General features: G+C 68.5%; 52 protein-coding genes. 26 read left to right on the top strand and 26 right to left on the bottom strand.

What is annotated here, in order from left to right; translation table 11 throughout:
• Position 1 precedes the first annotated feature (1 nt).
• Positions 2 to 727 (bottom strand): monofunctional biosynthetic peptidoglycan transglycosylase, encoded by a 726-nt coding sequence (gene mtgA, locus CHC02_RS08060; RefSeq protein ID WP_089390966.1) that lies wholly within the window; start codon positions 725 to 727, stop codon positions 2 to 4.
• A gap of 33 nt (positions 728 to 760) precedes the next feature.
• Between mtgA and CHC02_RS08055 the strand changes: the two genes are divergently transcribed.
• The 4 genes from CHC02_RS08055 to trmB all read left to right on the top strand — a co-directional run bounded on the left by CHC02_RS08055 (position 761) and on the right by trmB (position 3,091).
• Complete coding sequence (locus CHC02_RS08055; protein WP_089390965.1) at positions 761 to 1,135, top strand: DUF423 domain-containing protein; 375 nt, start codon at positions 761 to 763, stop codon at positions 1,133 to 1,135.
• A 100-nt stretch (positions 1,136 to 1,235) separates the two neighbouring features.
• Complete coding sequence (gene thiS, locus CHC02_RS08050; protein ID WP_089390964.1) at positions 1,236 to 1,436, top strand: sulfur carrier protein ThiS; 201 nt, start codon at positions 1,236 to 1,238, stop codon at positions 1,434 to 1,436.
• Between the two features lie 57 nt (positions 1,437 to 1,493).
• Positions 1,494 to 2,300 (top strand): thiazole synthase, encoded by an 807-nt coding sequence (locus CHC02_RS08045; protein WP_089390963.1) that lies wholly within the window; start codon positions 1,494 to 1,496, stop codon positions 2,298 to 2,300.
• A 119-nt stretch (positions 2,301 to 2,419) separates the two neighbouring features.
• Positions 2,420 to 3,091, top strand: coding sequence for a tRNA (guanosine(46)-N7)-methyltransferase TrmB (trmB, locus tag CHC02_RS08040; RefSeq protein ID WP_217900405.1), 672 nt, complete (start codon positions 2,420 to 2,422; stop codon positions 3,089 to 3,091).
• Positions 3,092 to 3,812: 721 nt separating this feature from the next.
• Here trmB and CHC02_RS08035 read toward each other — a convergent pair.
• The 15 genes from CHC02_RS08035 to CHC02_RS07965 all read right to left on the bottom strand — a co-directional run bounded on the left by CHC02_RS08035 (position 3,813) and on the right by CHC02_RS07965 (position 14,816).
• Positions 3,813 to 4,067, bottom strand: coding sequence for a hypothetical protein (locus tag CHC02_RS08035; RefSeq protein WP_009615219.1), 255 nt, complete (start codon positions 4,065 to 4,067; stop codon positions 3,813 to 3,815).
• A gap of 50 nt (positions 4,068 to 4,117) precedes the next feature.
• Complete coding sequence (locus CHC02_RS08030; protein WP_009615221.1) at positions 4,118 to 4,441, bottom strand: DUF3392 domain-containing protein; 324 nt, start codon at positions 4,439 to 4,441, stop codon at positions 4,118 to 4,120.
• Positions 4,442 to 4,501: 60 nt separating this feature from the next.
• Positions 4,502 to 5,341, bottom strand: coding sequence for a glycosyltransferase (locus CHC02_RS08025; RefSeq protein ID WP_089390961.1), 840 nt, complete (start codon positions 5,339 to 5,341; stop codon positions 4,502 to 4,504).
• 14 nt (positions 5,342 to 5,355) lie between these two features.
• Entirely contained in the window at positions 5,356 to 6,522 is a 1,167-nt protein-coding gene (gene hemW / locus CHC02_RS08020; protein ID WP_089390960.1) for a radical SAM family heme chaperone HemW, read from the bottom strand.
• A 41-nt stretch (positions 6,523 to 6,563) separates the two neighbouring features.
• Positions 6,564 to 7,157 carry an RdgB/HAM1 family non-canonical purine NTP pyrophosphatase gene (gene rdgB, locus CHC02_RS08015; protein WP_089390959.1) on the bottom strand — a complete coding sequence of 198 codons (594 nt, stop codon included), beginning with the start codon at positions 7,155 to 7,157 and terminating at the stop codon, positions 6,564 to 6,566.
• A complete protein-coding gene (locus CHC02_RS08010) occupies positions 7,154 to 7,576 on the bottom strand; it encodes a DUF4426 domain-containing protein (RefSeq protein ID WP_089390958.1) in 423 nt (140 codons plus the stop codon). The genes rdgB and CHC02_RS08010 overlap by 4 nt, the downstream gene beginning before the upstream one ends.
• 35 nt (positions 7,577 to 7,611) lie before the next feature.
• Positions 7,612 to 8,232 (bottom strand): methionine biosynthesis protein MetW, encoded by a 621-nt coding sequence (gene metW, locus CHC02_RS08005; protein WP_089390957.1) that lies wholly within the window; start codon positions 8,230 to 8,232, stop codon positions 7,612 to 7,614.
• Positions 8,233 to 8,241: 9 nt separating this feature from the next.
• Entirely contained in the window at positions 8,242 to 9,381 is a 1,140-nt protein-coding gene (gene metX / locus CHC02_RS08000; RefSeq protein ID WP_089390956.1) for a homoserine O-succinyltransferase MetX, read from the bottom strand.
• 66 nt (positions 9,382 to 9,447) lie between these two features.
• Positions 9,448 to 10,053, bottom strand: coding sequence for an ATPase (locus CHC02_RS07995; protein WP_089390955.1), 606 nt, complete (start codon positions 10,051 to 10,053; stop codon positions 9,448 to 9,450).
• A gap of 3 nt (positions 10,054 to 10,056) precedes the next feature.
• The gene (locus CHC02_RS07990) at positions 10,057 to 10,251 is read right to left on the bottom strand and encodes a hypothetical protein (protein WP_089390954.1); all 195 of its coding nucleotides are present in this window, start codon (positions 10,249 to 10,251) and stop codon (positions 10,057 to 10,059) included.
• 61 nt (positions 10,252 to 10,312) lie between these two features.
• A complete protein-coding gene (locus CHC02_RS07985; protein WP_089390953.1) occupies positions 10,313 to 12,280 on the bottom strand; it encodes a dynamin-like GTPase family protein in 1,968 nt (655 codons plus the stop codon).
• 111 nt (positions 12,281 to 12,391) lie between these two features.
• Entirely contained in the window at positions 12,392 to 12,688 is a 297-nt protein-coding gene (locus tag CHC02_RS07980; protein WP_089390952.1) for a DUF167 domain-containing protein, read from the bottom strand.
• Positions 12,688 to 13,281: a YggT family protein gene (locus CHC02_RS07975; RefSeq protein WP_089390951.1), complete on the bottom strand. Its 594-nt coding sequence runs from the start codon at positions 13,279 to 13,281 to the stop codon at positions 12,688 to 12,690. The genes CHC02_RS07980 and CHC02_RS07975 overlap by 1 nt, the downstream gene beginning before the upstream one ends.
• Before the next feature lie 10 nt (positions 13,282 to 13,291).
• Positions 13,292 to 14,110 (bottom strand): pyrroline-5-carboxylate reductase, encoded by an 819-nt coding sequence (gene proC / locus CHC02_RS07970; RefSeq protein WP_089390950.1) that lies wholly within the window; start codon positions 14,108 to 14,110, stop codon positions 13,292 to 13,294.
• Positions 14,111 to 14,126: 16 nt separating this feature from the next.
• Positions 14,127 to 14,816, bottom strand: coding sequence for a YggS family pyridoxal phosphate-dependent enzyme (locus CHC02_RS07965; RefSeq protein WP_089391090.1), 690 nt, complete (start codon positions 14,814 to 14,816; stop codon positions 14,127 to 14,129).
• A 73-nt stretch (positions 14,817 to 14,889) separates the two neighbouring features.
• On the opposite strand from CHC02_RS07965, the gene pilT reads away from it, so the two are divergent.
• The 5 genes from pilT (at position 14,890) to CHC02_RS07940 (ending at position 20,549) form a co-directional block, all read left to right on the top strand.
• Positions 14,890 to 15,924, top strand: coding sequence for a type IV pilus twitching motility protein PilT (gene pilT / locus CHC02_RS07960; RefSeq protein WP_089390949.1), 1,035 nt, complete (start codon positions 14,890 to 14,892; stop codon positions 15,922 to 15,924).
• Positions 15,925 to 16,026: 102 nt separating this feature from the next.
• Entirely contained in the window at positions 16,027 to 17,172 is a 1,146-nt protein-coding gene (gene pilU / locus CHC02_RS07955; RefSeq protein ID WP_074977840.1) for a type IV pilus ATPase PilU, read from the top strand.
• A 140-nt stretch (positions 17,173 to 17,312) separates the two neighbouring features.
• Positions 17,313 to 17,717 (top strand): NINE protein, encoded by a 405-nt coding sequence (locus tag CHC02_RS07950; RefSeq protein ID WP_089390948.1) that lies wholly within the window; start codon positions 17,313 to 17,315, stop codon positions 17,715 to 17,717.
• Between the two features lie 289 nt (positions 17,718 to 18,006).
• A complete protein-coding gene (locus tag CHC02_RS07945) occupies positions 18,007 to 19,380 on the top strand; it encodes a pyridoxal-phosphate dependent enzyme (protein ID WP_089390947.1) in 1,374 nt (457 codons plus the stop codon).
• A complete protein-coding gene (locus CHC02_RS07940; RefSeq protein ID WP_089390946.1) occupies positions 19,377 to 20,549 on the top strand; it encodes a cystathionine gamma-synthase in 1,173 nt (390 codons plus the stop codon). Before CHC02_RS07945 ends, CHC02_RS07940 begins: the two co-directional genes overlap by 4 nt.
• Before the next feature lie 351 nt (positions 20,550 to 20,900).
• On the opposite strand, the gene CHC02_RS07935 is transcribed toward CHC02_RS07940, so the two are convergent.
• The 7 genes from CHC02_RS07935 to gshB all read right to left on the bottom strand — a co-directional run bounded on the left by CHC02_RS07935 (position 20,901) and on the right by gshB (position 26,834).
• Positions 20,901 to 22,172 (bottom strand): dihydroorotase, encoded by a 1,272-nt coding sequence (locus tag CHC02_RS07935; RefSeq protein ID WP_089390945.1) that lies wholly within the window; start codon positions 22,170 to 22,172, stop codon positions 20,901 to 20,903.
• Positions 22,169 to 23,173 (bottom strand): aspartate carbamoyltransferase catalytic subunit, encoded by a 1,005-nt coding sequence (locus CHC02_RS07930; RefSeq protein ID WP_089390944.1) that lies wholly within the window; start codon positions 23,171 to 23,173, stop codon positions 22,169 to 22,171. The genes CHC02_RS07935 and CHC02_RS07930 overlap by 4 nt, the downstream gene beginning before the upstream one ends.
• Positions 23,174 to 23,212: 39 nt before the next feature.
• A complete protein-coding gene (gene pyrR / locus CHC02_RS07925) occupies positions 23,213 to 23,722 on the bottom strand; it encodes a bifunctional pyr operon transcriptional regulator/uracil phosphoribosyltransferase PyrR (RefSeq protein ID WP_089390943.1) in 510 nt (169 codons plus the stop codon).
• Positions 23,723 to 23,840: 118 nt separating this feature from the next.
• Complete coding sequence (gene ruvX / locus CHC02_RS07920; protein WP_089390942.1) at positions 23,841 to 24,269, bottom strand: Holliday junction resolvase RuvX; 429 nt, start codon at positions 24,267 to 24,269, stop codon at positions 23,841 to 23,843.
• On the bottom strand, positions 24,269 to 24,835 hold the full coding sequence (locus CHC02_RS07915) for a YqgE/AlgH family protein (RefSeq protein WP_009615246.1): 567 nt from the start codon (positions 24,833 to 24,835) through the stop codon (positions 24,269 to 24,271). Before CHC02_RS07915 ends, ruvX begins: the two co-directional genes overlap by 1 nt.
• A gap of 49 nt (positions 24,836 to 24,884) precedes the next feature.
• Positions 24,885 to 25,778, bottom strand: coding sequence for an energy transducer TonB (locus CHC02_RS07910; protein ID WP_089390941.1), 894 nt, complete (start codon positions 25,776 to 25,778; stop codon positions 24,885 to 24,887).
• A gap of 84 nt (positions 25,779 to 25,862) precedes the next feature.
• Positions 25,863 to 26,834: a glutathione synthase gene (gshB, locus tag CHC02_RS07905; protein ID WP_089390940.1), complete on the bottom strand. Its 972-nt coding sequence runs from the start codon at positions 26,832 to 26,834 to the stop codon at positions 25,863 to 25,865.
• A 248-nt stretch (positions 26,835 to 27,082) separates the two neighbouring features.
• Here gshB and pilG point away from each other — a divergent pair, with 248 nt between their 5' ends.
• The 10 genes from pilG (at position 27,083) to CHC02_RS07855 (ending at position 42,492) form a co-directional block, all read left to right on the top strand.
• Entirely contained in the window at positions 27,083 to 27,490 is a 408-nt protein-coding gene (gene pilG, locus CHC02_RS07900; protein ID WP_009615249.1) for a twitching motility response regulator PilG, read from the top strand.
• Positions 27,491 to 27,535: 45 nt separating this feature from the next.
• Positions 27,536 to 27,901, top strand: coding sequence for a twitching motility response regulator PilH (gene pilH, locus CHC02_RS07895; protein ID WP_009615257.1), 366 nt, complete (start codon positions 27,536 to 27,538; stop codon positions 27,899 to 27,901).
• A 45-nt stretch (positions 27,902 to 27,946) separates the two neighbouring features.
• Positions 27,947 to 28,483 carry a chemotaxis protein CheW gene (locus CHC02_RS07890; RefSeq protein ID WP_089390939.1) on the top strand — a complete coding sequence of 179 codons (537 nt, stop codon included), beginning with the start codon at positions 27,947 to 27,949 and terminating at the stop codon, positions 28,481 to 28,483.
• 83 nt (positions 28,484 to 28,566) lie between these two features.
• On the top strand, positions 28,567 to 30,615 hold the full coding sequence (locus CHC02_RS07885) for a methyl-accepting chemotaxis protein (RefSeq protein ID WP_089390938.1): 2,049 nt from the start codon (positions 28,567 to 28,569) through the stop codon (positions 30,613 to 30,615).
• Positions 30,616 to 30,674: 59 nt separating this feature from the next.
• On the top strand, positions 30,675 to 31,532 hold the full coding sequence (locus CHC02_RS07880; RefSeq protein WP_089390937.1) for a protein-glutamate O-methyltransferase: 858 nt from the start codon (positions 30,675 to 30,677) through the stop codon (positions 31,530 to 31,532).
• Between the two features lie 24 nt (positions 31,533 to 31,556).
• Positions 31,557 to 39,461 carry a hybrid sensor histidine kinase/response regulator gene (locus CHC02_RS07875; RefSeq protein WP_089390936.1) on the top strand — a complete coding sequence of 2,635 codons (7,905 nt, stop codon included), beginning with the start codon at positions 31,557 to 31,559 and terminating at the stop codon, positions 39,459 to 39,461.
• Positions 39,454 to 40,491, top strand: coding sequence for a chemotaxis protein CheB (locus CHC02_RS07870; protein WP_089391089.1), 1,038 nt, complete (start codon positions 39,454 to 39,456; stop codon positions 40,489 to 40,491). The genes CHC02_RS07875 and CHC02_RS07870 overlap by 8 nt, the downstream gene beginning before the upstream one ends.
• Positions 40,488 to 41,000, top strand: coding sequence for a chemotaxis protein CheW (locus tag CHC02_RS07865; RefSeq protein WP_244160944.1), 513 nt, complete (start codon positions 40,488 to 40,490; stop codon positions 40,998 to 41,000). Before CHC02_RS07870 ends, CHC02_RS07865 begins: the two co-directional genes overlap by 4 nt.
• A 9-nt stretch (positions 41,001 to 41,009) precedes the next feature.
• Positions 41,010 to 41,801 (top strand): helix-turn-helix transcriptional regulator, encoded by a 792-nt coding sequence (locus tag CHC02_RS07860; protein WP_089390934.1) that lies wholly within the window; start codon positions 41,010 to 41,012, stop codon positions 41,799 to 41,801.
• Between the two features lie 79 nt (positions 41,802 to 41,880).
• Complete coding sequence (locus CHC02_RS07855; RefSeq protein ID WP_089390933.1) at positions 41,881 to 42,492, top strand: LysE family translocator; 612 nt, start codon at positions 41,881 to 41,883, stop codon at positions 42,490 to 42,492.
• Positions 42,493 to 42,757: 265 nt separating this feature from the next.
• On the opposite strand, the gene CHC02_RS07850 is transcribed toward CHC02_RS07855, so the two are convergent.
• Both CHC02_RS07850 and CHC02_RS07845 read right to left on the bottom strand, forming a co-directional pair.
• Entirely contained in the window at positions 42,758 to 43,477 is a 720-nt protein-coding gene (locus CHC02_RS07850; RefSeq protein ID WP_089390932.1) for a 16S rRNA (uracil(1498)-N(3))-methyltransferase, read from the bottom strand.
• A 118-nt stretch (positions 43,478 to 43,595) separates the two neighbouring features.
• On the bottom strand, positions 43,596 to 44,999 hold the full coding sequence (locus CHC02_RS07845; RefSeq protein WP_089390931.1) for an adenosylmethionine--8-amino-7-oxononanoate transaminase: 1,404 nt from the start codon (positions 44,997 to 44,999) through the stop codon (positions 43,596 to 43,598).
• Positions 45,000 to 45,154: 155 nt separating this feature from the next.
• Between CHC02_RS07845 and CHC02_RS07840 the strand changes: the two genes are divergently transcribed.
• The 3 genes from CHC02_RS07840 (at position 45,155) to CHC02_RS07830 (ending at position 48,027) form a co-directional block, all read left to right on the top strand.
• The gene (locus tag CHC02_RS07840; protein ID WP_089390930.1) at positions 45,155 to 46,639 is read left to right on the top strand and encodes a flavin monoamine oxidase family protein; all 1,485 of its coding nucleotides are present in this window, start codon (positions 45,155 to 45,157) and stop codon (positions 46,637 to 46,639) included.
• Between the two features lie 229 nt (positions 46,640 to 46,868).
• Complete coding sequence (locus tag CHC02_RS07835; RefSeq protein WP_089390929.1) at positions 46,869 to 47,423, top strand: cytochrome b; 555 nt, start codon at positions 46,869 to 46,871, stop codon at positions 47,421 to 47,423.
• A gap of 28 nt (positions 47,424 to 47,451) precedes the next feature.
• Positions 47,452 to 48,027: a YceI family protein gene (locus CHC02_RS07830; RefSeq protein WP_089390928.1), complete on the top strand. Its 576-nt coding sequence runs from the start codon at positions 47,452 to 47,454 to the stop codon at positions 48,025 to 48,027.
• Between the two features lie 42 nt (positions 48,028 to 48,069).
• Here CHC02_RS07830 and CHC02_RS07825 read toward each other — a convergent pair whose 3' ends face one another.
• Positions 48,070 to 48,513, bottom strand: coding sequence for a MarR family transcriptional regulator (locus CHC02_RS07825; RefSeq protein ID WP_089390927.1), 444 nt, complete (start codon positions 48,511 to 48,513; stop codon positions 48,070 to 48,072).
• A 268-nt stretch (positions 48,514 to 48,781) separates the two neighbouring features.
• Here CHC02_RS07825 and mexA point away from each other — a divergent pair, with 268 nt between their 5' ends.
• From mexA to CHC02_RS07805, 4 genes are all read left to right on the top strand, one after another.
• Positions 48,782 to 49,930, top strand: coding sequence for a multidrug efflux RND transporter periplasmic adaptor subunit MexA (mexA, locus tag CHC02_RS07820; protein ID WP_089390926.1), 1,149 nt, complete (start codon positions 48,782 to 48,784; stop codon positions 49,928 to 49,930).
• 15 nt (positions 49,931 to 49,945) lie between these two features.
• The gene (locus CHC02_RS07815) at positions 49,946 to 53,089 is read left to right on the top strand and encodes an efflux RND transporter permease subunit (protein ID WP_089390925.1); all 3,144 of its coding nucleotides are present in this window, start codon (positions 49,946 to 49,948) and stop codon (positions 53,087 to 53,089) included.
• A gap of 1 nt (position 53,090) precedes the next feature.
• Positions 53,091 to 54,539, top strand: coding sequence for an AdeC/AdeK/OprM family multidrug efflux complex outer membrane factor (locus CHC02_RS07810; RefSeq protein WP_089390924.1), 1,449 nt, complete (start codon positions 53,091 to 53,093; stop codon positions 54,537 to 54,539).
• A 159-nt stretch (positions 54,540 to 54,698) separates the two neighbouring features.
• Positions 54,699 to 55,449, top strand: a 751-nt coding sequence (locus CHC02_RS07805; protein ID WP_089390923.1) for an IS110 family RNA-guided transposase, incomplete at its 3' end; no start/stop codon positions are given.

Below are 55,449 nucleotides of genomic sequence, written 5' to 3'. Positions count from 1 at the left end.
CTCAGCGCAGGCGCTCCAGGTAGTCGGGGCCGCCGAGCTGCCACATCTGCTGGCGGATCCAGGCGGCGCGCTGGCGTACGTAGCCACTGGGGCGCGCGGCGCTCCACTGGCGCGGGTTGGGCAGCACCGCGGCGAGCTGCGCGGCCTGCTGCGCCGACAGGCGGCTGGCGTCGACGCCGAAGTGATGGCGCGCGGCGGCCTGGGCGCCGAACACGCCGTCGTCCCACTCGGCGCTGTTCAGGTAGGCCTCGAGGATGCGCTGCTTCGGCCAGAAGGTCTCCAGCAGCAGCGTGAACCAGGCTTCCAGGCCCTTGCGCAGCCAACTGCGGCCGGGCCAGAGGAACAGGTTCTTGGCGGTCTGCTGGCTGATGGTGCTGGCCCCGCGAATGCTCTTGCCGCGGCCGTTGTGGGCCAGGGCCTGCTCGATGGCCGGCAGGTCGAAGCCGTGGTGCTCGGCGAACTTCTGGTCCTCGCCGGCGATGACCGCCACCTTGAGGTTGCCGGAAATCTCGTCCCAGCTGCGCCAGTCGCGCTGCAGGTCGATGGGCTGGCCGTTGAACCAGGACTGCACCTTGCGCTCGACCATCAGCATGCTGCCCGGCGGCGGCACCCAGCGCAGGACGATGACCACGGCCACGCTGCCCAGGGCGAAATAGACGAGGAACTTGAACAGGCGGCGGAGTAGGTTGCGCATGCTGGGGTTTGCCCGGGCGATAGTGCGCGTCATTATAACGGGCTTGACCCTCCAGGGAGTTTTCCCATGCTGCGTACCTTCCTGCTGTTCGCTGCCTTCTTCGGCTTCACCGGCGTGGCCCTCGGCGCCTTCGCCGCCCATGGCCTGAAGAGCCGGCTGAGCGCCGACTACCTGGCGATCTTCCAGACCGGCGTGCACTACCAGATGCTCCACGCCCTGGCCCTGTTCGGCGTGGCGCTGCTCTCGGCGCACCTGGGCGGGCGCCTGGTGGGCTTCGCCGGCGGGTTCTTCGTCGCCGGCATCCTGATCTTCTCCGGCAGCCTCTACCTGCTGACCCTGACCGCCACCCCGGTGCTCGGCGCCATCACCCCCATCGGCGGCGTCTGCTTCCTCGCCGGCTGGCTGTGCCTGGGCCTGGCGGCCTGGAGGCTGACGGGCTGACCCGGACGTCAGAATCGCCGGCCGATGGCCCGCTTGCGCCTTGGTCATCGCCGGCTCTCGGGCTAGAATGCCCACCCCTCCAATCGCGACGGTGCTGCCCATGCATATCCAGTTGAACGGCGAACCCTACGAGCTGCCCGACGGCCAGAGCGTGGCCCACCTGCTCGAGCGCCTGGAACTGGGCGGGCGCCGCGTCGCGGTCGAACTGAACCTGGACATAGTGCCGCGCAGCCAGCACGCCGCCACCGCCCTCCGCGAGGGTGACCAGGTGGAAGTGGTGCAGGCCATCGGCGGCGGCTAGGCCGCCGTCCACCGAATTCAGGCCCCGCCCCACCCGCTTTTGCTGAGGAAAGATCCGATGAGCCAAGCCTCTTCCACCCTGCCGGCCGACAAGCCTTTCACCCTCGCCGGGCGCACCTATGAATCGCGCCTGCTGGTGGGCACCGGCAAGTACAAGGATCTCGACGAGACGCGCCGCGCCATCGAGGCCTCCGGCGCGCAGATCGTCACCGTGGCGGTGCGCCGCACCAACATCGGCCAGAACCCCGGCGAGCCGAACCTGCTCGACGTGATTCCGCCGGACCGCTACACCATCCTGCCGAACACCGCCGGCTGCTACGACGCCGTGGAAGCGGTGCGCACCTGCCGCCTGGCCCGCGAGCTGCTGGACGGCCACAACCTGGTGAAGCTGGAAGTGCTGGCCGACCAGAAGACCCTGTTCCCCAACGTCGTGGAAACCCTCAAGGCCGCCGAAGTGCTGGTCAAGGACGGCTTCGACGTGATGGTGTACACCAGCGACGACCCGATCATCGCCCGCCATCTGGCCGAGATCGGCTGCATCGCGGTGATGCCGCTGGCCGGCCTGATCGGCTCCGGCCTGGGCATCTGTAACCCCTACAACCTGCGCATCATCCTCGAGGAAGCCAGCGTTCCGGTGCTGGTGGACGCCGGCGTGGGCACCGCCTCCGACGCCACCATCGCCATGGAGCTGGGCTGCGAGGCGGTGCTGATGAACACCGCCATCGCCCACGCGCAGCAGCCGGTGATGATGGCCGAAGCCATGAAGCACGCCATCGTCGCCGGTCGCCTGGCCTACCTGGCCGGGCGCATGCCGCGCAAACTGTACGCCAGCGCCTCCTCGCCGATGAGCGGCCTGATCGGCTGATCCCGGCGCGGCGCCCCGAGCGGGCCGGCCCGTCGTCACTTTCACTGCCCCGTTTTTTCCAAGGTCCGAACATGAGCGATACCCAGCAGCCCCAGGCCGAGCAGGCCACCGACCGGCCGATGCGCACCATCAAGAGCTTCGTGATGCGCGCCGGGCGCATGACTGAAGGCCAGCAGCGCGGCCTCGACCAGGGCTGGCCGCGCTTCGGCCTGGAGCTGACCGACGGCCTGCGCGACTTCGACCAGGTGTTCGGGCGCAAGGCCCCGCGCACCTTCGAGATCGGCTTCGGCATGGGCCACGCCACCCTGGAGATGGCCGCCGCGGCGCCGGACCAGGACTTCATCGGCGTCGAAGTGCACCGCCCGGGCGTGGGCGCGCTGCTCAACGGCATGCTGACGCAGGACCTGAGCAACATCCGCGTCTACAGCTGCGACGCCCTGGAAGTGCTGCGCGACTGCGTGGCCGACGCCAGCCTCGACCGCGTGCTGCTGTTCTTCCCCGACCCCTGGCACAAGGCGCGCCACCACAAGCGCCGCATCGTCCAGCCGGCCTGGGCGGAGCTGGTGCGCAGCAAGCTGAAGGTCGGCGGCATCCTGCACATGGCCACCGACTGGGAACAGTACGCCGAGCACATGCTGGAAGTGATGAACGCCGCGCCCGGCTACCGCAACCTGTCCCCGGACAACACCTACGTGCCGCGCCCGGAAGAGCGCCCGGTGACCAAGTTCGAGCGCCGCGGCGAACGCCTGGGCCATGGCGTCTGGGACCTGAAGTTCCAGCGCGTCGACTGAGCCGCCGAAACCTCCTGCACGCTGTAGGAGCGGGCCCTGCCCGCGATTTCGCGCGCAGGGCGCGCTCCTACAGGGGAATGGCGTGCGTGGCGCGGTGTAGGAGCGGATCTCATCCGCGAACCGCGCCGGAATCTCCGGCCATCGCGGACAAGGTCCGCTCCTACGGGCGGGAGGTGTGCGTAGGGCGCATAACCGTTCGCGGTTATCCGCCGTTGGCCCTGAGCCGCCGAAACGTCCTGCACGCTGTAGGAGCGGGCCCTGCCCGCGATCGCGCGCAGGGCGCGCTCCTACAGGGGAATGGCGTGCGTGGCGCGGTGTAGGAGCGGATCTCATCCGCGAACCGCGCCGGAATCTCCGGCCATCGCGGACAAGGTCCGCTCCTACGGGCGGGAGGTGTGCGTAGGGCGCATAACCGTTCGCGGTTATCCGCCGTTGGCCCTGAGCCGCCGAAACGTCCTGCACGCTGTAGGAGCGGGCCCTGCCCGCGATCGCGCGCAGGGCGCGCTCCTACAGGGGAATGGCGTGCGTGGCGCGGTGTAGGAGCGGATCTCATCCGCGAACCGCGCCGGAATCTCCGGCCATCGCGGACAAGGTCCGCTCCGGGCGGGAGGTGTGCGTAGGGCGCATAACCGTTCGCGGTTATCCGCCGCTGGCCCTGGCGCGAAGGTCGACGGCGGATAACGCCTGGGGCGTTATGCGCCCTACGGCTTGCCGCTCGCGCTCAGTCGATCAACTCGGCGCCGACCACGGTGATGTCCGGCAGGCTCAGCGGCGCCGGGGTGATCTGCAGGTACTTGATGCTGCTGCGCGGGATCAGCAGCAGGTCGCCATCCACCTCGATGCTCAGGCAGGGTGACTCCAGTTGCTTGCGGATGCCCTGCGCCACCTCCACCGGGTCCTCGCTCTGCTGCGGGAAGCGCAGCGCCAGGCGCTGGCCGTCGACGAAGTGCAGGTACAGGTGCTTGATCGGTTTCATGGCGTTTCCCCAGCTGCGCGTTGGCTACTGGGGAAACACTAGCAGGCCCGTCAGCTGCGGTCGGCGATCATGCCGATGATGAAGAACAGCAACAGCAGCACCGGCGCCAGGGTGTAGTTGTTGAAGTAGTTCAGGCCGTGCGCCACCCAGGGGGTGACGAAGACCATGGCCAGGCCGTAGCCCACGGCGCAGATGAGCACGAACAGCAGGGTGCGGAAGACGAAGTTCAGGCTGCCGATGCGCTGCTGCACCCAGGCGTTGATCGCCGGGCCGAACAGCACCAGCAGGGTGGCCATGATCGCCAGGGCGATATCGGACAGATGGCTGCGGCTCCAGCGGGAGGCGCTGGCGATCAGGTCGAGGGCGAAGTCCATGCAGGCTCCTTGGTCGGGGGCGGTCGACGGGGGAGTTTACCCGAGCGACGGGTGGGTGGTTCAGCCGCCAGGCGTTTTTCGCAGCAGCAGCTGCAATGTCTTCCAGGCCAGTTTCTTCTCGCGGAACATCAGAAGCTGCTTGATCAGGCGAAGTGGCAGGTGGCGCCGGTAACTGGCGAAGAGCTCGGTGCGGTACTGGCTGTAGTAGCGGTACTCCGACTCGTAGATGCTTTCGTAGCGGGCCCGGGAAACCTGGTTGCGGTTGCTGATCGAGAGGTTCTGCCGGACCCGGGCGGCCATGACGTAGACCTGCTGGCCGTCGGACAGTGCGTGGTGGAAGGCCCAGTGGTCCAGGTAGTCCAGCGGGAAGTCGGGGTTGAAGCCGCCGATCCGGGCCAGCCAGGCCGTGCGCCAGCAGGCGCCGGAGTTGATCGCGGTCACCTGGTGCCTGCGATAGCCGGCCTCGATGCCTTCCGCGCTGGCGCGCACGCGGCTGTTGTCCATGGGCGAGACCTGGCGCTGGCCATCGCTGACTTGCGGCACCAGGCAGACGCAATCGGCGGCCAGGCCGTCGGCCCGCTCCGTCAGCTCCCGGAAGTACGCCTCCGGCAGCCGGGTGTCCTGGTCGAGCAGCAGCAGCCAGTCGTGGCCTTGCTCGCAGGCATCGCGCAGCGCCAGGTTGTAGGCGGCGGCGAGGCCCGGGTTGCTGGGATCGTGCCTGTAGTTCACGGCGATGGGGTATTCGCCGGGCGGCAGCGCCTGGGGCGTGGGGCTGTTGTCGTGGATGACCAGGCTGAAGTCATGGGCGGCCAGCAGGGCCTGGTTCTGCAGAAGGCTGCGGAAGCTCTGCGAATCGCTGAGCTTTTCCTTGTAGATCACCAGGACGATGGTCGCTCGCATGCCGCGCGCTGGCCTCAGGGCAGGAACTGCTGCAGCAGGTCGTTGAGGAACAGTTGGCCGCGCTCGGTCGGCCGCAGGCGCTCGTCGTCCTCGGCCAGCAGGCCCTGGGCGCGGGCTTCGCGGCAGGCTTCGGCGATGGCTTGCAGGGGCAGGCCGGTGCGTTGCTCGAACAGCTCCACCGGGACGCCGTCCACCAGGCGCAGGGCGTTCATCATGAACTCGAAGGGCAGGTCGGCCGCCACCAGTTCGCGCTCGCCGGCCTGGAAGGCCTTGGCCGGGTTCAGGTAGTCCTTCGGCAGGCGCGTCTTCCAGGTGCGCAGGATGCGGCCCTGCGGGCTGCTCAGCTTGGCGTGGGCGCCGGCGCCCAGGCCGAGGAAGTCGCCGAAGGTCCAGTAGTTGAGGTTGTGCCGGGCGCGCAGGCCGTCGCGGGCGTAGGCCGAGGTCTCGTACTGCCGGTAGCCCGCCTGCGCCAGGCGGGCCTGGCCGGCTTCCTGGATTTCCCACAGGGCGTCGTCTTCCGGCAGTTCCGGCGGCTGGCTCCAGAACACCGTGTTCGGCTCCATGGTCAGCTGGTACCAGGACAGGTGCGTCGGGGCCAGGGCGATGGCCTGCTCCAGGTCGGCCAGGGCGTCGGCCACGCTCTGCTGCGGCAGGCCGTGCATCAGGTCCAGGTTGAAGTTGTCGAAGCCGGCGCGGCGCGCCATGTCCGCCGCGCGCACGGCCTCGCCGCCGTCGTGGATGCGGCCCAGGGCCTTGAGCTTGTCGGCCTGGAAGCTCTGCACGCCGATGGACAGGCGGTTGATGCCCAGGGCCCGGTAGCCGGCGAACTTGGCCTGCTCGAAGGTGCCGGGGTTGGCTTCCAGGGTGATCTCGATGCCTGGCTCGAAACCGACTTCGCGCTCCAGGCCTTCGAGGATGCGGTCCAGGGCCTGGGCGGAGAACAGGCTGGGGGTGCCGCCGCCGAAGAAGATCGAGGTCAGCTTGCGCCCGTGGACGTGCCGCCGGTCAGCCGCCAGGTCGGCCAGCAGCGCCTGGACGTAGGCGTCCTCGGGTAGCTCCGGGCCGGCGGCGTGGGAGTTGAAGTCGCAGTACGGGCATTTGCGCACGCACCAGGGGATATGGACATAAGCCGCCAGGGGCGGCAGCTGAAAGCGGCGAGCTTCAAGCTGCAAGCTGTCCATGCTTTCACTTGTCGCTTGCGGCTTGTGGCTCGCCGCTGCCTTCATAACCCCAGCCGCTGCTTCAGCAGGGCCATGGCGCGGGCGCGGTGGCTCAGGCGGTTCTTCTGCTCGGGGGGCAGTTCGGCGCTGGAGCAGCCGCTTTCGGGTACCCAGAACAGCGGGTCGTAGCCGAAGCCGTGCTCGCCGCGGGCCTCGCGCAGGATGCTGCCTTCCCAGATGCCTTCGCAAAGGATCGGCAGCGGGTCGTCGGCGTGCCGCACCAGGGCCAGGACGCTGACGAACTGCGCGCCGCGCTCTTCGTCCGGCACCTCGCGCAGGGCGTCCAGCAGCTTGGCGTTGTTCGCCGCGTCACCCTTGCCGTCGGCGTAGCGCGCGGAGTAGATGCCCGGCGCGCCGCCGAGATGGTCCACCGCCAGGCCCGAGTCGTCGGCCAGCGCCGGCAGCCCGGAGATGCGCGCGGCGTTGCGCGCCTTGAGGATGGCGTTCTCGACGAAGGACAGGCCGGTTTCCTCCGGCTCCACGTCGCTGAACTCGCCGATGGAGCGCACCTTCACGTGGGCGCCCAGCATGGCCTGGAGCTCCTTGAGTTTGCCGGCGTTGTGACTGGCCAGCACCAGTTGGTCGAGCTTGATCATTCGTCTGGGTAGATTTCCTGCATGAACTCGAAGCTTTGCGGGGCTTCGGAGCCCTTTTGTACCTGGATGTCGAAGGTCAGGGTGTCACGGCCTTCGATGGGGAACTGGGCGATGTGGTAGACCGCGCCTTCCTCGACCACCCGCTTGAAGGTCAGCGGGGTCGACTGGCCCATGAGGTTCTTGGCGGTGCCGGAGACGGTGACCTGGGCCGGCTTGCCGCTGGCGTCCAGCGGCACGATGTTGACCACGCCCTGGGCCTTGCTGCGCACCACGCCGACGGCCGCGGCGACCTTGGGCTGGAGGAAGCTGGAGTTGTAGACGCTGTAGTGGACCTTGAGGTCCCCCAGCGTGGTGGCCTGCTCGGCGAAGGCCGGCAGGGCCAGGAACAGGCAGAACAGCAGGGAGGCTAGGCGGCGCATGGTTTCTTCTCCTGGGTTTCGGGGCCCCGGGCGGTTCAGACGGCGATGCGGTGGTCCGGCAGGCTTGGACCGCTGACCCGGTAGATGCCGATTTCACCCAACAGATTAGGCCAAACTCGGCAGGACCAGCGATGACGGTGGTCACGGTCCACCGCCAGGCGGTCGAGCACCCGCAGGCGCTTCTCGCGGCACAGCGCCTCGAAGTCCTTGAAGGTGCAGAAGTGGATGTTCGGCGTGTTGTACCAGGTGTAGGGGAGGAATTCCGACACCGGCATGCGGCCGTTGCGCGCCAGGTACCAGCGGCAGCGCCAGTGGCCGAAGTTGGGGAAGGTGATGATGCAGGTGCGGCCGACGCGGAGCATTTCCTCGAGGATCCTGTCCGGGTAGTGCACGGCCTGCAGGGCCTGGGTCATGACTACCACGTCGAAGCTGTTGCTGGCGAAGCTGCCGAGGCCCTTGTCCAGGTCCTGCTCGATGACGTTCACGCCGCGTTCGACGCATCTGGCGATGTTTTCGCTGTCGATCTCCAGGCCGTAGCCAGTCACCTGCTTGTGTTCGGCCAGCCAGGCGAGCAGTTCGCCGTCGCCGCAGCCCAGGTCGAGCACCCGGCTGCCGGCGGGGATCCAGTCTTGGATGATTTCCAGGTCGGCGCGCATGGGGCTTCCTTATACGCTGATGCGGTTCATGTAGGCGCTGAAGGCCTGCAGGTAGCGGGGGATCGGCATGAGGAAGGCGTCGTGGCCCTGGGGCGCGTCGATCTCCAGGTAGCAGACGTTCTTCTTCGCCGCGATCAGGGCGTCGACGATCTCCCGCGAGCGCGCCGGCGAGAAGCGCCAGTCGGTGGTGAAGGACATCACGCAGAAGTCCGCCTTCACCCCGGACAGGGTGCGCACCAGGTCGCCGTCGTGGGCGGAGGCCGGGTCGAAGTAGTCCAGCGCCTTGGTCATCAGCAGGTAGGTGTTGGCGTCGAAGCGGGTGGAGAACTCCTCGCCCTGGTAGCGCAGGTAGCTCTCGACCTGGAACTCGACGTTGTAGAGGTCGTAGTTGAGCTTCTCGGCCTTGCGGTCGCGGCCGAACTTCTCGCCCATGGCGTCATCGGACAGGTAGGTGATGTGCCCGACCATGCGCGCCAGGCGCAGGCCGTGGCGCGGTATCACGCCCTGTTCCTGGAAGTGCCCGCCGAGGAACTCCGGGTCGGAGAGGATGGCCTGGCGCGCCACTTCGTTGAAGGCGATGTTCTGCGCCGAGAGCTTGGGCGCGCTGGCGATGCACAGGCAGTGGCGCACCCGCTCGGGGTAGCTGATGGTCCACTGCAGCGCCTGCATGCCGCCGAGGCTGCCGCCGACGATCGCGGCCCATTGCGCGATGCCCAGGCGGTCGGCCAGGCGCGCCTGGCTGTTGACCCAGTCTTCCACGGTGACCACCGGGAAGTCGGAGCCGTAGACGCGGCCGGTGGCCGGGTCGAGGCTGGTGGGGCCGGTAGAGCCGTTGCAGCCGCCGAGGTTGTTCAGCGCGACCACGAAGAACTTGCGGGTGTCGATGGCCTTGCCCGGGCCGATGCAGCTGTCCCACCAGCCCGGCTTGCGCTCGTCGGGGCTGTGGTAGCCGGCGGCGTGGTGATGGCCGGAAAGCGCGTGGCAGATCAGCACGGCGTTGCTCGCCGTGGCGTTCAGCTCGCCGTAGGTCTCGATCACCAGCTGGTATTCGGGCAGCGTCCTGCCGCTGGCCAGGGCCAGGGGTTCGCTGAAGTGCAGCGTCTGGGGAGAGACCAGACCGACGGAATCTTCGGGGAAGACTGTTGGCATCGACCCAGCTCATGAATAAAAGGAGGGCGCCAGTCTAAAGAGCACCGCCATAGAGGGCAAGGTCGCTCAGCCAGGCAGGTTCTGGCGGATTTTCAACGCCCATTCCGGAGTATCTGATTCATCGCAGTAGCATTTGGAAAGTCGCCCGTCGCGGGTTCTGAACAGCAGGCGAGGTTTCTGTTGGTCCACTGAGTTGTCGAACACGTAGAGTCGGTCGACCCAGTTGGCCAGCGCATCACAGTTGACGATGGACTTGAAGTAGCGCGAGACGATCTTGCTGATGCGCACCTCGTGGCCGCCATCCATATAGCGGAAAGTGATGCGCGAGGCGTTGATGGCCGGGTGGGTAGTGCTGACGAAAAACACCCTGACGAAATAGCCGGCATCCTTGGCCCGAGCGATGAAGTCCAGTTTGTCATCGGTTGAAAGTACAGTCTCGAAAGCCAGGCTGGTCCCCTCGACCAGGGCTTTTTCTCGCAGTCGCTGGGCCTTGTTGGCCGCCTCGATGGCCGCCTCCTCGGAGTTCCAGCCACCGAACTCCCGCTCGGCGATTTCATCCGGATTGATGAAGACACAGCCTTCCAGCCACTGATGCTCGCGAAGCTGCTCGGTGATGGAGGTTTTGCCAGAGCCATTGGGGCCGGCAAAAACGATCAGCCTGGGCTTGTCCATGGCTCAGGCTTTGTTGGGCTGGGGGCGCTGGTCTCGGCGTTTGCGGCTTTCTTCGAAAGCGGCATTCAATGATGCCCTGAGTTGCTGGTCGACGCGGGAGATACGCTGCCGGGCGGCCTGGCGCACCTCGCTCAGCAGATCGGACAACTGCTCTTCGCTGGGTTCGTTGGGGTTGGAGATCAGATTGTAGTTCGACATGGGCAGTGCTCCCCATCGATAGGACTTTCGAGAATAGGGAGTCTGCCTGAAAAAACCAAGTTCAGGCGCGCTGCGAGCCGGGCAGGGCGACCACGCGGGCCTGGCGTTGCAGCGGCGAGGGGCGGCGCAGCAGGCGGAGGATGTCCGAGGCTTCGGCCAACTGTTTCTCCAGCTCTTCCTGGTAGCGCGCCATGAGCAGCGCGCGCTGGCGCACCTGCTGGGTTTCCTGGGCCAGGGCCTTCAGGCGCAGCATGTGGGTTTCCAGCAACTGCTTGTTCTCCAGGGTGTACTGCATCAGCGGCATCAGGGCGTCGGTGGCCCAGCGCTCGACTTCCTCGCGCACGCGCTGGTGCAGCAGGATCACCTCCTGGGCCAGGGTGGCGATGAAGCGCCGTGTCAGCAGGCGCTGTTCGGTGAGCAGGGTCTTGAGCTGCAGGCGGAAGCGGTCGGCCTGGTCGCGCAGCCGGGCCAGTTCGCGCTGGTAGCCGGCGACGTCGAAGCGCGGGGCGTCCAGGGCGTTCAGCGGGTTTTCCTGGTTGTGCCGCTGGTAGATGGCCTCGACCATGCGGTTGCCCAGCTCGGCCTCGTGCTGCAGGCTGTGCAGGTCGCCCTCCACGGCCTGGAAGAAGTTCAGGATGGCCTGGTTGATGCCCAGGGTGGTCCAGCTGCCGCGCAGTTTCTCGTGGACCTTGGCCAGGTGCCGCTCCAGGCGTTCGGCGCGCACGGTCTGGCCGAGCAGTTCGCCCTGGCGGCGCAGCAGGCGCTGGTTGGTCTTCAGGTTGAGCAGGCGGCGGTGATGCCGGCCGTGGTCCTCCTTGGTCCGCGCGGTCAGCTCGAACAGCAGCTGGCCGCTGTCCTGCTGCTGGCCCTCGAGCAGCGCCTGCTGCTCGCGCAGGCGCTCCAGGCGGGCGCGCAGGCTGTGCTGGCTGTTGTTCAGCAGGGCCAGCACCTGGCCGAGCACGGCGCCTTCCAGCAGGCGCTCCTTGTCCGCCACTATGCGTTCGCAGAGCAGGTTCTCCAGGCTTTCCAGCTGGCTGCGGGCGAGCAGTTCGCCGTCCTTGCGCACCTTGGCCAGCAGCGCCTGCTTGGCCGACAGCGGCAGCACCGCGTCGCGGGCGATGCCCAACTGCCGCGCGGTGGCGTCGCGCACGCGCTGGATGGCGTTCTGCACGAAGGCCTCGCCGGCCAGGTCGTCCCAGAGCACGTCGATCTTGTTCAGCACCGCGTACAGGGTGCACTGGCCGTCTTCCACCAGGTGCCGCACGTGCTCCTGCCAGACCGCCAGGTCCGAGGCGGTGACGCCGGTGTCGGCGGCCAGCAGGAAGACCACCGCCTGGGCGCTGGGCAGCATCGACAGGGTCAGTTCCGGCTCGCTGCCCAGGGCGTTCAGCCCGGGGGTGTCGAGGATGCGCAGGCCCTGGCGCAGCAGCGGGTGGTCGAAGTTGACCAGGGCGTGGCGCCAGGCCGGCACGCGCACGTGGCCGGGGCGTTCGGCGGCTTCGAGCATGTCCGGGAGGAAGCCGAGCTGGATCGCCTGCTCCACCGGCAGGCTCTTGGTCCGGGCGATCTGCGCAAAGGCCTGGGCCATGTTGGCCGGGTCGGAGGTGTCCAGGGGGATGTTCACCCAGTGCCGCGGCACCTGCTTGAAGCGGGCGATGCTGGCGTCGGCCACCCGCGTCTCGATGGGCAGCAGGCGGATGTAGGGGCGTTCGGAGCGCGGGTCGAAGAAGATCTCGGTGGGGCACATGGTGGTGCGCCCGGCCTGGGACGGCAGCATGCGCTGGCCGTACTCGGAGAAGAACAGGCTGTTGATCAGCTCGGTCTTGCCGCGGGAGAACTCGCCGACGAAGGCCAGGGTGATGTGGTCCAGGCGCAGCAGGCGCAGGGCGCGCTCCAGGCGCGCGTCTATGTCCGCGCTGTTCAGCCGGCTCTGCTCCAGCCAGCTGCGGTAGCGGATGATGTCCCGGACCAGTTCCCGCTTCCAGGTGACGTAGGCGTCGATCTGCTGACTGAGTCGCTCCATGCTCATCCAGGCGGTCCTGTGGCTTGCGCGTCCTGCGCGGGAGAAGAATGCCTGGATTATGAAGCGCGGCGAGGTGGCGTCAATTGGCCTTCATCACATTCCTACATGTAAGGTCGGTCAAGCCGACCCAGCGGTTATCCCCAGCTCCGCCGGCAGCCGCGTCGGCCGGGGGATACGCACGCGCTTCTGGCGGTTCAGCTCGCCGCTCTCGAGTATTACCGCGCTTTTCGGCACGCCGAAGGCCTTGCCGAGGAAGGCCAGCAGGTGGGCGTTGGCCTTGCCCTCCACCGGCGGGGCGGTGAGGCGGATCTTCAGGCGCTCGCCGTGCAGCCCGGCGAACTCGTCGCGGCTCGCCTTGGGCTGCAGGTGGCAATCGAGGATCAGGTCCTCGCCGTCCCAGCGGTAGAAGCTCATTACATGAACGGGCTCAGTATCTGCGGCATCCCGGTCATGGCGGCGAGGTTGCCGATCACCAGCATGTCGAGCAGCTTCAGCGCGATGAACGCGAAGATCGGCGAGATGTCCAGCCCGCCCAGGTTCGGCAGCAGCTTGCGGAAGGGCGCCAGCAGCGGCTCGCAGATCTGGTTCACCAGCTGGGCGCCGGGGTTGTAGCTGCCCGGGGCGACCCAGGAGAGGATCACGCTGATGATCAGGGCGAAGAAGAACACCTTGAGGAACAGCGAGGTCACCGCGATCACCGACCACACCAGCAGCTGCAGGACGTAGCCGCCGACGCCGTAGCCCATCAGCGTCAGGGTGACGATCATCAGCACCAGCTGGACCAGGATGGCCAGCACCAGGGACGCCAGGTCGACGCCGCCGAAGCCCGGGACCACCCGGCGCAGCGGGTTCAGCAGCGGCTTGGTGGCGCGCACGATGAACTGGCTGAGCGGGTTGTAGAAGTCTGCGCGCACCAGTTGCAGGATGAAGCGCAGCAGGACGATCAGCAGGTAGAGGCTGCCCAGTGTCTGGATGACGTAGATGGCAGCGGTGGAAAGTCCGGTCATTTAAGGCTCCTCATTGCCCCAGTTGTTCGGCCAGCTCGGCGGAACGGTGGTCGGCGGCGGCCAGGGCGCGCTCGACCAGTGCTTCGAATCCATTGCCCTGGAAGGCGGTGATGGCGGCTTCGGTGGTGCCCTTGGGCGAGGTCACGCGGCGGCGCAGCTCGGCCGGGCCGACGTCGCTGCCGGTGGCCATGCGCGCGGCGCCCAGGGCGGTCTGCAGGGTCAGGCGGGTGGCCACCTCGGGGCTCAGGCCGAGCTTCTGGCCGGCGGCGATCATGGCTTCCATCAGCAGGAAGAAGTAGGCCGGGCCGCTGCCGGAGACGGCGGTGACGGCGTCGATCTGCTTCTCGTCGTCCAGCCACAGGGCGACGCCCACCGCGCCCAGCAGCTGTTCGGCCTGCTGGCGCTGGGCCGCGCTGACCTGGGCGGTGGCGTACAGGCCGCTGGCGCCTTCGCCCAGCAGCGCCGGGGTATTGGGCATGCAGCGTACCAGCAGCTCGCTGCCCAGCCAGCGCGACAGGCTGGCGCAAGGGATGCCGGCGGCGATGGAGACGACCAGTTGGCCGGGTTCGAGCAGCGCGGCCAGCGGCTCGCAGACCTGCTTCATGACCTGCGGCTTGACCGCCAGGACCACCACGTCGGCGCCGGCAATGGCGCTGGCGTTGTCCTCGAACACTTCGATGCCATGCTCGGCGGCGATCTTCGCGCGCTGCTCGGCGCCCGGGTCGCTGGCGCGGATGTGGCTGGCGGGCATGCCCTGGGCGCGCAGGCCGCCGATCAGGCTGGCGGCCATGTTGCCGGCGCCGATGAAAGCGATGCGGGTGGTGCTCATGGGTTGCGTTCCTTGATCAAGAATGGGGACCGTAGTCGCGCGCGCCGAACAGCGCGGTGCCGATGCGCACGCAGGTGGCGCCTTCGGCGATGGCGGCTTCGAGGTCGTGGCTCATGCCCATGGACAGGGTGTCCAGGCCGAGGTTCAGGGCAGTCAGGAGTTCGCGCAGGCGGGCGAAGGCGGCGCGCTGGGCGGCGACGTCCTCGGTGGGTTCGGGGATGGCCATCAGCCCGCGCAGCTTCAGGTTCGGCAGGGCGGCCACGGCGGCGGCCAGGGCCGGCAGCTCCTCCGGGGCGCAGCCGGACTTGCTGGCCTCGCCGCTGACGTTCACCTGCAGGCAGACGTTGAGCGCCGGCAGCTGCGCCGGGCGCTGCGCGGACAGGCGCTCGGCGACCTTCAGGCGGTCCACCGAGTGCACCCAGTGGAAGTGCTCGGCGATGGGCCGCGTCTTGTTCGACTGGATGGGGCCGATGAAGTGCCAGGTGAGCGCCAGGTCGGCCAGTTCCGCCTGCTTGCCCAGGGCTTCCTGCAGGTAGTTCTCGCCGAAATCGACCAGGCCGGCGGCATGGGCCTCGCGGATGGCGGCGGCGGGTTTGGTCTTGCTCACCGCCAGCAGCGCAACGCCGCCGGAAGGCCGCCCGCAAGCTTGCTCCGCCTCACGGATACGCTCGCGAACCTTTGCAATATTCTCTGCTATCGTGGACATTACCTGCGCTCTGAGGCCCGGCTGCTGCAAGTTCAGCGGCATTCTACCTGCTTGCATTGGATTGGGGAGTCCCATGGATATTACCGAGTTGCTCGCCTTCAGCGCCAAGCAGGGCGCTTCGGACCTGCACCTCTCGGCCGGCCTGCCGCCGATGATCCGCGTCGACGGCGACGTGCGCCGCATCAACCTGCCGCCGCTGGAGCACAAGCAGGTGCACGCGCTGATCTACGACATCATGAACGACAAGCAGCGCAAGGATTTCGAGGAATTCCTGGAAACCGACTTCTCCTTCGAAGTGCCGGGCGTGGCGCGTTTCCGCGTCAACGCCTTCAACCAGAACCGCGGCGCCGGCGCGGTGTTCCGGACCATTCCCTCCAAGGTGCTGACCATGGAGGACCTGGGCATGGGCGAAGTGTTCAAGCGGGTTTCCGACGTGCCGCGCGGGCTGGTGCTGGTGACCGGGCCGACCGGCTCGGGCAAGTCCACCTCGCTGGCGGCGATGCTCGACTACCTGAACAACACCAAGTACAGCCACATCCTCACCGTCGAGGACCCGATCGAGTTCGTCCACGAATCGAAGAAGTGCCTGGTCAACCAGCGCGAGGTGCACCGCGACACCCTCGGCTTCAACGAGGCGCTGCGCTCGGCCCTGCGTGAGGACCCGGACATCATCCTGGTCGGCGAGATGCGCGACCTGGAGACCATCCGCCTGGCGCTGACCGCCGCGGAAACCGGCCACCTGGTGTTCGGCACCCTGCACACCACCTCCGCGGCCAAGACCATCGACCGTATCGTCGACGTGTTCCCCGCCGAGGAGAAGGCCATGGTCCGTTCCATGCTCTCCGAGTCGCTGCAGGCGGTGATCTCCCAGACCCTGCTGAAGAAGATCGGCGGCGGCCGGGTGGCGGCCCACGAGATCATGATCGGCACCCCGGCGATCCGCAACCTGATCCGCGAGGACAAGGTGGCGCAGATGTACTCGGCCATCCAGACCGGCGGCGCGCTGGGCATGCAGACCCTCGACATGTGCCTGAAGTCCCTGGTGGCCAAGGGCCTGGTGACCCGCGACGCCGCCAGGGAAAAGGCCAAGATCCCGGAAAACTTCTGACCTCCCGGGCCTTGCGCCCGGCCAGGCGGCGCGGCACACGCACGGGCGGCCTGGGCGACAGTCTAATCGCACAGTGCGTGAACGAATCAGGTTGGATCGATCATGGAATTCGAGAAACTGCTGCGGCTGATGGTGGAGAAGGGCGCCTCCGACCTCTTCGTCACCGCCGGCGTGCCCCCGTCGATGAAGGTCAACGGCAAGGTGCTGCCGGTGACCAAGACCCCGCTGTCCCCCGAGCAGACCCGCGAGACGGTGCTGGCGGTGATGAACGAGCAGCAGCGCCGCGACTTCGCCGAGCACCACGAGTGCAACTTCGCCATCAGCGCCCGCGGCATCGGCCGTTTCCGCGTCAGCGCCTTCTACCAGCGCAACCTGGTGGGCATGGTGCTGCGCCGCATCGAGACCAACATCCCGACCATCGAGGACCTCAAGCTGCCGGAGATCCTCAAGAAGCTGGCCATGACCAAGCGCGGCCTGGTGATCTTCGTCGGCGCCACCGGCACCGGCAAGTCCACCTCGCTGGCGGCGATGATCGGCTACCGCAACAAGAACTCCACCGGGCACATCATCTCCATCGAGGACCCGATCGAGTACATCCACCAGCACCAGGGCTGCATCGTCACCCAGCGCGAGGTGGGGCTGGACACCGACACCTTCGAGGTGGCGCTGAAGAACACCCTGCGCCAGGCGCCGGACGTGATCATGATCGGCGAGGTGCGCTCGCGCGAGACCATGGAGCACGCCGTGGCCTTCGCCGAGACCGGCCACCTGTGCCTGGCCACCCTGCACGCCAACAACGCCAACCAGGCGCTGGAGCGGATCATCCACTTCTTCCCGGCCGACCGGCACCAGCAGATCTGGATGGACCTGTCGCTGAACCTCAAGGCCATCGTCGCCCAGCAACTGGTGCCGACGCCGGACGGCAAGGGCCGCCGCGCGGTGATCGAGGTGCTGCTGAACACCCCGCTGGCCGCCGACCTGATCCGCAAGGGCGAGGTGCACGAGCTCAAGCCGCTGATGAAGCGTTCCACCGAGCAGGGCATGCAGACCTTCGACCAGGCCCTGTACCAGCTCTACTCCCAGGGCGAGATCACCTACGAGGACGCCCTGGCCTACGCCGACTCGGCCAACGACCTGCGCCTGATGATCAAGCTCGGCTCGGAAACCGACGCCGACCACCTGTCCAGCATGACCCAGGGCCTGACCCTGGAGCTGAGCGACGACGACCCCAACCGCCGCTTCCGCTGAGCCGGCGCCCCGAAAAGCCCGCCTGAAGGCGGGCTTTTGCCATCCATGGGTTTGTATTCCCCGCGACTTTTCTTACAGTGATGGCAAACCCGCCGCGATTGCGCCGGTCGAATCCAGGAATCCCCGCCAAGGAGCGCTCCATGCCCAACACCCCCGACACCCACAGCAAGCTCATCGGCTACCTGCTGTGGATCTTCGGCTTCACCGGTTCCCACCGCTTCTACTACGGCAAGCCGGTGAGCGGGACCATCTGGTTCTTCACCCTGGGGCTGTTCTTCATCGGCTGGATCATCGACCTGTTCCTGATCCCCTCGATGGACGACGAGGCCGACCTGCGCTACCGCAGCGGCGCCCTGGACTACAACGTCGCCTGGATACTGCTGACCTTCCTCGGCGTGTTCGGCGTGCACCGCATGTACATGGGCAAGTGGCTGACCGGCATCCTCTACCTGTGCACCGGCGGCCTGTTCTTCATCGGCGTGCTCTACGACTTCTGGACGCTCAACGCCCAGGTCTCCGAGCGCAACGGCCCGCAGCGGATCTGACCTTGCCCGCTCCTGCAAGAAGCCATGCTCGCCAGCACCGTAGGACCTTGTCCGCGATAGCCGGACGTATCGGCGCGGTTCGCGGATGAGATCCGCTCCTACACCGCCCAGCCACGCCGCTCCCCTGTAGGAGCGCGCCCTGCGCGCGATTGCGGGCCGGGCCCACGCCTGTGCGCCGGTCTTTTCGTCGTGGCCGCCTGGCGGTCGGGCAGGCGCCGGCCTATGGTCAGGAGGACCATAAAGGCGCGCCGCCGGGCGATCCCCGTGGCGCCGACAAGGAGTGGATGCCATGAGCAACGAACTTCGTCCTGCCGTACTCGACCTGATCGGCAATACCCCGCTGGTGCAGGTCACCCGCTTCGATACCGGCCCCTGCACCCTGTTCCTCAAGCTGGAATCGCAGAATCCCGGCGGCTCGATCAAGGACCGCATCGGCGTGGCCATGATCGAGACCGCCGAGCGCGACGGCCGCCTGAAGCCCGGCGGGACCATCGTCGAGGCCACCGCCGGCAACACCGGCCTGGGCCTGGCCCTGGTGGGCCGCGCCAAGGGCTACCGGGTGGTGCTGGTGGTGCCGGACAAGATGTCCAGCGAGAAGGTGCTGCACCTCAAGGCCATGGGCGCCGAGGTGCACATCACCCGCTCCGACGTCGGCAAGGGCCACCCGGAGTACTACCAGGACGTGGCCGCGCGCCTGGCGCGGGACATCCCCGGAGCCTTCTTCGCCGACCAGTTCAACAACCCGGCCAACCCCCTGGCCCACGAGACCAGCACCGCCCCGGAAATCTGGCAGCAGACCGGCCATGACCTCGACGCCATCGTCGTCGGCGTCGGCTCGGCCGGCACCCTCACCGGGCTGACGCGCTTCTTCCGCCAGGTGCAGCCGGACCTGGAGATGGTCCTGGCCGACCCGGTGGGTTCGGTGATGGCCGGCTACGTGCGCGACGGCACCCTGGGCGAGGTGGGTTCCTGGGCGGTGGAAGGCATCGGCGAGGACTTCATTCCCTCTATCGCCGACCTTTCCAGCGTGCGCCACGCCTATTCCATCAGCGACGAGGAAAGCTTCGCCCACGCCCGCGAGCTGCTGCGCGCCGAGGGCATCCCCGGCGGTTCCTCCACCGGCACCCTGCTGGCCGCCGCCTTGCGCTACTGCCGCGAGCAGACGCAGCCCAGGCGCGTGCTCAGCTTCGTCTGCGACACCGGCACGCGCTACCTGTCCAAGGTCTACAACGACCAGTGGATGACCGACCAGGGCCTGCTGCAGCGCAAGCGCTACGGCGACCTGCGCGACATCATCGCGCGGCGCTTCGAGGAGGGCCGGGTGATCAGCGTGGGGCCAGACGACACCCTGCTGACGGCCTTCCAGCGCATGCGCCTGGCCGACGTCTCGCAGCTGCCTGTGCTGGCCAACGGCAAGCTGGCCGGGGTCATCGACGAATCCGACATCCTGCTGGGCGTGCACGCCGACGCCAGCCATTTCCGCCAGCCGGTGGCCAGCGCCATGACCACCCGCCTGGAAACCCTGGCCCCGGACGCCAGCCTGGCCGAACTGCAGGCCGAGCTGGACCGCGGCCTGGTCGCCATCATCGCCGACGCCTCGGGCTTCCACGGCCTGATCACCCGTTTCGACCTGCTCAACCATCTTCGGAGAACGCTCCCATGAGCCAGGATTCCCAAGCGCCCCGCGGTTTCGCCACGCGGGTCATCCACGCCGGGCAGGCGCCCGACCCGTCCACCGGCGCGCTGATGCCGCCGATCTACGCCAACTCCACCTACCTGCAGGACAGCCCCGGGGTGCACAAGGGCCTGGACTACGGGCGCTCGCACAACCCCACGCGCTGGGCCCTGGAGCGTTGCGTGGCGGACCTGGAGGGCGGCAGCAGGGCGTTCGCCTTCGCCTCGGGGCTCGCGGCCATCTCGGCGACCCTGGAGCTGCTCGACGCCGGTTCGCACATCGTTTCCGGCAACGACATCTACGGCGGCACCTTCCGCCTGTTCGAGCGTGTGCGGCGGCGCAGCGCCGGGCATGAGTTCAGCTTCGTCGACCTCACCGACACCGGCGCCATCGAGGCCGCATTGCGCCCGGAAACCCGCATGGTCTGGATAGAGACGCCGAGCAACCCGCTGCTGCGCCTGGCCGACCTGGAGGCCATCGCCCGCCTGTGCCGCAGCCGCGGCATCCTCTGCGTGGCCGACAATACCTTCGCCAGCCCGCGCATCCAGCGCCCGCTGGAGCTGGGCTTCGACGTAGTGGTGCACTCGACGACCAAGTACCTGAACGGCCACTCCGACGTCATCGGCGGCATCGCCGTGGTCGGCGACAATCCCGAGCTGGCCGAGCGCCTGGGCTTCCTGCAGAACGCCGTGGGCGCCATCGCCGGCCCCTTCGACGCCTTCCTCACCCTGCGCGGGGTGAAGACCCTGGCCCTGCGCATGGAGCGGCACTGCGCCAACGCCCTGGAGCTGGCCCAGTGGCTGGAGCGCCAGCCGCAGGTGGCGCGGGTGCACTACCCAGGCCTGCCCTCGCACCCGCAGCACGCGTTGGCGAAGCGGCAGATGAACGGCTTCGGCGGGATGATCTCCATGGACCTGGCCACCGACCTGGCCGGCTCGAAACGCTTCCTGGAGAACGTGCGCATCTTCGCCCTGGCCGAGAGCCTGGGCGGGGTGGAAAGCCTGATCGAGCACCCGGCGATCATGACCCACGCCACCATCCCGCCGGCTACCCGGGCTGAACTGGGGATAGGTGATGCGCTGGTGCGGTTGTCGGTGGGGGTGGAGGATGTCGAGGACCTGCGTGCGGATTTGGCGCAGGCGTTGGCGACTATCTAACTAAGGGGGCTTTTCGTAGGAGCGAGCTTGCTCGCGAATGGTGCTTCCCGGCCATGCTGTGCATGAGGTGACCTCCGTTCCCTCTCCCCAGCCCTCTCCCTGAAGGGAGAGGGGGCTTGTCCGTGCCGAGAAAAGGTGTGGTTTCATCCTGACTTCCGTGGAGTAGCCGGCTAACGCCGAAGTATCAACGCACTCCGAACGGTCCCCTCTCCCTTCAGGGAGAGGGTTAGGGAGAGGGCGCTCTAAAGCTCAACGCCAAAAGTCCCCTGCAAGCCCCGTTCGCGAGCAAGCTCGCTCCTACAGAAAACGAAAAAACCCGCCAACTGGCGGGCTTCTTCATGCCTGACAAGCTCAGACCGCGTGAACGATATGCCCATCCACCAGGGTGCAGCGCACCGCGCCCGGCAGGCAGTGGCCGATGAACGGGCTGTTCTGGCCGCGGGAGTACCAGGTCTCGCCGGCCAGTGTCTGGCCCTCGGCCTCGAACAGCACCAGGTCGGCGGCCTCGCCCACGGCGATGCGGCCTGCCGGCAGGCGCAGCGCGGTGGCCGGGCCGCTGGTCAGGCGTGCCAGCAGGGTCGGCAGGTCGAGCAGGCCATCCTGCACCAGAGTCATGGCCAGCGGCAGCAGCAGCTCGACGCTGCTGATGCCCGGCTCGGTGTCGGCGAAGGGGGCGTTCTTGGCGTCCGCCTCGTGGGGCTGGTGGTGGCTGGCGATGGCCTGCACCACGCCGCTCTTCACCGCCTCGCGCAGGGCGTCGCGGTCCTTGCGCGAGCGCAGCGGCGGCTGCACGTGGTAGAGGCTGGAGAAGTCGGCCAGGGCCTCGTCGGTGAGGATCAGCTGGTACAGCGCCACGTCGGCGCTCACCGGCAGGCCGCGGGCCTGGGCCTGGGCAATCATCTCCACGCCGCGGGCGCTGGTCAGCTGGCTGAAGTGCGCGCGCACGCCGCTCTGTTCCACCAGCAGCAGGTTGCGGGCCAGGGCCACGGTCTCGGCGCTCTCGGGGATGCCGGCCAGGCCGCGGAAGCTGGCGGTGGGGCCGTCGTGGGCCAGGCCGCCCTGGGCCAGTTCGGCGTCCTGGGAGGTGAAGATCACCGTCAGGTCGAAGGTCGCCGCGTATTCCAGCGAGCGCAGCAGCACGCGGTTGCTGGCCAGGGGCGCCAGGCCGTTGCTGAAGGCCACGCAGCCGGCGTCGCGCAGGGCGGCCAGTTCGGACAGCTGCTCGCCGGCCAGGCCGCGGGTCAGCGCGCCGATGGGGAAGACCTTGGCATTGCCGGCCTCGCGGGCGCGGTCGAGGATCAGCTCGGCCACCGCCGGGGTGTCCAGCACCGGCCTGGTCTGCGGCGGGCAGCACAGGCTGGTGACGCCGCCGGCGCTGGCGGCGCGGGTTTCGCTTTCGATGTTGCCCTTGCGGCTGTAGCCCGGCTCGCGCAGGGCGACGTTCAGGTCCACCAGGCCGGGCGCGGCGATCAGGCCGGCGGCGTCCAGTTCCTGGGCAGCGTGGAAGTCGGCCGGGGCCTGGCCCAGGGCGATGATCCTGCCGGCCTCGACGTGGACGTCGCAGACCTGGTCCAGCCCGCTGGCCGGGTCGATGACGCGGGCGCCGTGAATGCTGACGGTCATTGCGCGTCCTCCTGTTCCAGCTGGCGTTGGGCGTTCTGCCCGCTCATGGCCATGGACAGCACGGCCATGCGGATGGCGATCCCGTAGGTCACCTGGTTGAGGATCACCGACTGCTCGCCGTCGGCCACCGCGGACTCGATCTCCACGCCGCGGTTGATCGGTCCCGGGTGCATGACGATTGCGCCCGGCCTGGCCAGCCTCAGGCGCTTCTCGGTCAGGCCGTAGAGCTTGAAGAACTCGCCTTCGCTGGGCAGCAGGCCGCCCTGCATGCGCTCGCGCTGCAGGCGCAGCATGATGACCACGTCGACGTCCCTGAGGCCTTCGTTGGCGTCGGTGAACACCTTCACCCCGTAGACTTCCTCCAGGCCGATGGGCAGCAGGGTGCGCGGGGCGATGACGCGGATGTCCGGGCAACCGAGGGTCTTCAGCGCCAGCATGTTCGAACGCGCCACCCGCGAGTGCAGGACGTCGCCGACGATGGCCACCGAGAGGTTCTCGAAGCCGCCCTTGTGGCGGCGGATGGTGAGCATGTCGAGCATGCCCTGGGTCGGGTGGCCGTGGCGGCCGTCGCCGCCGTTGATCACCGCCACCCGGGGGCTGACGTGCTCGGCGATGAAGTGCGCCGCGCCGGAGTCGCTGTGGCGCACGACGAACATGTCGGCGGCCATGGCCTCGAGGTTGCGCAGGGTGTCGGTGAGTGTCTCGCCCTTGCTGGTCGAGGAGGTCGACACGTTCAGCGTGATGACGTCGGCGGACAGGCGCTGGGCGGCCAGTTCGAAGGTGGTGCGGGTGCGCGTGGAGTTCTCGAAGAACACGTTGCACACGGTCTTGCCGCGCAGCAGCGGGACCTTCTTCACCGCGCGCGCGCCGACTTCCAGGAAGGAGTCGGCGGTGTCGAGGATTTCGGTCAGCAGCTCGCGGGGCAGGCCGTCGAGCGAGAGGAAGTGGCGCAGCTGGCCCTGGTCGTTGAGCTGCAGCGGGCGCTTGGCGTCTGTCGGCATGGGGCAGGCCCTGAATGGTGGAAAGGGTGGCGCGCGCGTTCAGAGCGCGCTGATGAGGGTGCGCTCGAGGACGAGTGGTGCGGGACCGCGCAATTTTACCCTTTCATTGGGGGCCAGCGACAGGGTCTGGCCGACCACGTCGGGGCGGATCGGCAGTTCGCGGGCGTTCAGGTCCAGCAGGCAGACCAGGGTCACGCTGGCCGGGCGGCCGTAGTCGAACAGCTCGTTGAGCGCGGCGCGGATGGTGCGGCCGCTCATCAGCACGTCGTCGACCAGGACCAGGTGCTGGCCGTCGATCTCGAACGGCAGTTCCGACGGACGGACCTGCGGGTGCAGGCCGCTGCGGGTGAAGTCGTCGCGGTAGAAGGACACGTCGAGGATGCCGAGGATCTCCTCGCTGTGCAGCTCCTTGAGCAGGGCCTGGGCGACCCAGATGCCGCCGGTGTGGATGCCGACGAAGCGCGGCGCGTCTATGCCGCGCTCGGCGAGGTGGTTGCGCAGGTCGGTGGCCATGCGCGGCAGGAGTTCGGCGGGGCTGGGCAGGTTCATGACATCTCCTGGATGACTCGTGGCGGTCCAGGCTGGGCCGCCGTGGATTCCTCGGGCGCCCGTGCGGCGGGTACCCGCTCAAGATTAGCGCGTGTGCCGCGGCCGGCACTGCCGCAGGTCAAGCGCCGCCGTGCGCCTCCAGCCAGCCCTCGAGCAGCAGGGCCGCGGCCAGGGCGTCCACCGGGCGTTCGCGGTAGCCGTCGCGCTGGCCCTGGGCCAGGCGCTCGCCCTTGGCGGCGTAGGTGGTCAGGCGCTCGTCGTGGGTGTGTACCGGCAGGTTGTAGCGGCCGTGCAGGCGGCGGGCGAACTTCTCGGCGCGCTCGCTCATCTTGCTGGGCGTGCCGTCCATGTTCAGCGGCAGGCCGACGACGATGGCGTCGGGCTGCCATTCCTTTATCAGCGCCTCGACGCGGTTCCAGTCCGGCACGCCGTTCTGCGCCTTGAGCACGCAGAGTTCGCGGGCCTGGCCGGTGACCGCCTGGCCGACGGCGACGCCGATCTGCCTGGTGCCGTAGTCGAAGCCCAGCAGCAGGCGCGGCGCGGCCATCAGGCGTGCCCGGCCTGGGCGGTGAGCAGGCTGAGGTTGATCCCCAGGCGCTGCGCGGCGGCGGCCAGGCGCTGCTCGGCGGGCACGTCGAAGAGCACTTCCAGGTCCGCCGGGCAGGTCAGCCAGGCGTTGTCGGCCAGCTCGGCCTCCAGCTGGCCGGCTTCCCAGCCGGCGTAGCCGAGGGCGATGACGCTCTGCGCGGGGCCGCTGCCGTCGGCGATGGAGAAGAGCACGTCCTGGGAGGTGGACAGGTTCAGCTCGCCCAGCTCCAGGGTGGCCTGGAACAGTTGCCCCGCCGGGTGCAGGACGAAGCCGCGGTCGGTCTGCACCGGGCCGCCGCTGTAGACGGTGATGCCCTGGCAGCGCGCCGGCGGCAGGGGCTCGGGGCGCAGCTGCTCGAGCACGTCGCTGAGGTTCAGGCCGCTGGGGCGGTTGATCACCAGGCCCATGGCGCCCTGCTCGTTGTGCTCGACCAGGTAGGTGAGGGTCTGGGCAAAGTTGGGATCGGCCATGTGCGGCATGGCGATCAGGAAGTGGTGCTTGAGGTAGGTGGGCGCTGTGTTCATGGCGCTAGTTTCAGGCTTGGGCGCGCGGCCTGCAAGCCGCCCGCGGAGCCTAGCGGCTGGACAGCCGGTCGCCGCGCTCGAAGCGCCAGGTGCGGATGATCTCCAGGCGGTCGATGTCCGCCAGGTCGCCGGTGAAGGGGGCGAAGGGCGCGGCCAGGCGCACGATGCGCTGGGCGGCCTGGTCCAGCAGCGGCTGGCCGGAGGACTCCAGCACCTGCACCTCGTACAGCGAGCCGTCGCGGTTGATCGACACCAGCATCCGCAGGCTGCCGTAGATGCGCTGGCGGCGGGCCTCGTCGGGGTAGTTGAGGTTGCCGATGCGCTCGATCTTCTTGCGCCACTCCTCCTTGTACCAGGCGCCCTTGTCGCGCATGGTCGAGGCGGCGGTCAGGCGGTGGATGCGCGGGCGCTTGGCGTAGGCCTGGCGTTCCTTGGCCAGGTCCGCCTCGAGGCTGGAGATTTCCGCCGACAGCTGGCTGGAATCGAACTGCGGCGCCGGCTGGGCGACCTGCTCGGCCTTGGGCTTCTGCGGCTTGGCCTGGACCTTCTGCGGCTTCGGCGCCCTGGTGGCCACGGCGGTCTTGGGCGACTCCGCCTCCCTGGCCTGCTTCGGCGTCGGCGGCGGGGCGACCTTCTTCGCCTCGCTGTCCTGGAACGGCGCCTGCTCGGTGGTCTTGGGGACGGCCTTGTGCTCGAGGGTGCCGCTGCCTTCCTGGTTCATCTGCGCCAGGTAGTCGGCCTTCTCCGGCTTCTTCTCGCTCTTGAAGGTGGCCAGGGTGATTTCCAGCGTCTTGCTCAACTGGCTCGGGTGCGGCATCGAGAAGCCCACGCCGAGGATCAGCGCCACGTGCAGCACCGCCGCCACGAACAGGGTGAAGCCCAGGCGGTCCGCCGGGCGGACGCCGGAGGACGGGAAGGCTTGGGGGGAGGTTGCAGCGTTCATTGCATATCGAGCCGGCCGGGGTGGGCGAAGTCTGCTTTCCCCGGCCGCCGCCTGCAAGCGGCAAGCGTCAAGTTGTCGGTTGCGTCAAACTTGCGCCGCTGCCCCGCGGGCCTTGAGCTTGCCGGCGATGGCGTCCATCAGGCGCTCGCCGATGCGGGTGTCGTAGGCCTTGTCGATCTCGCGGATGCAGGTCGGGCTGGTGACGTTGATCTCGGTGAGGTAGTCGCCGATCACGTCCAGGCCGACGAACAGCAGGCCGCGCTCGCGCAGCTGCGGGCCGACCTGCCCGGCGATCCAGCGGTCGCGCTCGGACAGCGGCTGGGCCACGCCGCGGCCGCCGGCGGCGAGGTTGCCGCGCGTCTCGCCCTGCGCCGGGATGCGCGCCAGGCAGTATTCCACCGGCTCGCCGTCGATCATCAGGATGCGCTTGTCGCCGTCCTTGATCTCCGGGATGTAGCGCTGCGCCATGATCTGCTGCTGGCCGTGCAGCGTCAGGGTCTCGAGGATCACCGAGAGGTTCGGGTCGCCCTCGCGGTGGCGGAAGATCATGGTGCCGCCCATGCCTTCGAGGGGTTTGAGAATGATGTCACGATGTTCGGCGGCGAACTCGCGCAGAATGTCGGCGCGCCGTGTGACCAGGGTCGGCGGCGTGCACTGCGGGAACAGCGTGGCGAAGAACTTCTCGTTGCAGTCGCGCAGGCTCTGCGGCCGGTTCACCACCAGGGTGCCGGCGCGCTCGGCCTGTTCCAGCAGGTAGGTGGAATAGATGTACTCGTTGTTGAAGGGCGGGTCCTTGCGCATCAGGATCACGTCCAGCTCGGCGAGCGGCAGGTCGGTCTCCTGGCCCAGCTCGTACCAGCGTTCGGCATCGTTGAAGACCTTCAGGGAGCGGACCTTCGCCCACGCGGCGTTCGCTTTCTGGTAAAGATCCCGTTGTTCCATGTAGAAGAGCGACCAGCCGCGGGCCTGGGCCGCCAGCAGCATCGCCAGGGAGCTGTCCTTCTTGAAGTTGATGCTGGCGATGGGGTCCATCACGATGCCCAGGCGTACGCTCATGGGGAAGTCCTCCGAAAGGGGCAGGTGCGGCGACAAACCGCGCCGAAAAGGGCGGAAAAGAGTGCTCAGGGTGGCGCCGGATATGTGCCCGGTCAAGGAAAAAGCCAGCGCATCCGGGGTGTTATGGATGGATGCGGGAGAGTGTGCTAAAAGACTCCGACGATTGGGTCGCAGCCCGAACGGTGGCAGGGCGTCAGCGCACTGAATATAAGACAGTAACGATTCACCGAGATGGTAAAAGGGCGAACATGGAACAGCATTCCGATGGTTTGAAGGTCATGGTCATCGACGATTCCAAGACGATCCGTCGTACCGCCGAAACCTTGCTCAAGAAAGTCGGCTGCGATGTCATCACGGCCATCGATGGCTTCGACGCGCTGGCGAAGATCGCCGACACCCATCCGAACATCATCTTCGTCGACATCATGATGCCGCGCCTGGACGGCTATCAGACCTGCGCCCTGATCAAGAACAACAGCGCCTTCAAATCCACCCCGGTGATCATGCTGTCCTCCAAGGACGGCCTGTTCGACAAGGCCAAGGGTCGTATCGTCGGCTCCGACCAGTACCTCACCAAGCCTTTCAGCAAGGAAGAGCTGCTCGGCGCCATCAAGACCCACGTGCCAGACTTCACCCCGGTGGAGCAAGCTTCCTGATGTCCGGCCCTGCGTGCCGGTGATGCCTTTTCCTGGGGGACCCCAATGGCTCGAATCCTCATTGTTGATGACTCTCCGACCGAGATGTACAAGCTGACCGCGATGCTGGAGAAGCATTCGCACCAGGTGCTCAAGGCCGAGAACGGCGCCGACGGCGTCGCCCTGGCGCGCCAGGAGAAGCCGGACGTGGTCCTGATGGACATCGTCATGCCCGGGCTGAACGGCTTCCAGGCCACCCGCCAGCTGTCCAAGGACCCGGAGACCAGCGCCATCCCGGTCATCATCGTCACCACCAAGGACCAGGAGACCGACAAGGTCTGGGGCAAGCGCCAGGGCGCGCGCGACTACCTGACCAAGCCGGTCGACGAGGAAACGCTGCTCAAGACCATCAACGCGGTACTCGCCGGCTGACGCCGGGCGGGGCCCGAATAACTATTAGAAAAGGCCAGGGCCGGCATGTCTGAAGTCCAGAGTCCCTACCAGCTTCTCGTCGAGATCGACCAGCGCTGCCGTCGCCTGGCTGCCGGCCTGCCGGCGCAGCGCGAGGTCGTGCAGAGCTGGAACGGCATCGGCTTCCGCATGGCCGGGCGCCTGTTCGTGGCGCCCATGGGGGAGGTCGGCGAAGTGCTCCACGAGCCGCGCTACACCCTGTTGCCCGGCGTGCGCGAGTGGGTCCGGGGCGTGGCCAACGTCCGCGGTCGGCTGCTGCCGATCATGGACCTGTGCGGTTTTCTCGGCGCGGAGCTGTCGCCGTTGCGCAAGCAGCGCCGCGTGCTGGTGGTGGAACACGGGGAGGTGTTCGCCGGGCTCATCGTCGATGAGGTCCTGGGCATGCAGCACTTCCCGGTGGATGCCTTCAGCGAGCAGTTGCCGCCCCTGGAGGCGGCGCTGCAACCCTTTGTTCATGGCGTATTCCATCGAGAGCAGCCCTGGCTGGTATTCAGCCCGCATGCCCTGGCGCAGCACCCGGGCTTCCTCGACGTCGCCAGCTAGTTGAAACCGGTTGGGCCGGGGACTTCCGGCCCGTGTCGTGACATGGAAACCGAAATCGTGGTGGGTCCAGGCGGGGGCCGTATATGAAGAAAATCAAGACAGGCAATCTCTTTTCGGGGGCGCGCAGCAGTTCACTGATCGCGGGGCTGTTCATCGTCCTGATCGTCTCGATCGTGCTGCTGTTCGCCAACTTCGCCTACCTCAACACCCAGTCGAACCACGACAAGCAGTACATCGGCCACGCCGGCGAACTGCGCGTGCTGTCGCAGCGGATCGCCAAGAACGCCACGGAAGCGGCGGCGGGCAAGAGCGAGGCGTTCAAGTCGCTGAAGGACGCCCGCAACGACTTCGAGAAGCGCTGGAACGTGCTGCTCAAGGGTGACGAGACCACCGGCCTGCCGTCGAGCCCGGCCGACGTCCAGGCGCAGATGGCCGACGTGCAGAAGGACTGGGACCTGCTGCGCAAGAACACCGACTCCATCCTCGCCAGCGAGCAGACCGTGCTCTCGCTGCACCAGGTGGCCGCGACCCTCGCCGAGACCATCCCGCAGCTGCAGGTGACCTACGAGGAAGTGGTGGACATCCTCCTGGAAAGCGGCGCGCCGGCCGACCAGGTCGCCGTGGCCCAGCGCCAGTCGCTGCTCGCCGAACGTATCCTCGGCTCGGTGAACAAGGTGCTCGCCGGCGACGAGAACTCGGTGCAGGCCGCCGACAGCTTCGGCCGCGACGCCAGCCTGTTCGGCCGGGTGCTCAAGGGCATGAAGGAAGGCAACGCGGCGATGAGCATCTCCAAGGTGACCAACGCCGAGGCAGTGGACCGCCTCAACGAGATTTCCGAGCTGTTCGAGTTCGTCTCGGGCTCGGTGGACGAGATCCTCGAGACCTCGCCGGAACTGTTCCAGGTCCGCGAGTCCGCCAACACCATCTTCAGCAGCTCGCAGACCCTGCTGGACAAGGCCTCCAAGCTGGCCGACGGCTTCGAGAACCTGGCCGGCAGCCGTCACCTCAACCAGGTGGCGAGCGTCGCCCTGGCCATCCTCGCCCTCGGCTCGATCATCCTCATCGGCCTGGTGATGGTGCGCGAGACCAACCGCCGGCTGGCCGAGACCGCCGAGAAGAACGAACGCAACCAGGCGGCGATCCTGCGGCTGCTCGACGAGATCGCCGACCTCGCCGACGGTGACCTGACCGTGGCCGCGACCGTGACCGAGGACTTCACCGGTGCCATCGCGGACTCCATCAACTACTCCATCGACCAGCTCCGCGAGCTGGTGGAAACCATCAACCTGACCGCCGTGCAGGTGGCCGCCGCCGCCCAGGAAACCCAGGCCACGGCGATGCACCTGGCCGAGGCCTCCGAGCACCAGGCCCAGGAAATCGCCGGCGCCTCCGCGGCGATCAACGAAATGGCCGTGTCCATCGACCAGGTATCGGCGAACGCCAGCGAGTCCTCCGCGGTGGCGGAGCGTTCGGTGGCCATCGCCAACAAGGGCAACGAGGTGGTGCACAACACCATCACCGGCATGGACAACATCCGCGAGCAGATCCAGGACACTTCCAAGCGGATCAAGCGCCTGGGCGAATCGTCCCAGGAGATCGGCGACATCGTCAGCCTGATCAACGACATCGCCGACCAGACCAACATCCTCGCCCTGAACGCCGCGATCCAGGCGTCCATGGCCGGTGACGCGGGCCGCGGCTTCGCCGTGGTGGCGGACGAGGTACAGCGCCTGGCGGAACGTTCCTCCGCCGCGACCAAGCAGATCGAGGCGCTGGTGAAGACCATCCAGACCGACACCAACGAAGCGGTGATCTCCATGGAGCAGACCACCTCCGAAGTGGTCCGCGGTGCCCGCCTGGCGCAGGACGCCGGTGTGGCCCTGGAAGAGATCGAGAAGGTATCCAAGACCCTGGCGGCGCTGATCCAGAACATCTCCAACGCCGCCCGTCAGCAGGCGTCGTCCGCCGGCCACATTTCCAACACCATGAACGTGATCCAGGAGATCACCTCGCAGACCTCCGCCGGTACCACCGCCACTGCGCGCAGCATCGGCAACCTGGCGAAGATGGCGAGCGAGATGCGCAACTCGGTATCCGGCTTCAAGCTGCCGGACCTGGCAGAACGGGCCTGAGCGGAGGTGCGCGGGGCTGAAGGGCACCGCGCACGACAGTCTTGAGCGAGAGGCGCGACATGCAGGCAACTGGCGTCTGGTCGTTGCAGCCGTTGGCCGACATGTCGGCGGCGGAGTTCCGCGACTGGCAGGCTCTGCTGGAAGAACGCACCGGCGTGGTGGTCAACGAACAGCGCCGGACCTTCCTGCAGACCAGCCTGGGCGCGCGCATGCGCGAATTGGGCATCGGCGACTACGCCAGCTACTACCGCCAGGTCACCGATGGCCCGCGGGGCGCGGTGGAGTGGTCGAACCTGCTGGACCGCCTGACCGTCCAGGAAACCCGCTTCTTCCGCCACCTTGCGTCCTTCGAGCTGCTCGCCGGCTACGTCCGCGAGCGCCTGCCGGCGCTGGGGCGGCCGCTGGCGCTGTGGAGCGTGGGCTGTTCCAGCGGCGAGGAACCCTACTCGCTGGCCATGGTGGTCGCCGAGGCGCTGCGCGAACTGGAGCTGCCGGCGCTGTACGGGGTGAGCGGCACCGACATCAGCCTCAGCGCCCTGGGCAAGGCCCGCGAGGGGCTGTACCCGGCGCGCAAGCTGGCGGATGTCGAGGACGAACTGAAGCAACGCTATTTCCGGGAAGAGGCCGACGGCCGCTACCGGGTACGACCCGAGCTGGCCGAGCGGGTGTGCTGTACGCGATTGAACGTGCTGGACCTGGGGCAGGCGCCCATGTCCGGCCTGGACGTGATCTTCTGTCAGAACCTGTTGATCTACTTCCGCCGCTGGCGGCGCCGGGACATCCTCAACCGCCTGGCCGAGCGCCTGGCGCCGGGTGGGCTGCTGGTGATAGGCGTTGGCGAGGTGGCCGAATGGCAGCACCCGGACCTGGTGCCGGTGGCCGACGAGCGGGTTCTGGCCTTTACCCGGAAGGGATGACACAGACACATGAGTGGAGTGGCTATGGGTGATCGGCACGATTATGTCGCCCTGGAATGGGTGAAAGGCGAGATCGCCGAAACCCTCAAGCAGGCGCGGCAAGCCCTGGAGGCGTTCGTCGAGAACCCGCAGGACCCCACGCGCATGGGCTTCTGCCTGGCCCACGTCCACCAGGTGCGGGGCACCCTGCAGATGGTGGAGTTCTATGGCGCCGCCCTGCTCGCCGAGGAAATGGAGCAGCTCACCCAGGCGCTGATCGACCAGCGCGTGCCCAGCCAGGGCGAGGCCCTGGAAGTGCTGATGCAGGCCATCCTGCAGTTGCCGGTGTACCTCGACCGCATCCAGAGCGCCCGCCGCGACCTGCCGATGGTGGTGCTGCCGCTGCTCAACGACCTGCGCGCCGCCCGCGGCGAGAAGCTGCTCTCGGAAACCAGCCTGTTCGCCCCCGACCTGTCCGGCGGCAAGCCGCTGCTGCCCCACGACGCCCTGGCGCGCCTGCGCACCTCCGAGTTGCCGGTGCTGCTGCGCAAGCTGCGGCAGATGCTGCAGGTGGCGCTGGTCGGGGTGATCCGCAACCAGGACCTGCCGACCAACCTGGGCTACATGGCGCGGGTCTTCGCCCGCCTCGAATCGCTGTGCCGGGAGGCCCCGCTGGGCCGCCTGTGGACCATCGCCTCGGCCATGGTCGAGGGCCTGGCCAACGGCAGCATCGCCAACGGCACCACGGTGCGCAACCTGCTGCGCCAGGTCGACCGCGAGTTCAAGCGCCTGGTCGAGGAGGGCGCCGACGGCATGAACCAGGCGGCGCCCGACGAACTGGTGAAGAACCTGCTGTTCTACGTGGCCAAGGCCTCCGACCAGTCGCCCAAGGTGCGCGAGGTCAAGGACGAATACCGCCTGGACGAGGCGCTGCCCGGCGCCGCCGTGGTGGACGAGGAACGCGCCCGCCTGGCCGGCCCCGATCGCGACGCCATGCGCTCGGTGGTCGGCGCCCTGTGCGAGGAGCTGGTGCGGGTCAAGGACAGCCTCGACCTCTTCGTGCGCAGCGACCGCTCCGCGGTGGCGGACCTGCAGGCCCTGGTGACGCCGCTCAAGCAGATCGCCGACACCCTGGCGGTGCTCGGCTTCGGCCAGCCGCGCCGGGTGATCCTCGACCAGCTCGAAGTGGTCGGCGCCCTGGCCGACGGGCGCCGCGAGCCCAGCGACGCGACCCTGATGGACGTCGCCGGCGCGCTGCTCTACGTCGAGGCCACCCTGGCCGGCATGGCCGGGCCCAGCGAGGAACACGGCGACGAGGAGAGCCGCCTGCCGACCACCGACGTGGCGCAGATCCACCAGGTGGTGATCAAGGAGGCGCGCAACGGCCTGGAGCTGGCCAAGGACGCCATCATCGAGTTCATCGCCTCGCAGTGGAACCACGAGCACCTGGCGCGGGTGCCGGAGTTGCTGACCCAGGTCCGCGGTGGCCTGGAAATGATCGACCAGGGCCGCGCGGCGCGGCTGCTGGAAGCCTGCAACCGCTACATCCAGGAACAGCTGCTGGCGCGCCAGGCGGTGCCGGACTGGCACAGCCTGGACACCCTGGCCGACGCCATCACCGGCGTGGAGTACTACCTCGAACGCCTCTCCGAGGACCAGGGTAGCTCCGGCGAGCTGATCCTCGACGTCGCCGAGGAGAGCCTGGATCAGCTGGGCTACCCGCTCAAGCCGCGGCCTTCCATCCTGGATGCGCCCACGCCCGCCGCCCCGGCGGACGAGACGCTGGCGGAAATCGACCTGCTGGCGAGCAGCGCCGCCGCCGACGTGCTGGCGGAGCAGGGCGCCGTCGACGAACTGCAGGCGCCCGATGGCATAGTGCCGGAGGCCGCGCAGGCCTTCGCCGCCGAACCCGATTGGGAGCCGGCCAATGCCGGCGATCTCGCCCAAGCCGGCGACGAGCTTTCCTGGGACCTGCCGGCCACCGAGGAAGCGGCGCCGATCCGCGAGGACGTCGAGGCGCCGTTGCTGGTCTCCGACGACAACTGGACCCTGGCCGAGCCCGAGGCCCCGGCGCTCGACGATGCCGGCGTCGATTTCAGCCTCGACGCGCCGCTGGAGCAGCCCGCCGAGCCGTTGGAGCAGGGCTGGTCGCTGGACCAGGGCCTGTCCCTGGACAGCCCGGACGCGCTGAAGGCCGCCGATGCCGCGCCCGGCCTGGCGGCCGCCGGCGACTCCTGGACCCTCGACGACCTGCCGGGCCTGGAGGCCGCCGCGAGCCCCGCTGCCGCGGAAGGCGAAATCCAGTGGACGCTGGACGAAGAAACCCCCTCCGCCCCCGATACGACGTGGAGCCTGGACGAGCTGCCGGCCCTGGATGCCGGTGCCGAGCCGGAAACCAGCCTGCCGGCGTCGGCCGGCGAACTCGAATGGGACCTCTCGTTCGACGCCCCGCAACCCGGCGACGTCGCACCGAGCCTGGGCGAGTGGAGCCTGGAGCCCCTAGCCGACGAGCCACCGGCGGCCGGGGAGCTGCCCACGCTGGCGCTGGACGCCCCGCTCGATGCGCTCGAGCCGCTGGCGGAAGGGCTACCCGAGCTATCCTCCCCGGACCTCGACGAGGCCCCGGCCGTCGCCCAGCCCAGTGCCGCCGACCAGGCCTGGGAAGCCCTGGACATGGCCGCGCTGGACCTGCCCGAGGTCGAGCTGCCGACGCCGCCGGCCGAGCCCGCGGCCGAGCCGGAGGTGGCCAGGCCGCTGTCCCTGGCCGAGGTGATGGCAACCCCGGCCCAGGCGATCAACCCGCCGGCCCGCGAGGTGCCGCCCAGCCTGCTGCCGCCGCCGGCCGACGAGGAGCCGGTGGACGAGGAACTGCGCGAGGTCTTCATCGAGGAAGCCGGCGAGGTCCTGGAGACCATCAACGAATACCTGCCGCGCTGGCAGGCCGATACCGACGACCGCGAGGCGCTGACCGAGATCCGCCGCGCCTTCCACACCCTCAAGGGCAGCGGGCGCATGGTCCGGGCGCTGGTGGTCGGCGAACTGGCCTGGTCCATCGAGAACCTGCTCAACCGCGTGCTCGACCGCAGCATCGCGGCCAGCGCGCCGGTGCTGCAGGTGGTGGGCGACGTGGTGGCACTGATGCCGGCGCTGGTGGACGAGTTCGCCGCCAGCGCGCAGCGCCAGCGCGACGATGTCGACCAGCTCGCCGCCACCGCCCACGCCCTGGCCAAGGGCGAGCCGGTGCCGCCGCCGGAAGGCGGGGAAACCCCGGCGGCCGAGGCGGCGCTGGAGCCCGTGCTGGAAGCCGCGGCCCTGGACGAAGGCCTCGACCCGCAACTGCTGGAAATCTTCCGCAACGAGGCCGAGACCCACCTGGAGACCCTCGGCGGCTTCCTCGCCGACTGCGAACGCGAGTTGCCCCAGCCGGTCACCGACGACCTGCAGCGTGCCCTGCACACCCTCAAGGGCAGCGCGCACATGGCCGGCATCCTGCCGATCGCGGAAATCGCCACGCCGCTGGAGCGGCTGGTGAAGGAGTTCAAGACCAACCTGCTGCAGGTCGACCTGCGCGAGGCCGAACTGCTGCGCGAGGCAGGGCGCCTGCTCAGGGTCGGCCTGCAGCAACTGGACGCCGGCCGCCCGCTGGCGCGCATCGACGGCGGCGACGAGTTGCTGCGGCGCATCGCCCAGGTCCAGCAGGAGCGCCTGGAGGCCGCGGAGGCCAAGCGCCGCGGCGAAAGCGGCGAGAGCGCCGGTGACCCGCAGATGCTCGGCCTGTTCCTCGCCGAGGGCATGAACATCCTGCTGGACGCCGAGGACCTGCTCGGCCGCTGGCGCGAACACCCCCATGAAAGCCAGGAACTGGACGCCCTGCACGACGAGCTGGCGACCCTGGCCAAGGGCGCGCAGCAGGCCGAGCTGCCGCAGATGGCCGAGCTGTGCGAGGCGCTGCTGGCCGTCTACGGCGCGGTGCAGCAGGGCCGGCTGGCGGTGGGCGACGATTTCTTCGGCGCCGCCGAGGACGCCCACGAGGCGCTGATCGGCATGATGGACCAGGTGGCCGCCGCGTTGCAGGTCAGCGCCTGCCCGCAGCAGGTCGAGGCCCTGCACCGCCTGCTCGAAGCACCGGCCCCGGCGGCCGACGAGGCTTCCGCGCCGGCGCCGGCGGAAGTGGAAGGCGAGAGCGAATTCATCGACCTCGACCAGCTCACCGCCGACGACTTCCCGCTGGAAGACGAGGAGCTGCTGCTCGACCGTCCCACCGCCCCGGAAGACCTGCCCGAAGGCCTGCAATGGCCGGCGGCGCCGCTCGCCGGGGCGGCGGAGCCCGCGCCCGCCGAGCCGGAGGCCGTGCGCACGTCCGGCGTGGCGCCGACGCTGGACGAGGAAATGGTGGCGATCTTCCTCGAAGAGGCCGTGGACATCCTCGACAGCGCCGGCCAGGCCCTGGCCCAGTGGGCCCAGGCCCCGGACGTGGCAGCCCCGCTGTCCACCCTGCAGCGCGACCTGCACACCCTCAAGGGTGGCGCGCGCATGGCCGAGATTCGCGAGATCGGCGACCTTTCCCATGAACTGGAGTCGCTCTACGAAGGCCTGCTCGATGGCCGTTTCCAGGCCAACCCCGGCCTCCTCGGGCTGCTCCAGGCCTGCCACGACTGCCTGGCGCAACAGCTCGACCAACTGCAGGCCGGGCAGCCGCTGACCGACCCCGACGACCTGATCCAGCGCATCCGCGCCTTCCGCCAGAACCCCGAAACGGCCTTGACCGCCGCGCCGGCCGAGCACCAGCCTGAAGCCGAAGCCGAAGCCGAAGCCGAAGCCGAAGCCGAAGCCGAAGCCGAAGCCGAAGCCGAAGCCGAAGCCGAAGCCGAAGCCGAAGCCGAAGCCGAACCGCTGCTGGACGAGCCGCCGCAGCCGGTCGTGGACGGGACCGAAGCCGAGTCGGAGCCCGAACCGGAAAGCGAAAGCGCGGCGCCCGGGGCGACCGGTCCCGTGCTGGAGGAGATCGACCTCGCCACCTTCCTCCACGAGGTGGAAAGCGACCCAAGCGCCCAGGCCCTGGAACGGGCCGACGACGCCGGACCCGCGGCGAAGCCGGCGTTCGAACCGCTGGAAGTGCACGACCAGGAACTGGTGGACATCTTCCTCGAGGAAGGCTTCGACATCCTGGAAAGCGCGGCCGGCGCGCTGCAGCGCTGGATGGGCAACGTCGACAACGGCGTCGAGCTCGAGGCCCTGCAGCGTGACCTGCATACCCTCAAGGGCGGCGCGCGCATGGCCGAGATCCGCCCCATCGGCGACCTCGCCCACGAGTTGGAATACCTCTACGAAGGCCTCTGCGGCGGGCGCCTGCGCGCCAGCGACGGGCTCTTCGCGCTGCTCCAGCGCTGCCACGACCGCCTGGCGGAAATGCTCGAGGCGGTGCAGGGCCGGCGGCCGGTTCCCGAGGGCGAGTCGCTGATCGCGGCGATCCGCGACTTCCGCGCCAACCCCGACGAACAGCTGAGCATGCCCAGCAGCGTCAGCCTGCAGCCGCTGGCCTCGACCCTGCTGGGCGGCGACGAGCCGGCGGCGGACATCATCGACATCTTCCTGGAAGAAGCCGACGACCTGCTCGAAGGCATGGAGCACGCCCTGGGCCGCTGGGACGCCGATGGCGACCACGGCGCCCTCGACGAGCTGCTGCGCATCCTCCACACCCTCAAGGGCGGCGCTCGGCTGGCCGGGCAGAACGCCCTCGGCGACCTCGCCCACGACCTCGAGGAACACCTCACCGAAGCCCAGCGTCAGGGCGCGCCCTGGCCGGACAGCCTGCTGCTCGACGTGCAGTCGGGCTTCGACGGCCTGCAGAACGAAGTGGACCACCTGCGCCAGCAGGTCGGCGAGGCCGATGCCGCCGCGGAGAGCGCCGCGGCCGTCACGCCGCCGCCCGCCAGCGAGCCGGAGCCGGTCGAGGCGCCGCTGCCGGTCCTGGCCGCCGGCGCCATCATGGCCGTCGCCGAGCCGCCGCGCAGCGAGGCGCCCAAGGTGCTGCCCTTCGTCCAGCGCGCCCAGGAGGCCGCGCAGCAGGCCGCCGCGCGGCGCGCCCCGCAGGAGCTGGTGAAGGTCCCGGCGCCGCTGTTGGAGAACCTGGTCAACCTGGCCGGCGAAACCTCCATCTTCCGTGGCCGCGTCGAGCAGCAGGTGAGCGACGTCGGCTCGACCCTCACGGAGATGGACGCCACCATCGAGCGGGTGCGCGACCAGCTGCGCCGCCTCGACACCGAGACCCAGGCGCAGATTCTCTCGCGCCACCAGGCCGACGCCGAGCGCGCCGGCTACGAGGACTTCGACCCGCTGGAAATGGACCGCTACTCGCAACTGCAGCAGTTGTCCCGCGCGCTGTTCGAGTCCGCGTCCGACCTGTTCGACCTCAAGGAAACCCTGGCCGCGAAGAACCGCGACGCCGAGACCCTGCTGCTGCAGCAGGCGCGGGTGAACACCGAGCTGCAGGAAGGCCTGATGCGCACCCGCATGGTGCCCTTCGACCGCCTGGTGCCGCGCCTGCGGCGGATCGTCCGGCAGGTCGCCGGCGAACTGGGCAAGCAGGTGGAGTTCATCGTCGGCAACGCCGAAGGGGAAATGGACCGCACCGTGCTGGAGCGCATAGTCGCGCCCCTGGAGCACATGCTGCGCAACGCCGTCGACCATGGCATCGAATCCGCCGACGCGCGCCGCGCCGCCGGCAAGCCGGAGGCCGGCAGCATCCGCCTGGAGCTGGGCCGCGAGGGCGGCGACATCCTCCTCAGCCTGGCCGACGACGGTGGCGGCATCCGCCTCGACGCGGTGCGCCGCAAGGCCGTCGAGCGCGGGCTGATGGCGGCCGATGCCGAGCTTTCCGACCACGAGGTGCTGCAGTTCATCCTCGAGGCCGGCTTCAGCACCGCCGAGAAGCTCACGCAGATTTCCGGGCGCGGCGTCGGCCTGGACGTGGTCAACGCCGAGGTCAAGCAGCTCGGCGGCTCCATGAGCATCCAGTCGGAGCCGGGCAAGGGCACCCGCTTCGCCATCCGCCTGCCCTTCACCGTGTCGGTGAACCGCGCGCTCATGGTGCTTTCCGGCGAGGACCTGTACGCCGTGCCGCTGAACACCATCGAGGGCATCGTCCGCGTCTCGCCCTACGAGCTGGAGGCCCTCTACGAGGAAGGCGGCAGGCAGGGCCATGCGCCGCACTTCGAATATGCCGGCCAGGACTACGAGCTGAAGTACCTGGGCGACCTGCTGAACAACGGCCAGCAGCCCAAGCTGGTGGGCCAGTCGCTGCCGCTGCCGGTGATCCTGGTGCGCTCCGCGGAACATGCCGTGGCGGTGCAGGTGGATGCCCTGGCCGGCTCCCGCGAGATCGTGGTGAAGAGCCTGGGCGCGCAGTTCGCCGGGGTCAGCGGCATTTCCGGCGCGACCATCCTCGGCGACGGCCGCGTGGTGGTGATCCTCGACCTGCTGGCGACCATCCGCGCCCGCCTGGCCAGCCTCGCCCTGCATGCCCAGCCGCGCCGCGCGCTGCCCAGCGCGCCGCAGGCGGACAGCGAGCAGCAGCGCCCGACCCTGGTCATGGTGGTGGACGACTCGGTCACCGTGCGCAAGGTCACCAGCCGCCTGCTGGAGCGCAACGGCATGAACGTGCTGACCGCCAAGGACGGTGTCGACGCCATCGCCCAGCTGCAGGAACACAAGCCCGACATCATGCTGCTGGACATCGAGATGCCGCGCATGGACGGCTTCGAGGTGGCCACCCTGGTGCGCCACGACGAACGCCTGAAGGACCTGCCGATCATCATGATCACCTCGCGTACCGGCGAGAAGCACCGCGATCGGGCCCTGGCCATCGGCGTCAACCGCTACCTGGGCAAGCCCTACCAGGAATCCGAGCTGCTCGACAGCATCCAGGCACTGGTGAATGCCCATGCCTGAGCAGAGTGGCGCAAGGATCGCGATCATCGCCGACACCTCGCTGCAGCGCCACGTGCTGCAGCAGGCCCTGGCCGGGCATGGCTACCAGGTGGTGCTCAACGCCGACCCCGGGCGCCTGGACGAGGCCCAGCTGGCCGCCTGCGAGACCGACCTGTGGCTGGTCGACCTGGCCCAGCAGGAAGACACGCCGCTGCTGGACAACCTGCTGGAACAGGCGCAGGTGCCGGTGCTGTTCGGCGAGGGCCATGCCCCCGAGCGGCTTTCCGAGCACTACCCGCGCTGGGAACGGCGCCTGGTGGGCAAGCTGCGGCGCCTGGTGGGCGACCCCAGCGCCAACGTCGGCCAGAGCCTGGAGGCGCTGCTGGGCGAGGCCCAGCGGCCCAGCCGCATCGCCCTGCCCGACGGGCTGGCGGCCTCGCCGCTGCAGGTGGGCGAGCCGGCGCGCCAGGTCTGGCTGCTGGCCGCGTCCCTGGGCGGCCCGGCGGCGGTCAAGGCGTTCCTCGATGCGCTGCCGGGCGGCCTGCCGCTGGCCTTCCTCTATGCCCAGCACATCGCCCCCTCGTTCGAGCAGAGCCTGCCGCAGGCGGTGGGGCGGCATAGCCAGTGGCGCGTCAACCTCGCCCGCGACGCCGACTGGCTGCGCTGCGGCGAAGTGGTCGTGGTGCCGGTGCAGCACGAGCTGGGTTTCGCCGACGATGGCCGGATGCGCCTGGGCCAGCGGGCCTGGCCGGAGCCCTACAGCCCGTCCATCGACCAGATGATGCTCAACCTCGCCCAGCAGTTCGGCAACCGCTGCGGGGTGATAGTCTTCAGCGGCATGTGCAGCGACGGCAGCGCCGCGGCGGCCTACGTGCGCCGCCAGGGCGCCGAGATCTGGACGCAGCGCGCGGACGGCTGCGCCTGCTCGAGCATGCCCGACAGCCTGCGCGAGGGCGGCTACAGTACCTTCTCGGCCGACCCGCGCGAGCTAGCCGCGGCGCTGGTCGAACACCTGGCCGCGCAGTGTGCGGCCACTGGAGTGGAGTCATGAGTGATCTTTCCCTGCCGCAGGAAGCCCCTGTGAACGGCACCCCGGCCAACCTCGGCGGCGACGAGGCACCCGCCAGCCTGACCGGGCTGCTGGTGCCCCTGGCCGACCGCACCCTGCTGCTGCCCAACGTGGCCGTGGCCGAACTGATCGCCTACCGTGCGCCCCAGGCGCAGCCGGGCCTGCCGGCCTGGTACCTGGGCCAGGTGGCCTGGCGCGACCTGCGCCTGCCGCTGCTGTCCTTCGAGGCGGCGTCCGGCGGCTCGGCCCAGGCCGGCCCGGGGGCGCGGGTCATCGTCCTCAACGCCCTGGGCGGCCGCCCCCACGTGAAGTTCCTGGCGTTGCTGGCCCAGGGCATCCCGCGTTCGCTCAAGGTCGGCCCCGAGCTGCCCCGCGCCGAAACCGGGCTGGCGCCGCTGGAGCTGGCGGCGGTGAGCGTCGGCGACGAACTGGTGCGCATCCCCGACCTGGTGGCGCTGGAGCAGAAGCTCGCCGATGCCGGGCTGATCTGAGGCCCGGCCATGGCGCTGCGTCACGCCTGGCTGGGCGACGGCTGCGAAGTGGCCAGCGCGGCCCTGAGCGGGCACCGCTTCGACAAGCACAGCCATGACGAATTCGTCATCAGCGCCAACCTCTGCGGCAGCGAGGACATCTGGCTGGACGGCCGTAGCCTCCAGGCCAGTGCCGGCGACATCACCCTCTACAACCCGGGGCAGATCCAGGGCGGCGGCGCCGCCGACGGCCAGCCCTGGCGCTTCGTCAGCCTCTACCTGCCGGAAGCCGTGCTGGCCGCGAGCCTCGGCCTGCAACGCCTGGCCTTCGCGCGGCCGCTGCTGGCGCACCCGCAGCTGGCGGGGGAGCTGGCCCGTGCTGTGGAGCTGGCCCTGTCCGGCGACGCCTTCCTGCGCGAGCGCGGCGAGGAGTGCCTGACCCTGGTGCTGGCCGAGCTGGCGCGGCATGCGGGGACCCGTCCTCCGGCCACGGCGGCCCTTGGCCGGCGCCCGGTGGAGCGCCTGCAGGAGCTGCTCGCCGCCAACCTCGCCGAACCCTTGAGCCTGGAGGCCATGGCGGAGCAGGTGCAGGTCTCCAGGTTCCACCTGCTGCGGGCCTTCAAGCAGCACACCGGGATGAGCCCGCGGCAGTGGGCCATGCAGCTGCGCACCCGGCGCGCCCTGGCGCTGCTGCGGGCGGGCGTCGCCGTGGGCGATACCGCCCATGCCCTGGGCTTCGCCGACCAGAGCCACCTGACCCGCCATTTCCGCAGCGCCTACGGCGTCAGCCCCGGCCGCTACCAGCGCACGCTGCGCGGCTGAAGCAGCGCAATCCGGTTCAAGTTTTTCCGCCATCGCCCGGGGAGAATGGGCGCATTCCCGCTTTCCGGAGTCCCGCCCCATGCTCGCCATCTTCCTCGCCGCCCTGCTGTTCGGCTTCGCCTTCAATGTCTCGCCGGGGGCGGTGTTCAGCGAAACCCTGCGCCGCGGCCTGACCGGCGGCTTCCGCCCGGCGCTGCTGGTACAGCTCGGCTCGCTGATCGGCGACGCGGTCTGGGCACTGCTGGGGCTGACCGGCCTGGCCCTGCTGCTGGCCCACGAACAGGTGCGCGTGCCCCTGACGCTGGCCTGCGCGGCCTACCTGGCCTGGCTCGGCATCCAGGGCCTGCGCGACGCCTGGCGCCCGCCGCTGGACGACCTGGAGGCGGCCACCAGCGCCGGCAACGCCTTCGCCTCCGGGGCGGCCATCTCGCTGTCCAACCCGAAGAACGTGGTCTACTGGGGCGCACTGGGCAGCGCCCTGGCCGGCATCGTCGAAGGCACCCCGAGCCAGTCGCAGTCGCTGGTGTTCTTTGCCGGCTTCATGCTCTCGTCGCTGATCTGGTGCTTCCTCTGCGCCGGCCTGGTGGACTGGCTGCGGCGCAACACCTCGCTGTTCTGGCACCGCGTCAGCTACGCCGGCTGCGGCGTGCTGCTGCTCGGCCTGGCCGGCCTGGCGCTGCGGGGGCTTTGAGACGTGCAGGCGCGCGCCTTGCGCGCGAATCGCGGGCAGAGTCCGCTCCTACAGGTCGCCGTGAGGCATGGCATTCCCCCTGTTTCCGCGATAGCCGGGCGTTCCGGCGCGATTCGCGGATGAGATCCGCTCCGCCGCTCCATCCCCGCGCCATTCCCCTGTAGGCGCGCGCCCTGCGCGCGAATCGCGGGCAGGGCCCGCTCCTACACGGTTCGCAACGGCGGATAAGGTTTCAGGAATGTACCGGTGGTTGCCCGGCGAGCCCTCAGAAGTCGCCCCACAGCTGCTGCGCCACGCTCAGCGCCACCACCGGCGCGGTCTCGGTGCGCAGCACCCGCGGGCCCAGGCGCGCGGCGTGGAAGCCGGCGGTCCTGGCCTGTTCCACCTCGGTGTCGCTGAGGCCGCCTTCCGGGCCGATGAGGAAGGCCAGGCTGCCCGGGCGGGCGTGGCTGGCCAGGGGCTCGGCCACCGGGTGCAGCACCAGCTTGAGGTCGGCCTCGGCGGCTTGCAGCCATTCGGCGAGGCCGACGGGTGCGTCTATCTGCGGTAGCACCGAGCGGCCGCATTGCTCGCAGGCGCTGATGGCGATCTGGCGCCAGTGGGCGGTGCGCTTGTCGGCGCGCTCGTCCTTCAGGCGTACCTCGCAGCGTTCGCTGACGATCGGGGTGATGCGCGCGGCGCCCAGCTCGGTGGCCTTCTGGATCGCCCAGTCCATGCGCTCGCCGCGCGACAGGCCCTGGCCCAGGTGCAGCCGCAGCGGCGACTCGGCCAGGCCGGCGAAGCTTTCGCGCAGCTCCACGCGCACGCTCTTCTTGCCCACTTCCACCAACTTGCCGAGGAACTCCTGGCCGGAGCCATCGAACAGTTGCACGGCATCGCCGGCGGCATGCCGCAGCACACGGCCGATGTAGTGGGCCTGGGCCTCGGGCAGCTCGTGCTGGCCGAGGGAGAGGGGGGCGTCGATGAAGAAGCGGGAAAGGCGCATAGGGGCAGCTGCAAGCGGCAAGTGGAAAGCTGCAAGCATAAAGCTTCCCGCTGCGGGGTCGAAGCTTTTGCCCTTGCTTGCAGCTTGTGGCTTGCTGCTCGCGGCTGGCGACCAGCCCTCAACCCGGATCGCGATGGTCCGGGAAACGCTGGCTGACCGCCACGCTCACCGAGCCCTTGCAGGCGATGTCGATGCCTTCGCTGGCTACTTCGGCGAGGAAGTCGATTTCCTCCGGGGTGATCACGTAGGGCGGCAGGAAGTACACCACGTTGCCCAGCGGGCGCAGCATGGCGCCGCGTTCCAGGGCGTGCTGGTAGACCTTCAGGCCGCGGCGTTCCTGCCAGGGGTAGGGCGCGCGGCTGGCCTTGTCCTGGACCATCTCGATGGCCAGGGCCATGCCGGTCTGGCGGACCTCGGCCACGTGGGGGTGGTCGGCCAGGTGCGCGGTGGCCGAGGCCATGCGCGCGGCCAGGGCCTTGTTGGCCTCGATGACGTTGTCCTGCTCGAAGATGTCCAGGGTCGCCAGGGCCGCGGTGCAGGCCAGCGGGTTGCCGGTGTAGGTGTGCGAGTGGAGGAAGGCGCGCAGGGTGGCGTAGTCGTCGTAGAAGGCCTGGTAGACCTTGTCGGTGGTGAGCACCGCGGCCATCGGCAGGTAGCCGCCGGTCAGGGCCTTGGACAGCACCAGGAAGTCCGGGGTGATGCCGGCCTGCTCGCAGGCGAACATGCTGCCGGTGCGGCCGAAGCCGACGGCGATCTCGTCGTGGATCAGGTGCACGCCGTAGCGGTCGCAGGCCTCGCGCAGCAGCCTGAGGTACACCGGGTGGTACATGCGCATGCCGCCGGCGCCCTGGATCAGCGGCTCGACGATGACCGCGGCGACTTCCCGGTGGTGCTGCTCCAGGGTGCGTTCCATGTGCTCGAACATGGCCCGGGAGTGGGCTTCCCAGCTCTCGCCCTCGGCGCGCAGGTAGCAGTCCGGGCTGGGCACCTTGAGGGTGTCCAGCAGCAGCGACTTGTAGGTCTCGGTGAACAGCGCCACGTCGCCCACCGACATCGCCGCCACGGTTTCCCCATGGTAGCTGTTGGTCAGGGTGACGAAGCGCTGCTTCGCCGGCTGGCCGCGGTTCTGCCAGTAGTGGTAGCTCATCTTCAGCGCCACCTCGATGCCCGAGGAGCCGTTGTCGGCGTAGAACACCCGCGACAGGCCTTCGGGGGTGAGGCGCACCAGGCGCTCGGACAGCTCGACCACCGGCTGGTGGGTGAAGCCGGCGAGGATCACGTGCTCCAGCTGGTCCACCTGGTCCTTGATGCGCTGGTTGATGCGCGGGTTGGCGTGGCCGAAGACGTTCACCCACCAGGAGCTGACCGCATCCAGGTAGCGCTTGCCCTCGAAGTCCTCCAGCCACACGCCCTGGCCGCGGCGGATCGGGATGACCGGCAGGCGCTCGTGGTCTTTCATCTGGGTGCAGGGGTGCCAGAGCACCTCCAGGTCGCGCTGCATCCACTCGGCGTTCAGGCCCATGGCAGGTCTCCTCTTGAAGTCGTCGGGCAAGCCTATGCAATGGGACATGGACGGACAAGGCGCGCGCCGCGACACACGGCAGGGGATGGCATCTGGCCGGCCACTGGGCGCTGGCGTATGCTGCGCGCCTTCGCACCATGTTGGGGGGATGCACGATGAAGATTCGATGGCTGCGCGCGGCTTCGCTGCTGGCGCTGGCGGCGTTCAGCGCGGTCGCGCTGGGCAAGGACAGGCAACCGACCGCGATCGTGGTCGGCGGCGGGCTGGCGGGCCTCAGCACCGCCTATGAACTGCAGCAGTCGGGCTGGCAGGTCACCCTGCTGGAGGCCAAGCCGCAGATCGGCGGGCGCTCGGGCCTGGCCACCAGCGAATGGCTGGGCAACGCCAAGGCCCAGCCGACCCTCAACGGCTACCTGGACAGCCTCAAGCTCAAGGCGGTGCCGGCGCCGGAATTCGTGCGCACCCCCAGCTACCTGATCGACGGCGTCTACTACAGCTCCGCCGACCTGAAGCAGAAGATGCCCGCCGTGGCCGCCGACCTCGAGCGCTTCGAGAAGTCGCTGAACGACCTCTCGGCGTCCATCGACGACCCGCTCGACCCGCTGGCCAACAAGACCCTGTTCGCCCTCGACCAGCTCAACGTCGCCCGCTGGCTGGACAAGCTGAACCTGTCGCCGACCGCGCGCCTGCTGGTCAACCAGCGCATCCGCTCGCACTACGACGAGCCCTCGCGCCTGTCGCTGCTGTACCTCGCCCAGCAGGGCCGGGTGTACCGCAACGTCGACGACCGCGACCTGCGCGCCGCGCGCCTGCCCGGCGGCAGCCAGGTGCTGGCCGAGGCCTTCGTCAAGCAGCTGAAGACCATCAAGACCAATGCCCGCGTCAGCGCCGTCGTGCAGGACAAGGACGGCGTCACCGTCAAGGCCGGCGCCACCGGCTACAAGGCCGACTACGCGGTGCTCGCCGTGCCGCTGCGCGCCCTCGGCCAGATCCAGCTGACCCCGGGCCTGAGCGCCAAGCAGCAGGAGGCGCTGAAGAACACCAACTACGGCTGGCGCGACCAGATCCTGCTGAAGTTCAAGCGCCCGGTGTGGGACGACAAGTCGCGCCTGTCCGGCGAGATCTACAGCGACCAGGGCCTGGGCATGATCTGGGTGGAGCCCGCGCTCAAGGGCGGCGCCAACGTGCTGATCAACCTCTCCGGCGACAACGCCCGCGTGCTGCAGGCCTTCGGCGACCGGCAGATGGTCGACCAGGTGCTGATCCGCATGAACAAGTACTACCCGAAGATGCGCGGCGCCTATTCCGGCTACGAAATGCGCCGCTACAGTACCGACGTCAGCACCGGCGGCTCCTACCTGGCCTACGGCCCGGGGCAGATCAGCCGCTTCTGGCGCGCCTGGGAGCAGCCGCTGCCGCGCGTCGCCTTCGCCGGCGAGCACACCGACGCGCTCTACCCGGGCACCATCGAGGGCGCCCTGCGCAGCGGCAAGCGCGCCGCCGCGCAGCTGCGCGACCTGGCCGACGGCAAGACCGTCAGCATCCCCGCGCCGGCCAAGGCCAGCGAAGTGCCGGCGGCACCGGCCGCGGGCGAGGGCAAGAAGAAGGGCGCCTTCTCCTGGTTCACCGACATGTTCTGAGCCGCGGCTCCGGCCGTGGAAAGGGGCGCCCGCGGGCGCCCCTTTTCTTTTGCATCGAATAATTCCCGCACCCAGGGTGTTATCCCGTAGAACGCCCCTGGAGGCTCTGGAATGGTCATTAGCCAGCGAATCTATCTTGTGAATCGATGTTTCAAAGCAGTAATTTCCACTTTTATCCGATCGTTTTGCCGCTAGTCTTGATGCTCCGGCTTTATCAGGAAACCTCTCGATGCAATGGCGTAATTCGCCCTCCCGTTACGGTCTGGTCAGTCTCTTCCTGCACTGGGGCAGCGCCCTGGTGGTCTTCGGCCTGTTCGGCCTGGGCCTGTGGATGCGCGAGCTGGACTACTACGACACCTGGTACCACCGCGCCCCGGAAATCCACAAGAGCATCGGCATCCTGCTGGCCATCGCCCTGATCGTGCGCATCGCCTGGCGTTTCCTCAGCCCGCCGCCGCCGGCCCCGGCCAACCATGGCGCGCTGACGCGCAAGGCCAGCAAGCTCGGCCACCTGGCCCTGTACGGGCTGCTGGTCGCGGTGATCGTCGCCGGCTACCTGATTTCCACCGCCGAGGGCAAACCCATCAGCGTGTTCGGCTGGTTCGACGTGCCGGCGACCCTCAGCGGGCTGCCCGAGCAGGCCGACACCGCCGGCGCCATCCACCTGTACCTGGCCTGGGCCCTGGTGGTCCTCGCCGTGCTGCACGCCCTGGCGGCGCTCAAGCACCATTTCCTCGACCGCGATGCGACCCTCACCCGCATGCTCGGCCGTTCCACGGATTGACCCCACCTCTCACCATACGGAGATCACCATGCTGAAGAAGACTTTCGCCGCCCTGGCCCTGGGTACCGCCCTGTTCAGCGCCGGCCAGGCCATGGCCGCCGACTACAAGATCGACAAGGAAGGCCAGCACGCCTTCATCGAGTTCCGCATCAAGCACCTGGGCTACAGCTGGCTGTACGGCCGCTTCGACGACTTCGACGGCGCCTTCACCTTCGACGAGAAGAACCCGGCCGCCGACAAGGTCAAGGTGACCATCAACACCAACAGCGTGAACACCAACCACGCCGAGCGTGACAAGCACCTGCGCAGCGGCGACTTCCTGAACGTCTCGAAGAACCCCACCGCGACCTTCGAGTCCACCGGTGTGAAGGCCGATGGCAAGAACGCCGAGATCAGCGGCAACCTGACCCTCAACGGCGTGACCAAGCCGGTCACCATCAAGGCCGAGCTGATCGGCCAGGGCGACGATCCGTGGGGCGGCTACCGCGCCGGCTTCCTCGGCACCACCACGCTGAAGCTGAAGGACTTCAACATCCAGCGCGACCTCGGCCCGGCTTCCCAGGAAGTCGAGCTGACGCTGTCGGTGGAGGGTGTGCGTCAATAAGACGCGGTTGCAGCGAAACGCCGGCGCAAGCCGGCGCTTTCGTTAGCGGGGCAGTTCCTGCTGGGCGTCCAGGCAGCGTTGCAGCAGCTGCGCCATGCAGCGTTGCTCGTCGGCGTCCAGTGGTGCAAAGAGGCTGTCATGGGTGCGTGCCAGAATGGCCTGTGCCTGTGCGTGAACGACCTTGCCGGCCTCGGTGAGGAACAGCTGGAAACTGCGCTGGTCCCCCGGGTTGCGCTCGCGCCGCACCAGGCCGCGGCTCTCCATCTCGCGGACCTTGCGGGTGATCAGCGCCTTGTCGCGGCACATCTGCCGGCCGACGTCCTGCAGGTTGAGGCCCTCGGCCTCGCCGATCAGTTCCAGCAGGCGGATGTCCGGCGGCGCCAGGTCGATGCCCTGGGCGTGCAGGCCCATCTGCAATTGGGTGCGCAGATGCTCGAAGAGCGCCATCAGGTTCTGTGGCAGGTCGGGGTTCACGGGGCGGGTCATGGCCTGGACGGGGTAAACGGAATGTAAAGCCGATTGATCGGCCGATTCATTTTCCTTATTTTAGTTGACGCTATCAACTTTATAACAAGCCGCTCACGCCTGACCGGAGACAGCAGGAAACTATCAGCCATCGGCTAAAACGTTTCAGTGCTTTTCTGACAGATCTTTCGGACGTTTACAAACAAACCTGAATGTAAGTATTTTGCCAGCCTTTCCGGCCCGGCTGCCTGCCGTGGTGCCGGATGCTTTCGCTTACGAGGACAACGATATGCAACGAACGCCAGCCAAGCGCGCCCTGGCCTGCGCCCTGCTCGTCGCCATGGCGACCCTTGCCGCCTGCGGCAAGAACGAGGCCCCGCAGCAGGCGCAGATCCCGGAGGTCGGGGTGGTGACCCTGCAGGCCCAGACGGTGCCGCTGAGCACCGAGCTGCCCGGTCGCACCACGGCGTTCCGCGTGGCCGAGGTACGTCCGCAGGTCAACGGCATCATTCTCAAGCGCCTCTTCAAGGAAGGCAGCGACGTCAAGGAAGGCCAGCAGCTGTACCAGATCGACCCGGCCACCTACGAAGCCACCTACCAGAGCGCCAAGGCCAACCTGATGTCCACCCAGCAGCAGGCCGAGCGCTACAAGCTGCTGGTGGCCGACGAGGCGGTGAGCAAGCAGCAGTACGCCGATGCCCAGGCTGCCGCGCTGCAGGCCAAGGCCGCGGTGGACCAGGCGCAGATCAACCTGCGCTACACCAAGGTGCTGTCGCCCATCTCCGGGCGCATCGGCCGCTCGGCGGTGACCGAGGGCGCGCTGGTGACCAACGGCCAGGCCACCGCGATGGCCACCGTGCAGCAGCTCGACCCCATCTACGTCGACGTCACCCAGCCGTCCACCGCGCTGCTGCGCCTGCGCCGCGAGCTGGCCGCCGGCAACCTGCAGAAGGCCGGCGACAACGCCGCCAAGGTCAAGCTGTTCCTCGAGGACGGTTCGGCCTACCCGCTGGAAGGCAAGCTGGAGTTCTCCGAGGTCTCGGTGGACCAGGGCACCGGCTCGGTGACCGTCCGCGCCGTGTTCCCCAACCCCAGGCATGAGCTGCTGCCGGGCATGTTCGTGCATGCCGTGCTGCAGGAAGGGGTGAAGGACAAGGCCATCCTCGCGCCCCAGCAGGGCGTCACCCGCGACCTGCGCGGCCAGCCCACCGCCCTGGTGCTGGGCGCCGACGACAAGGTCGAGCTGCGCAACATCAAGACCGACCGCACCGTGGGCGCCTACTGGCTGGTCACCGAGGGCCTCAAGCCCGGCGACCGCCTGATCACCGAGGGCCTGCAGTACGTCCAGCCCGGCGCCCAGGCCAAGGCCGTGCCGGCGAAGAACGTCGCCCCCGCGCCCGAGGCCGGCACGTCCGCCGCCTCGGACAGCCAGGGTTAACCAAGGGGTTTCGCAATGTCGAAGTTTTTCATTGACCGGCCTATCTTCGCCTGGGTTATAGCCCTGGTGATCATGCTGGCGGGCGGGTTGTCGATCCTCTCGCTGCCGGTGAACCAGTACCCGGCCATCGCCCCGCCGGCGATCGCCATCCAGGTGAGCTACCCGGGCGCCTCCGCGGAAACCGTGCAGGACACGGTGGTCCAGGTGATCGAGCAGCAGATGAACGGTCTCGACCATCTGCGCTACATCTCCTCGGAGAGCAACGCCGACGGCAGCATGACCATCACCGTGACCTTCGACCAGGGCGCCAGCCCGGACATCGCCCAGGTCCAGGTGCAGAACAAGCTGCAGCTGGCCACGCCGCTGTTGCCGCAGGAAGTGCAGCAGCAGGGCATCCGCGTGACCAAGGCGGTGAAGAACTTCCTGATGGTCGTCGGCATCGTCTCCGAAGACGGCAGCATGACCAAGGAAGACCTGTCGAACTACATCGTCTCCAACATCCAGGACCCGCTGTCGCGGACCGCGGGCGTGGGCGACTTCCAGGTGTTCGGTTCGCAGTACGCCATGCGCATCTGGCTGGACCCGGCCAAGCTCAACAGCTACCAGCTGACGCCCAACGACATCGTCACCGCGGTGCAGGCGCAGAACGTGCAGATCTCCTCCGGCCAGTTGGGCGGCTTGCCCGCGTTGCCGGGGCAGCAGCTCAACGCGACCATCATCGGCAAGACCCGCCTGCAGACCGCCGAGCAGTTCGGCGACATCCTGCTCAAGGTCAACACCGACGGCTCCCAGGTGCGCCTGAAGGACGTCGCCCGTGTGGCGCTCGGCGGCCAGGACTACAGCATCAACGCGCAGTTCAACGGCAAGCCGGCCTCGGGTATCGCCATCAAGCTGGCCACCGGCGCCAACGCGCTGGACACCGCCAAGGCGATCCGCGCCACCATCGGCCGCCTGCAGGAGTTCATGCCCGAGGGCATGAAGGTGGTCTACCCGTACGACACCACCCCGGTGGTCTCCGCTTCCATCCATGAAGTGGTCAAGACCCTGGGCGAGGCGATCCTCCTCGTGTTCCTGGTGATGTACCTGTTCCTGCAGAACTTCCGCGCCACGCTGATCCCGACCATCGCCGTACCGGTGGTGCTGCTGGGTACCTTTGGCGTGCTGGCGGCGTTCGGCTTCTCGATCAACACCCTGACCATGTTCGGCATGGTATTGGCCATCGGCCTGCTGGTGGACGACGCCATCGTGGTGGTGGAGAACGTCGAACGGGTGATGGCCGAGGAAGGCCTGCCGCCCAAGGAAGCGGCGCGCAAGTCCATGGGGCAGATCCAGGGCGCGCTGGTGGGCATCGCCATGGTGCTCTCCGCGGTGTTCCTGCCGATGGCCTTCTTCGGCGGCTCCACCGGGGTGATCTACCGGCAGTTCTCCATCACCATCGTCTCGGCCATGGCCCTGTCGGTGCTGGTGGCGCTGATCCTCACCCCGGCGCTGTGCGCCACCATGCTCAAGCCCATCGCCAAGGGCGACCACGGCGAGCACAAGCGCGGCTTCTTCGGCTGGTTCAACCGCAAGTTCATCGACACCACCCACGGCTACGAGCGCGGCGTCACCTCGATCCTCAAGCACCGCTCGCCGTACCTGCTGCTGTACGTGGTGATCGTCATCGGCATGGCCTGGCTGTTCACCCGCATCCCCACTGCCTTCCTCCCCGACGAGGACCAGGGCGTGCTCTTCGCCCAGGTGCAGACGCCGCCGGGTTCCTCCGCCGAGCGTACGCAGAAGGTGGTCGACCACATGCGCGAGTACCTGCTGGACAAGGAAGGCCAGGCGGTCAACTCGGTGTTCACCGTCACCGGTTTCAACTTCGCCGGCCGCGGCCAGAGCTCGGGCATGGCCTTCATCATGATGAAGCCCTGGGAAGAGCGCCCGGGCTCGGAGAACAGCGTGTTCGCCGTGGCCGACCGCGCCCAGCACTACTTCTTCAGCATCAAGGACGCGATGGTCTTCGCCTTCGCCCCGCCGGCGGTGCTGGAGCTGGGCAACGCCACCGGCTTCGACATCTACCTGCAGGACCAGGCCGGCGTCGGCCACGAGGCGCTGATGCAGGCGCGCAACAAGTTCCTCCAGCTCGCCGCGCAGAACCCCGTGCTGCAGCGCGTGCGCCCCAACGGCCTGAACGACGAGCCGCAGTACCAGCTGCTGATCGACGACGAGAAGGCCAGCGCGCTGGGCGTTTCGCTGGCGGACATCAACAGCACCATTTCCATCGCCTGGGGTTCGAAGTACATCAACGACTTCATCGACCGCGGCCGGGTGAAGAAGGTGTACGCCCAGGGCGAGCCCGGGGCGCGCATGAGCCCGGAAGACCTGGCCAAGTGGTACGTACGCAACGCCAGTGGCGAGATGGTGCCCTTCACCGCCTTCGCCACCGGCAAGTGGACCTACGGCTCGCCGAAGCTGGCGCGCTACAACGGCGTGCCGGCCATGGAAATCCTCGGTGAGCCGGCCCCCGGCCGCAGTACCGGCGAGGCCATGGCGGCGGTGGAAGAGATCGTCCAGCAACTGCCCAAGGGCATCGGCTACTCCTGGACCGGCCTGTCCTACGAGGAACGCCTGGCCGGCTCGCAGACCACCTCGCTGTTCGTGCTCTCGGCCATCGTGGTGTTCCTCTGCCTGGCGGCGCTGTACGAGAGCTGGTCGATCCCGTTCTCGGTGATGCTGGTGGTGCCCCTGGGGATCATCGGCGCGCTGCTGGCCACCTCGATGCGCGGGCTGTCCAACGACGTGTTCTTCAAGGTCGGCCTGCTCACCACCATCGGCCTGTCGGCGAAGAACGCCATCCTCATCGTGGAGTTCGCCAAGGAACTGCACGAGCGCGAGGGCAAGCACATCGTCGACGCGGCCATCGAGGCCTGCCGCATGCGTCTGCGCCCGATCGTCATGACCTCGCTGGCGTTCATCCTCGGCGTGGTGCCGCTGGCGATCTCCAGCGGCGCCGGCTCCGGCAGCCAGCACGCCATCGGTACCGGGGTGATCGGCGGCATGGTCACCGCGACCGTGCTGGCGATCTTCTGGGTGCCGTTGTTCTACGTGGTGGTCAGTACCCTGTTCAAGGACAAGGCGTCCAAGCAACAGGCGACCACCGAGAAGGGGCATTGATATGAGAAAGTCCTTACTCAGCCTGGCCCTGGCGACCGCCGCGCTGTCCGGCTGCTCGCTGATCCCGGACTACCAGCGCCCCGAGGCGCCGGTAGCCCAGGCCTACCCCCAGGGCCCGGCCTATGCCGGCGCCCAGGGCGGCGGCGCGAGCGCCGCCGCCGACCTCGACTGGCAGAGCTTCTTCAGCGACCCGCAGCTGCGTCGCCTGGTCGAAGTGGCCCTGGACAACAACCGCGACCTGCGCGTCGCCGCGCTGAACGTCGAGGCCTACCAGGCGCAGTACCGCATCCAGCGCGCCGAGCTGTTCCCGGCGGTGAGCGCCGACGTGAGCGGCTCGCGCCAGCGCCTGCCGGAGCGGGTGTCGACCACCGGCAACGACATGATCAGCAGCCAGTACGGCGCCACCCTGGGCGTCACCGCCTGGGAAGTGGACCTGTTCGGCCGCCTGCGCAGCCTGCGCGACCAGGCCCTGGAGCAGTACCTGGCCACCGAGGAAGCGCGCCGCAGCACCCAGACCGCGCTGGTGGCCAACGTCGCCAACGCCTACCTGACGCTGCGCGCCGACCAGGCCCAGCTGCAGCTGACCCGCGACACCCTGGCCACCTACCAGAAGACCTACGACCTGACCAAGCGCAGCAACGAGGTCGGCGTGGCCTCGGCCCTGGACCTGCGCCAGGCGCAGACCTCGGTGGAAAGCGCGCGGGCGACCCTGGCGCAGTACACCCGCCTGGTGGCCCAGGACCAGAACGCCCTGACCCTGCTGCTGGGCAGCGGCGTGCCGGCCGACCTGCCGCAGGGCATGGACCTGGAGCAGCAGGTGCTGGCCCAGGTGCCGGCCGGGCTGCCCTCGGACCTGCTGCAGCGGCGCCCGGACGTGCTCGAGGCCGAGCACCAGCTCAAGGCGGCCAACGCCAACATAGGCGCGGCGCGCGCCGCGTTCTTCCCGAGCATCAGCCTGACCGCCAACGCCGGCAGCCTGAGCCCGGACCTGTCCGGCCTGTTCGACGCGGGTTCCGGCACCTGGCTGTTCAAGCCGTCCATCAGCCTGCCGATCTTCAACGCCGGCAGCCTGAAGGCCAGCCTGGACCTGGCCAAGGTGCAGAAGAACATCTACGTCGCGCAGTACGAGAAGGCCATCCAGACCGCCTTCTCGGAAGTCGCCGACGGCCTGGCCGCACGGGGCACCTACGGCGACCAGCTGACCGCCCAGCGGGCCCTGGTCAAGGCCAGCGAGGACTACTACCGCCTGGCCGAGAAGCGCTACCGCACTGGCGTGGACAACTACCTGACCCTGCTCGACGCCCAGCGCTCGCTGTTCAGCGCCCAGCAGCAGCTGATCACCGACCGCCTGAACCAGCTCACCAGCGAGGTGAACCTGTACAAGGCGCTCGGCGGCGGCTGGCAGGAAAGCACCGCGCAGAAGCAGTCGAAGCCGCAGCCCAAGGGCTGAGGCCACGGCCAAACGAAAACGCCGCCCCTCGGGGCGGCGTTTTCGTTTTTGTAGGCGCGGGTAGGGGAATGGCGTAGGGCAATGAAATGGACTCCTCCCTCCTACGGCATCTAGGTGCCAGACTGATGTGTTGGCAACAGTCCCGGAGGGGGAGTCACGATGAACATTAAACGCATTGGCTTGGATCTGGCAAAACAAGTCTTCCAGGTGCACGCGGTCGACAGCCATGAACAGGTGGTGTGCCGTCGCCAGCTCAAGCGCGACAAGGTCCAGGATTTCTTCCGCCAGTTGGCGCCATGCCTGGTGGCGATGGAGGCCTGTGGCAGTGCGCACTACTGGGCGCGCGAACTGCGCCAGCTGGGACACGAGGTCCGTCTGATCGCCCCGCAGTTCGTCAAACCCTACGTCAAGGGCGACAAGCACGATGCCCACGACGCCGAAGCGATCTGTGAGGCGGCCAGCCGCCCGAGCATGCGTTTCGTGCCGGTGAAGAATCCGGAGCAGCAAGCCATTCAGGCGGTGCACCGCATCCGTAGCCGTCTGGTCCGTGCGCGCACGGCCCTGGTCAACGAGATCCATGGCTTGCTTGCCGAGTTCGGCCTGGTGACCAGCCGCCGTGGGCGGGCAGCGGCGGCTGAGCTACTGGAAGCCGTCATCAAGGGAGAGCACGGCCGACTGCCAGCGCCGATGGGCAGGCTACTGGTGGGGTTGAAAAAAGAGTGGCAGGGGCTGGATACGCGCATCGATCAACTGAATGACGCCATTCAGGAGCATGTGCGCAGCGATGCCCGTATCCAGCGCCTGCTGGAGTTGGAGGGTGTGGGCCCGATCACCGCCAGTGCGCTGGTGGCGTCGGCAGGCGATGCGCGGCAGTTCCGCTCGGGGCGACAGTTCGCCGCCTGGCTGGGCC

It is taken from the genome of Pseudomonas delhiensis, from assembly GCF_900187975.1.
GTDB classification, from domain to species: domain Bacteria; phylum Pseudomonadota; class Gammaproteobacteria; order Pseudomonadales; family Pseudomonadaceae; genus Pseudomonas; species Pseudomonas delhiensis.
Note: the sequence above shows the minus strand (reverse complement) of the source record. Positions and strands in the feature narration are given on the sequence as shown.

Bases quoted from the DNA above. Each gene is read 5' to 3' on its own strand.
- mtgA (WP_089390966.1), bottom strand. From the start codon at position 727: ATGACGCGCACTATCGCCCGGGCAAACCCCAGCATGCGCAACCTACTC.
- CHC02_RS08055 (WP_089390965.1), top strand. From the start codon at position 761: ATGCTGCGTACCTTCCTGCTGTTCGCTGCCTTCTTCGGCTTCACCGGC.
- thiS (WP_089390964.1), top strand. From the start codon at position 1,236: ATGCATATCCAGTTGAACGGCGAACCCTACGAGCTGCCCGACGGCCAG.
- CHC02_RS08045 (WP_089390963.1), top strand. From the start codon at position 1,494: ATGAGCCAAGCCTCTTCCACCCTGCCGGCCGACAAGCCTTTCACCCTC.
- trmB (WP_217900405.1), top strand. From the start codon at position 2,420: ATGCGCACCATCAAGAGCTTCGTGATGCGCGCCGGGCGCATGACTGAA.
- CHC02_RS08035 (WP_009615219.1), bottom strand. From the start codon at position 4,067: ATGAAACCGATCAAGCACCTGTACCTGCACTTCGTCGACGGCCAGCGC.
- CHC02_RS08030 (WP_009615221.1), bottom strand. From the start codon at position 4,441: ATGGACTTCGCCCTCGACCTGATCGCCAGCGCCTCCCGCTGGAGCCGC.
- CHC02_RS08025 (WP_089390961.1), bottom strand. From the start codon at position 5,341: ATGCGAGCGACCATCGTCCTGGTGATCTACAAGGAAAAGCTCAGCGAT.
- hemW (WP_089390960.1), bottom strand. From the start codon at position 6,522: ATGGACAGCTTGCAGCTTGAAGCTCGCCGCTTTCAGCTGCCGCCCCTG.
- rdgB (WP_089390959.1), bottom strand. From the start codon at position 7,157: ATGATCAAGCTCGACCAACTGGTGCTGGCCAGTCACAACGCCGGCAAA.
- CHC02_RS08010 (WP_089390958.1), bottom strand. From the start codon at position 7,576: ATGCGCCGCCTAGCCTCCCTGCTGTTCTGCCTGTTCCTGGCCCTGCCG.
- metW (WP_089390957.1), bottom strand. From the start codon at position 8,232: ATGCGCGCCGACCTGGAAATCATCCAAGACTGGATCCCCGCCGGCAGC.
- metX (WP_089390956.1), bottom strand. From the start codon at position 9,381: ATGCCAACAGTCTTCCCCGAAGATTCCGTCGGTCTGGTCTCTCCCCAG.
- CHC02_RS07995 (WP_089390955.1), bottom strand. From the start codon at position 10,053: ATGGACAAGCCCAGGCTGATCGTTTTTGCCGGCCCCAATGGCTCTGGC.
- CHC02_RS07990 (WP_089390954.1), bottom strand. From the start codon at position 10,251: ATGTCGAACTACAATCTGATCTCCAACCCCAACGAACCCAGCGAAGAG.
- CHC02_RS07985 (WP_089390953.1), bottom strand. From the start codon at position 12,280: ATGAGCATGGAGCGACTCAGTCAGCAGATCGACGCCTACGTCACCTGG.
- CHC02_RS07980 (WP_089390952.1), bottom strand. From the start codon at position 12,688: ATGAGCTTCTACCGCTGGGACGGCGAGGACCTGATCCTCGATTGCCAC.
- CHC02_RS07975 (WP_089390951.1), bottom strand. From the start codon at position 13,281: ATGACCGGACTTTCCACCGCTGCCATCTACGTCATCCAGACACTGGGC.
- proC (WP_089390950.1), bottom strand. From the start codon at position 14,110: ATGAGCACCACCCGCATCGCTTTCATCGGCGCCGGCAACATGGCCGCC.
- CHC02_RS07965 (WP_089391090.1), bottom strand. From the start codon at position 14,816: ATGTCCACGATAGCAGAGAATATTGCAAAGGTTCGCGAGCGTATCCGT.
- pilT (WP_089390949.1), top strand. From the start codon at position 14,890: ATGGATATTACCGAGTTGCTCGCCTTCAGCGCCAAGCAGGGCGCTTCG.
- pilU (WP_074977840.1), top strand. From the start codon at position 16,027: ATGGAATTCGAGAAACTGCTGCGGCTGATGGTGGAGAAGGGCGCCTCC.
- CHC02_RS07950 (WP_089390948.1), top strand. From the start codon at position 17,313: ATGCCCAACACCCCCGACACCCACAGCAAGCTCATCGGCTACCTGCTG.
- CHC02_RS07945 (WP_089390947.1), top strand. From the start codon at position 18,007: ATGAGCAACGAACTTCGTCCTGCCGTACTCGACCTGATCGGCAATACC.
- CHC02_RS07940 (WP_089390946.1), top strand. From the start codon at position 19,377: ATGAGCCAGGATTCCCAAGCGCCCCGCGGTTTCGCCACGCGGGTCATC.
- CHC02_RS07935 (WP_089390945.1), bottom strand. From the start codon at position 22,172: ATGACCGTCAGCATTCACGGCGCCCGCGTCATCGACCCGGCCAGCGGG.
- CHC02_RS07930 (WP_089390944.1), bottom strand. From the start codon at position 23,173: ATGCCGACAGACGCCAAGCGCCCGCTGCAGCTCAACGACCAGGGCCAG.
- pyrR (WP_089390943.1), bottom strand. From the start codon at position 23,722: ATGAACCTGCCCAGCCCCGCCGAACTCCTGCCGCGCATGGCCACCGAC.
- ruvX (WP_089390942.1), bottom strand. From the start codon at position 24,269: ATGGCCGCGCCGCGCCTGCTGCTGGGCTTCGACTACGGCACCAGGCAG.
- CHC02_RS07915 (WP_009615246.1), bottom strand. From the start codon at position 24,835: ATGAACACAGCGCCCACCTACCTCAAGCACCACTTCCTGATCGCCATG.
- CHC02_RS07910 (WP_089390941.1), bottom strand. From the start codon at position 25,778: ATGAACGCTGCAACCTCCCCCCAAGCCTTCCCGTCCTCCGGCGTCCGC.
- gshB (WP_089390940.1), bottom strand. From the start codon at position 26,834: ATGAGCGTACGCCTGGGCATCGTGATGGACCCCATCGCCAGCATCAAC.
- pilG (WP_009615249.1), top strand. From the start codon at position 27,083: ATGGAACAGCATTCCGATGGTTTGAAGGTCATGGTCATCGACGATTCC.
- pilH (WP_009615257.1), top strand. From the start codon at position 27,536: ATGGCTCGAATCCTCATTGTTGATGACTCTCCGACCGAGATGTACAAG.
- CHC02_RS07890 (WP_089390939.1), top strand. From the start codon at position 27,947: ATGTCTGAAGTCCAGAGTCCCTACCAGCTTCTCGTCGAGATCGACCAG.
- CHC02_RS07885 (WP_089390938.1), top strand. From the start codon at position 28,567: ATGAAGAAAATCAAGACAGGCAATCTCTTTTCGGGGGCGCGCAGCAGT.
- CHC02_RS07880 (WP_089390937.1), top strand. From the start codon at position 30,675: ATGCAGGCAACTGGCGTCTGGTCGTTGCAGCCGTTGGCCGACATGTCG.
- CHC02_RS07875 (WP_089390936.1), top strand. From the start codon at position 31,557: ATGGGTGATCGGCACGATTATGTCGCCCTGGAATGGGTGAAAGGCGAG.
- CHC02_RS07870 (WP_089391089.1), top strand. From the start codon at position 39,454: ATGCCTGAGCAGAGTGGCGCAAGGATCGCGATCATCGCCGACACCTCG.
- CHC02_RS07865 (WP_244160944.1), top strand. From the start codon at position 40,488: ATGAGTGATCTTTCCCTGCCGCAGGAAGCCCCTGTGAACGGCACCCCG.
- CHC02_RS07860 (WP_089390934.1), top strand. From the start codon at position 41,010: ATGGCGCTGCGTCACGCCTGGCTGGGCGACGGCTGCGAAGTGGCCAGC.
- CHC02_RS07855 (WP_089390933.1), top strand. From the start codon at position 41,881: ATGCTCGCCATCTTCCTCGCCGCCCTGCTGTTCGGCTTCGCCTTCAAT.
- CHC02_RS07850 (WP_089390932.1), bottom strand. From the start codon at position 43,477: ATGCGCCTTTCCCGCTTCTTCATCGACGCCCCCCTCTCCCTCGGCCAG.
- CHC02_RS07845 (WP_089390931.1), bottom strand. From the start codon at position 44,999: ATGGGCCTGAACGCCGAGTGGATGCAGCGCGACCTGGAGGTGCTCTGG.
- CHC02_RS07840 (WP_089390930.1), top strand. From the start codon at position 45,155: ATGAAGATTCGATGGCTGCGCGCGGCTTCGCTGCTGGCGCTGGCGGCG.
- CHC02_RS07835 (WP_089390929.1), top strand. From the start codon at position 46,869: ATGCAATGGCGTAATTCGCCCTCCCGTTACGGTCTGGTCAGTCTCTTC.
- CHC02_RS07830 (WP_089390928.1), top strand. From the start codon at position 47,452: ATGCTGAAGAAGACTTTCGCCGCCCTGGCCCTGGGTACCGCCCTGTTC.
- CHC02_RS07825 (WP_089390927.1), bottom strand. From the start codon at position 48,513: ATGACCCGCCCCGTGAACCCCGACCTGCCACAGAACCTGATGGCGCTC.
- mexA (WP_089390926.1), top strand. From the start codon at position 48,782: ATGCAACGAACGCCAGCCAAGCGCGCCCTGGCCTGCGCCCTGCTCGTC.
- CHC02_RS07815 (WP_089390925.1), top strand. From the start codon at position 49,946: ATGTCGAAGTTTTTCATTGACCGGCCTATCTTCGCCTGGGTTATAGCC.
- CHC02_RS07810 (WP_089390924.1), top strand. From the start codon at position 53,091: ATGAGAAAGTCCTTACTCAGCCTGGCCCTGGCGACCGCCGCGCTGTCC.